Origin of the sequence: Butyricicoccus sp. AF18-9LB, assembly GCF_027684505.1 — a bacterium.
GTDB lineage: Bacteria > Bacillota > Clostridia > Oscillospirales > Butyricicoccaceae > Agathobaculum > Agathobaculum butyriciproducens.
The window spans coordinates 1-49,177 of sequence record NZ_JAQCWA010000019.1; the positions used below are offsets into that span (position 1 = coordinate 1).

At 52.2% G+C, this 49,177-nt stretch carries 39 protein-coding genes; 31 read left to right on the forward strand and 8 right to left on the reverse strand.

From position 1 onward, the window contains the following. The first annotated feature begins 897 nt into the window (after positions 1-897). The 6 genes from PGY33_RS10560 to PGY33_RS10585 all read left to right on the forward strand — a co-directional run bounded on the left by PGY33_RS10560 (position 898) and on the right by PGY33_RS10585 (position 7,266). Positions 898-1,929 carry a LacI family DNA-binding transcriptional regulator gene (locus PGY33_RS10560; protein WP_270478537.1) on the forward strand — a complete coding sequence of 344 codons (1,032 nt, stop codon included), beginning with the start codon at positions 898-900 and terminating at the stop codon, positions 1,927-1,929. Positions 1,930-2,009: 80 nt separating this feature from the next. Next, entirely contained in the window at positions 2,010-3,005 is a 996-nt protein-coding gene (locus PGY33_RS10565; protein ID WP_270478539.1) for a tripartite tricarboxylate transporter substrate binding protein, read from the forward strand. A gap of 166 nt (positions 3,006-3,171) precedes the next feature. Beyond that, a complete protein-coding gene (locus PGY33_RS10570) occupies positions 3,172-3,630 on the forward strand; it encodes a tripartite tricarboxylate transporter TctB family protein (protein WP_270478542.1) in 459 nt (152 codons plus the stop codon). A gap of 16 nt (positions 3,631-3,646) precedes the next feature. Next, positions 3,647-5,152, forward strand: coding sequence for a tripartite tricarboxylate transporter permease (locus PGY33_RS10575; protein ID WP_270478543.1), 1,506 nt, complete (start codon positions 3,647-3,649; stop codon positions 5,150-5,152). 13 nt (positions 5,153-5,165) lie between these two features. Continuing rightward, positions 5,166-6,443 carry an FAD-dependent oxidoreductase gene (locus PGY33_RS10580; protein WP_117491949.1) on the forward strand — a complete coding sequence of 426 codons (1,278 nt, stop codon included), beginning with the start codon at positions 5,166-5,168 and terminating at the stop codon, positions 6,441-6,443. Positions 6,444-6,471: 28 nt separating this feature from the next. After that, complete coding sequence (locus PGY33_RS10585; RefSeq protein WP_270478545.1) at positions 6,472-7,266, forward strand: hypothetical protein; 795 nt, start codon at positions 6,472-6,474, stop codon at positions 7,264-7,266. Positions 7,267-7,733: 467 nt separating this feature from the next. On the opposite strand, the gene PGY33_RS10590 is transcribed toward PGY33_RS10585, so the two are convergent. Continuing rightward, entirely contained in the window at positions 7,734-9,095 is a 1,362-nt protein-coding gene (locus PGY33_RS10590) for a stalk domain-containing protein (protein WP_158575238.1), read from the reverse strand. 165 nt (positions 9,096-9,260) lie between these two features. Between PGY33_RS10590 and PGY33_RS10595 the strand changes: the two genes are divergently transcribed. Together PGY33_RS10595 and PGY33_RS10600 are read left to right on the forward strand one after the other, a co-directional pair. Then, positions 9,261-10,322: an S-layer homology domain-containing protein gene (locus PGY33_RS10595; protein WP_158575236.1), complete on the forward strand. Its 1,062-nt coding sequence runs from the start codon at positions 9,261-9,263 to the stop codon at positions 10,320-10,322. A 200-nt stretch (positions 10,323-10,522) separates the two neighbouring features. Beyond that, positions 10,523-11,671 (forward strand): SLC13 family permease, encoded by a 1,149-nt coding sequence (locus PGY33_RS10600; protein WP_270478552.1) that lies wholly within the window; start codon positions 10,523-10,525, stop codon positions 11,669-11,671. A 155-nt stretch (positions 11,672-11,826) separates the two neighbouring features. Here the strand turns inward: PGY33_RS10600 and PGY33_RS10605 are convergent, their stop codons facing one another. After that, on the reverse strand, positions 11,827-12,021 hold the full coding sequence (locus PGY33_RS10605) for a hypothetical protein (RefSeq protein ID WP_118481103.1): 195 nt from the start codon (positions 12,019-12,021) through the stop codon (positions 11,827-11,829). Next, positions 12,006-12,599: a recombinase family protein gene (locus tag PGY33_RS10610; protein ID WP_118481102.1), complete on the reverse strand. Its 594-nt coding sequence runs from the start codon at positions 12,597-12,599 to the stop codon at positions 12,006-12,008. The genes PGY33_RS10605 and PGY33_RS10610 overlap by 16 nt, the downstream gene beginning before the upstream one ends. Positions 12,600-14,534: 1,935 nt before the next feature. Here PGY33_RS10610 and PGY33_RS10615 point away from each other — a divergent pair. The 12 genes from PGY33_RS10615 to cas6 all read left to right on the forward strand — a co-directional run bounded on the left by PGY33_RS10615 (position 14,535) and on the right by cas6 (position 27,110). Beyond that, entirely contained in the window at positions 14,535-14,894 is a 360-nt protein-coding gene (locus tag PGY33_RS10615) for a hypothetical protein (RefSeq protein ID WP_118481101.1), read from the forward strand. Positions 14,895-15,007: 113 nt separating this feature from the next. Then, a complete protein-coding gene (locus PGY33_RS10620; RefSeq protein ID WP_270478555.1) occupies positions 15,008-15,364 on the forward strand; it encodes a type II toxin-antitoxin system PemK/MazF family toxin in 357 nt (118 codons plus the stop codon). Between the two features lie 318 nt (positions 15,365-15,682). Beyond that, entirely contained in the window at positions 15,683-15,922 is a 240-nt protein-coding gene (locus tag PGY33_RS10625) for a hypothetical protein (protein ID WP_118564673.1), read from the forward strand. 455 nt (positions 15,923-16,377) lie between these two features. Beyond that, entirely contained in the window at positions 16,378-17,919 is a 1,542-nt protein-coding gene (locus tag PGY33_RS10630; RefSeq protein WP_118481098.1) for a Cas10/Cmr2 second palm domain-containing protein, read from the forward strand. Continuing rightward, positions 17,916-19,889: an RAMP superfamily CRISPR-associated protein gene (locus PGY33_RS10635; RefSeq protein ID WP_118481097.1), complete on the forward strand. Its 1,974-nt coding sequence runs from the start codon at positions 17,916-17,918 to the stop codon at positions 19,887-19,889. Before PGY33_RS10630 ends, PGY33_RS10635 begins: the two co-directional genes overlap by 4 nt. After that, positions 19,876-21,162 (forward strand): RAMP superfamily CRISPR-associated protein, encoded by a 1,287-nt coding sequence (locus PGY33_RS10640; protein ID WP_118481096.1) that lies wholly within the window; start codon positions 19,876-19,878, stop codon positions 21,160-21,162. Before PGY33_RS10635 ends, PGY33_RS10640 begins: the two co-directional genes overlap by 14 nt. Further along, the gene (locus PGY33_RS10645; RefSeq protein ID WP_118481095.1) at positions 21,159-21,515 is read left to right on the forward strand and encodes a hypothetical protein; all 357 of its coding nucleotides are present in this window, start codon (positions 21,159-21,161) and stop codon (positions 21,513-21,515) included. Before PGY33_RS10640 ends, PGY33_RS10645 begins: the two co-directional genes overlap by 4 nt. 3 nt (positions 21,516-21,518) lie before the next feature. Beyond that, positions 21,519-23,477 carry a TIGR03986 family type III CRISPR-associated RAMP protein gene (locus PGY33_RS10650; RefSeq protein ID WP_118481094.1) on the forward strand — a complete coding sequence of 653 codons (1,959 nt, stop codon included), beginning with the start codon at positions 21,519-21,521 and terminating at the stop codon, positions 23,475-23,477. Between the two features lie 7 nt (positions 23,478-23,484). Then, positions 23,485-24,927, forward strand: coding sequence for a TM1812 family CRISPR-associated protein (locus PGY33_RS10655; RefSeq protein ID WP_118481093.1), 1,443 nt, complete (start codon positions 23,485-23,487; stop codon positions 24,925-24,927). Further along, positions 24,924-25,550, forward strand: a complete 627-nt coding sequence (locus PGY33_RS10660) for a TM1812 family CRISPR-associated protein (protein WP_118481092.1) — start codon at positions 24,924-24,926, stop codon at positions 25,548-25,550. The genes PGY33_RS10655 and PGY33_RS10660 overlap by 4 nt, the downstream gene beginning before the upstream one ends. Positions 25,551-25,560: 10 nt before the next feature. Beyond that, the gene (locus PGY33_RS10665) at positions 25,561-26,382 is read left to right on the forward strand and encodes a hypothetical protein (RefSeq protein ID WP_147356937.1); all 822 of its coding nucleotides are present in this window, start codon (positions 25,561-25,563) and stop codon (positions 26,380-26,382) included. Beyond that, complete coding sequence (gene cas6 / locus PGY33_RS10670) at positions 26,379-27,110, forward strand: CRISPR system precrRNA processing endoribonuclease RAMP protein Cas6 (RefSeq protein WP_118481090.1); 732 nt, start codon at positions 26,379-26,381, stop codon at positions 27,108-27,110. Before PGY33_RS10665 ends, cas6 begins: the two co-directional genes overlap by 4 nt. 637 nt (positions 27,111-27,747) lie before the next feature. On the opposite strand, the gene PGY33_RS10675 is transcribed toward cas6, so the two are convergent. Next, the gene (locus PGY33_RS10675) at positions 27,748-30,138 is read right to left on the reverse strand and encodes an S-layer homology domain-containing protein (RefSeq protein ID WP_118481089.1); all 2,391 of its coding nucleotides are present in this window, start codon (positions 30,136-30,138) and stop codon (positions 27,748-27,750) included. A gap of 323 nt (positions 30,139-30,461) precedes the next feature. On the opposite strand from PGY33_RS10675, the gene PGY33_RS10680 reads away from it, so the two are divergent. Genes PGY33_RS10680 through PGY33_RS10705 form a run of 6 tightly spaced genes read left to right on the forward strand, consistent with a single transcriptional unit; the run spans position 30,462 to position 38,791 of the window. After that, a complete protein-coding gene (locus PGY33_RS10680) occupies positions 30,462-33,455 on the forward strand; it encodes a hypothetical protein (protein ID WP_118481088.1) in 2,994 nt (997 codons plus the stop codon). 27 nt (positions 33,456-33,482) lie between these two features. Further along, positions 33,483-34,226 carry a vWA domain-containing protein gene (locus PGY33_RS10685; protein ID WP_118481087.1) on the forward strand — a complete coding sequence of 248 codons (744 nt, stop codon included), beginning with the start codon at positions 33,483-33,485 and terminating at the stop codon, positions 34,224-34,226. 5 nt (positions 34,227-34,231) lie between these two features. Beyond that, entirely contained in the window at positions 34,232-34,999 is a 768-nt protein-coding gene (locus PGY33_RS10690; protein WP_118481086.1) for a PP2C family serine/threonine-protein phosphatase, read from the forward strand. A 23-nt stretch (positions 35,000-35,022) separates the two neighbouring features. Beyond that, positions 35,023-36,321, forward strand: coding sequence for a hypothetical protein (locus PGY33_RS10695; protein WP_118481085.1), 1,299 nt, complete (start codon positions 35,023-35,025; stop codon positions 36,319-36,321). Beyond that, positions 36,318-37,283 carry a WYL domain-containing protein gene (locus PGY33_RS10700; protein ID WP_270478565.1) on the forward strand — a complete coding sequence of 322 codons (966 nt, stop codon included), beginning with the start codon at positions 36,318-36,320 and terminating at the stop codon, positions 37,281-37,283. Before PGY33_RS10695 ends, PGY33_RS10700 begins: the two co-directional genes overlap by 4 nt. Next, positions 37,280-38,791 (forward strand): tetratricopeptide repeat protein, encoded by a 1,512-nt coding sequence (locus PGY33_RS10705; RefSeq protein WP_118481083.1) that lies wholly within the window; start codon positions 37,280-37,282, stop codon positions 38,789-38,791. Before PGY33_RS10700 ends, PGY33_RS10705 begins: the two co-directional genes overlap by 4 nt. A gap of 41 nt (positions 38,792-38,832) precedes the next feature. Here the strand turns inward: PGY33_RS10705 and PGY33_RS10710 are convergent, their stop codons facing one another. Then, positions 38,833-40,068 carry a tetratricopeptide repeat protein gene (locus tag PGY33_RS10710; RefSeq protein ID WP_270478566.1) on the reverse strand — a complete coding sequence of 412 codons (1,236 nt, stop codon included), beginning with the start codon at positions 40,066-40,068 and terminating at the stop codon, positions 38,833-38,835. Positions 40,069-40,270: 202 nt separating this feature from the next. On the opposite strand from PGY33_RS10710, the gene PGY33_RS10715 reads away from it, so the two are divergent. From PGY33_RS10715 to PGY33_RS10735, 5 genes are all read left to right on the forward strand, one after another. Next, on the forward strand, positions 40,271-41,194 hold the full coding sequence (locus PGY33_RS10715) for a M48 family metalloprotease (protein ID WP_118481081.1): 924 nt from the start codon (positions 40,271-40,273) through the stop codon (positions 41,192-41,194). A 29-nt stretch (positions 41,195-41,223) separates the two neighbouring features. Continuing rightward, positions 41,224-43,302, forward strand: coding sequence for a zinc-ribbon domain containing protein (locus PGY33_RS10720; protein WP_118481080.1), 2,079 nt, complete (start codon positions 41,224-41,226; stop codon positions 43,300-43,302). A 44-nt stretch (positions 43,303-43,346) separates the two neighbouring features. Beyond that, the gene (locus PGY33_RS10725; RefSeq protein WP_118481079.1) at positions 43,347-44,042 is read left to right on the forward strand and encodes a vWA domain-containing protein; all 696 of its coding nucleotides are present in this window, start codon (positions 43,347-43,349) and stop codon (positions 44,040-44,042) included. 17 nt (positions 44,043-44,059) lie between these two features. Next, a complete protein-coding gene (locus PGY33_RS10730; RefSeq protein WP_118481078.1) occupies positions 44,060-45,046 on the forward strand; it encodes a PP2C family serine/threonine-protein phosphatase in 987 nt (328 codons plus the stop codon). Positions 45,047-45,334: 288 nt separating this feature from the next. After that, positions 45,335-46,684, forward strand: coding sequence for an ATP-binding protein (locus PGY33_RS10735; protein ID WP_270478568.1), 1,350 nt, complete (start codon positions 45,335-45,337; stop codon positions 46,682-46,684). Between the two features lie 508 nt (positions 46,685-47,192). Here the strand turns inward: PGY33_RS10735 and PGY33_RS10740 are convergent. From PGY33_RS10740 to PGY33_RS10750, 3 genes are all read right to left on the reverse strand, one after another. Then, on the reverse strand, positions 47,193-47,432 hold the full coding sequence (locus PGY33_RS10740) for a hypothetical protein (protein WP_117491941.1): 240 nt from the start codon (positions 47,430-47,432) through the stop codon (positions 47,193-47,195). After that, entirely contained in the window at positions 47,432-48,247 is an 816-nt protein-coding gene (locus PGY33_RS10745) for a ParA family protein (protein ID WP_270478570.1), read from the reverse strand. The genes PGY33_RS10740 and PGY33_RS10745 overlap by 1 nt, the downstream gene beginning before the upstream one ends. A 431-nt stretch (positions 48,248-48,678) precedes the next feature. After that, the coding region (locus PGY33_RS10750) for a hypothetical protein (protein WP_270478572.1) at positions 48,679-49,177 on the reverse strand (499 nt) is incomplete at its 5' end.

Here is a 49,177-nt window from a genome sequence, read left to right on the forward strand (position 1 = left end):
CAGCTCAAGGCGGCAGCCTTCCACCGCGACTGCGATATGTCCGAGCTGGTACGGCAGGCACTCGATCAGTTTTTTGCGTAACTTCCGGAAATACTAAAGTCAAAAAGTCACAAAGTTATAGCTTTACGACTTTTTGACTTTTTAACTTTATGCTGAAATTCTGTTATGGAATACAGGATATACGGACAATTTACCGACAATACAGGAGATAAAAGTGAGAGTATACCGTGGCCGTTTATCTCAATCCGTGCAAGCTGCGTATTGTCGGCATGACGAATCACACGCACAATAAATACAAAACCGTGATGGAAAGGATGCTGCGCCACAAGGATACCTTCCCGTGGGAGCGTCTTGTTCCGCCATCACTTCCCGTGGAAGCAGGCAGAAGATGCCGTGAAGGCCGGTATGACCCGCGAAAGCATGAAGGTCGTTATCGACCCGTGGATGGAGTAAGTATCTCGCTTCCGTCCCTCTTGTAAAACTGCCGTGTGGCTGAAAAAACGGGGGGGGGGACACGGGGCTTCCACCCCGTCAAGCTGGATTTGCACCATCAAATCCGTTGCTTGTCAGACTATACCACACCTTTTCTTCTCAATAAACAAAACCCGGAGCATAGACTGAAAAAGCAGTCTGTGCTTCGGGTTTATTTGGCAGCGGCAGGTGTGGAGATAAGTTGATTTTTGCTGCCGTAAGGGAAAAGTGCTTCTGAATCTCGAACAGGGTCCGGTCTGGTTTCAGTAAGAGCAAGAGCACTAAAAACAGCTATGAGAATTTGGATAATACTAACGAAATAATTGCAAATATTCGTTTGGCTATTGTGTTTATTTTTCAAATATGCTATATATAAGGCAAGATATAAGACAAGCAATTCATACGTATGCAAAGAGGTGAAAACAGTTGAAAACGATTACTTCCGTCGAACTTGCCAAATTAGCTGGTGTGTCGCAATCAACGGTTTCCCGTTGCCTGAATGACAGTCCGCTGGTTTCAGAAGAAACAAAGGCAAGAGTCAAAAAGCTAGCGAACAAATACTCTTTTCAGTTTAACACTAACGCACGGGGGTTAAAAACCAACCGCACCGGTGTGATCGGATATGTATTCTCAGAGGATTTTACCGGCTTTGCAAACCATTATATTCAAAGTGATATTTACTATCGCATACGTATGCAGCTCGTAAAGGAAGGGCTGGATCTGGTGCCGGTGTTCGATGAAGGGAAATACGGTGAGTCTTTTTCCATCGAGAAGAGTATCAGTAATCGACGGTTTGATGCTCTGATCTTTAACCGACCGCAGGTGGGTGAGCGAGTCAAAAGCCTACTGCATGAAACAAAAATTCCATTTATCTATATTTACGATACGAATGAATCACTGAATGAGTCGTATATGATCGCCCCGAGCCATTCACAGATTGGCAGTCTGGTCGGTAAGACGTTTTGCGAAGCTGGCTATACACGATTTGTGGAAATTATCGGACCGCAACATCGAATCGACGTGATACATAAACATGAAGCTTTTGCACGTGTTTTGCATCAGCATGGGTATAAGCTGCCAGATACGCACATTCTGCATGCAGATTACAACCTGAAGCAGGCTACGCAGCAGGTTTTGGAGCATATTGAACTGTTCCAGCCGGGTACAGCATGTTTTGCGCAGAACGATATGATGGCATTAGGTGCGCTGGAAGCACTGCGCGAGCAGGGAATTCAGGTGCCGGATGATGTGGTTCTGATTGGTTCGGATAATATCCCGATGGGCAGCTGGTTTACGCCGCATTTAACCACTGTGGCAATAGATTATGACAAGATTATCAATTTAACAGTAGAATGGGTCATGGCAATGGCATCGAACAAACTGCCGGATACCTACCGGTATATACTGGACAGCAAATTGATCATCCGAGACACATTCTGTCCCTCAGCAGGAGAATAATTCTTTTATTCTCCGCAATTGAATACGTATGCAAACGCGAAAAAGCGTTTCAAATATGAAAAAGAAAGAAGGAAAAGAAAATGAAAGGAAAAAAATTGATGGCTATGCTGATGGCGGGCTCCATGCTGCTGGCAGGTCTGACGGGCTGCGGCGGTGCCAATGCAAAGGGAGGCAATGCTGCGGCAGATGCGGCTGATTACCCGAATGGACCGGTAACAATCATTTGTCCGTGGGGTGTCGGCGGCGGTGCCGATGTCATCTCCCGCAAGATCTCGGAGGTGGCCAAGAATTATTTTGATCAGCCGATCATTGTAGAAAATCACACAGGCGCTTCCGGCACCATCGGCATGATGGATGCCATGGATGCGGATGCGGACGGTTATACTATGGTCGTCACCAACGGTCCGTTATTTTCGTTGACTCCGAAGTACATCGATGTATCCTATGAGCTTTCTAATTTCACTATGCTGCGCGGTATGCGTCAGGTTGCGCTGATGATCTTCACTAATCCGCAGAAATCCGGCATGAAGACGTTTGATGATCTAATCAACTACGGCAAAACGCATAAGATCACGTATGCAACTTCCTCCGGCCCGGGCGGTGACCAGTACGTTGTTTCTTCTGCAATGTTCAAGGCGCTTGGTATCGAAGCGGAGCCGGTCGTTATGGGCAGCGAGGCAGAATCGATCAATGCAGTGGTTTCCGGTCAGGTAGACTGCGGTCTGGGTACGCCTCCGGCATACTACTCGCATCAGGAAGAGGGTACGATCCAGGCGGTCGCAACTTTCTATCCGGAAACGGTTCAGACTCCGTACGGTGAAGTAAAGTCCATCAAGGACTGGGGTGTTGATGTTGAATTTGCCGGCATGGACTGTCTGGCTGTTCGCTCGGACGTTCCGCAGGAGATTGTAGACAAACTGAATGCAATGCTCGATGACGTATATGCCGATTCCAAGTTCACCGGTTTTATGGACGAGATGGGTTATCCGCTGTGGGATGCCAAGGGTGACGAAGTGACGCAGTTTATCGAGGATCAGATGGACAGCATGGACAAATACGTGGAGATGCTCAAGTAACAGGCTGGTCTGTTTAAGGCAATACCGCACAATGAAAGCGGCGGCTCCTTGCGCAGGCTCCGGTCGCGCTGCCGCGGCTCCTTGTGCAGGCTCCGGTCGCACTGCCGCGGTGCTTTGCGAAAATTATGCGGTATTGCCTTTTAATCTGGTATGAGAGGTGACAAGATTGAAAGTAAAGCTAAATTCGAATATGATAACAGGCGTTCTGTTTCTGATCGTTTCTGTTGCCCTGCATATTCTGATACCATCGCAGATCCGGACGTATGAAACCAGCGCGGTGACTGCTGCAACAGTTCCGACGCTTCTGATCCGCGGCATGATACTTTGCAGCGTGATCCTGCTGGTGCAGGGTATCCTGTCCAAGGAAAAGACCGAATACACGATTTCAGGAGCCATTTTTACCAGAGAAAATCTGCTGCGGCTGAAACCGGTAATCTATATTGCCATGCTGATCGCATACGCGCTGCTGCTTCCGCATATCGGATTCATCATTTCCTCGCTGCTGCTTGCCAATGGCATTCTGCTGTATTTCGGTACGAGAAAATGGTGGTTCTATGCGATTGCCAGTGCAAATGTAATCGTTGCGTACTTTGCATTTCAGGCAATGAGCGTGACTCTGCCATAAGAAGGAGGAAGCGCATATGTTAGATAACTTGATGACCGGTTTGGCGCTGATGGCCTCGGCAGAGAGCTTCATTGCTATCTTCATCGGTCTGTTGGCAGGTATCGTTATCGGTGCCATTCCGGGTTTGACTGCGGATATCGCGATCATCCTGTGCCTGCCGATTACATACAGTATGGAACCGATCCCGGCGATGCTTCTGCTGCTTGGCTTGTATTGCGGCGGCACATACGGCGGCTCCATTACTGCAATTTTGATCAATACACCGGGTACGCCCTCGAGCGCAGCGACTGTGCTGGATGGTTATCCCCTGACACAGCAGGGCAAGCCGCTGAAGGCTCTGACGATGGCGCTGTATGCCTCGTTTTTCGGTGGCCTGTTCAGTGCGCTGGTATTGCTGTTTGCTGCACCGAAAATTGCACATTTCACACAGATGTTTGGCCCTCCGGAGTATTTCTGCATCGCAGTGTTTGGATTGTCTATTATTGCAAGCATCTCGAACGGCAATATCATCAAGGGTCTGCTCGGCGGCCTGATCGGTATTTTCATTGCACTGCTGGGACAGGATTCGGTCAGCGGTACGCTTCGGTTTACCTTTGGTGTCCGTCGACTGGGCGCCGGTATCCCGCTGATCGTTACGCTGGTCGGTCTGTTCGCAATTGCCGAATTGCTCAGCCGCTCGGATTATAATCCGCGTACAGATGCGACGCGCAGTCAACATTTGAAGCTGGACCATGAGAAGCTGTCCTGGGCAGAGATCAAGCGCTGCCTCAAAACAATGACAATCTCTTCGCTGATTGGTACGATTGTGGGTGCTATCCCGGGTACAGGCGGCGGCATTGCAGCTTTTATCAGCTACGATCAGGCGAAAAAGACCTCCAAATACCGTGATCATTTCGGTCACGGCGAGATCGAAGGCGTTTCCGCAACCGAGTCTGCCAATAATGCAACGACCGGTTCTACATTGATTCCGCTTACAACACTGGGCGTGCCCGGTGACGGTTGTACGGCAATTCTTCTGGGTGCATTTATGCTGCAAGGCATGGTGCCCGGTCCCTCCATGTTCAAGGAGCACAGCGATATTCTGTACGGCATTATGATTGGTCTTGTCGTTATCAATATCCTGATGCTGATTATCGGTCGTGTGTTTACCCCGCTGTATGCCAATATCACACGTATTCCTTATGAGCTGATGAGCGCAATCATCATTGTTTACTGCATTACCGGTGTCTATTCGAGCGAAGCCAGCACATTCCAGGTACTTCTGGCGGTCATCATCGGCGCATTTTCGTTCCTGCTGCGCAGGCTTGGATTCAGTGTTGTACCGATCATCCTCGGCGTAGTTCTTGGTGATCTGGTGGAAACGAATTTCCGCAACTCGATGGTAATGTCCAGCAATTCTCTGTCCATCTTCGTAACACGGCCGTTCAGCCTGTTGTTCCTTGCGCTGGCTGTGCTTTCGATTGGAATGTTCTTCTACAAGGCAGCAAAGGACAGAAAAAAGCAAAAAACAGAGTTAGATTAAAAAGGAGTTTCAGATGAAGTATTATACTGAGCCGAGCCGGGAGATCCCGGTTGCGGCAGAAACGGAAGTCCTTGTTGTAGGTGGCGGCCCCGCAGGTTTCGGCGCCGCCCTGCACGCAGCACGCATGGGACGAAAAACGATGCTGATCGAGCAATACGGCGCGGTCGGCGGTGTGGCAACCACGGGCATTATGAGTCATTGGACCGGCAGACAGGACGGCGGCTGCTTTGAAGAGCTGCGCGAAAAGGCACGCGACTGTGAAGCGGAGCAGGTCATCAATCCGGAAAAACTGCGTATTCTGATGCTGGATATGCTGATGGAGGCCGGCGTTAATGTACAGCTGTACACAGGCTTCAGCGATGTCATTATGGAGGGAAACCGCGTTGCGGGTGTAATCACAGAGAGCAAATCCGGCCGGGAAGCGATCCTGAGCAAAATGGTGATCGATTCGACCGGCGACGGCGACGTAGCCGCACGTGCGGGCGTTCCGTTTGAAAAGGGACGTTCGACGGACGGCGGTATGCAGCCGATGACGATCATGTTCAAGGTTGCCGGCGTAGATATGGATCGCGCCATGTTCTTCTGGGGCTTTGAGGATACGGTCCAGCTGCCGGAAGGCGATCTGCAAACACTCGGTCGTCAGGAATTACCCTCTCCGGCAGGTCATATCCTGCTGTATCCTTCGTCGCTCCCCGGCGTTGTCACAGTCAACATGAGCAATATGACCGATGTGGACGGCACAAATGCAAGAGATCTGAATCGTGCTGAATACGTATGCAGAAAGCAGCTTCCCGAGATTATTGCATTTCTGCGCCGGCATGTGCCGGGATATGAGGGCTGTTATCTGATCGACAGCGCCGATGTGATCGGTGTGCGTGAAACCCGCCGGTTTGAGGCGAATTATCAGCTGAACGAGCAGGATATTGCGCAGGCTCGTACCTTTGAAGACTGGGTAGTTACCAAGTCGAATTTCTTCTTTGATCTGCACAATGTAGAAGGCGCCGGACTGGATGCCAATGGTGAATACAAGGCGTTCAAGCAGCCGAAGCCGTATACGATCCCACTGCGCTGCTTTGTACCAAAGACGGTGGAGGGTATTCTGCTGAACGGACGCAATATTTCGGGTACGCATAAGGCACACTCCAGCTATCGCGTAATGCCGATTGTAATGAATATGGGGCATGCTATGGGTATTGTTGCCGCGATGTGTGTTGCGCAGAACAAAAAGCCGCTGGAATTAGATATTCACGAAGTGCAGGATGAACTGCGCAGAACGAATGTAGAACCGTAAACTCAGGAAAGGAGACACAGTTAATATTATGCTGAAACGAATGCCCCGCACGATGACAGCAGAGCAGTCGCTGAAAAGCGGACTGTTCAAGCTGAGAGATATTGCCGCCTGTGCTTATGGCAATGGAAAGTGGATTCAATACCGGGATGCCGCAGGCACCTGTAAGCTTACGATGTCCATGGGAGAGATCGTAAAAAACGCCAGTCTGGAAGATGTTGAAGCGTCAAAGGCGCTTGCAGTGCTGTCGACAGGTACTCTGCCGGAGAACGGCGTAAAATCTATGGTGATTCTGCTGGTATCTCTGTTGGAAAAAGCGGAGAACCTCGGCTGCACGGAAGCGGATGTGAACGCAGTTTATGCGCTTCTGGAATATGCGGCAGAATATCTGCCAGCTATCGCGAAAGAGAATAACGGTGAGCTGCTCGGCAGCGTGCTGCCGTACATGACACTGATTAAGCCATTGAACAAACGGGCGCGTGAACTGGGCAATGAACGTGCAGCAGCAACGATGGAATATGCCCTGACAACGCTGCTCCTGACGTTTACCGAAGCCAACGGTGCAAATGGATACGGTGTATATGAACGCATGAAAACACTGGCGCCCAATCAGTTTTTCAGCCTGAATCAGGTTGGCATTGAGAGATCAATTTCCGTGGATAGTCCTTATACTGACATCTGGACGATGGGATTTGATCCCATCGACGGAACGATTAAGGATTGTCGTGACATGGCATATCGCGATAAAGAGGAGGACGTACGAAACGTATTACTCACGGTGAAGAATGCCCTGCAGGTTATTTGGAATATTGCCGCAAGTCTGTGATACGTGAATACACTGTCTGAGACAGCAGGTATGAAATCGCTCCAGCGATCGGCGTGTATTTACCCAATCTTCATGACCGGATAAACAAATATCCGACTCCTCCTGTTTGTTTTCCAGATCTCAGTTGTTGAAAATCATATCACCCTACTTTACCCAAAAGGAGCTTCCACGCACGGCGATGGAGGCTCCTTTATTTTTCCGGCTCGCCGAACGGATAGCGCCATTTACTGGATCGTAGGTTACTACAGTCGGATCACTGACTGTCCATTCTACCTCATCGTTCGGAATTCGATCTCCGGTAGTAGGATTATAGGCAAATATGTTGCTAACCTGTTCACAATCGTCGATTCCCAAGACTTCGTGATCGGCTGCAGCACCAGCTGCTCCTGTGCGGCCGAATCGCCAGTGCGGCAGCGTGACAGAATTTCGCTCATATCTTTTGAGGGCATACAGAGATCTCCTGAAACTTATACGTCCTTGTGACTGCCGATGTATACGCTGTAGCTCGCGCCATCCCATGCAACAGCCTGATCGAGTGCATTGGAAACGGCGCGGACCGGCAGATAGGTCGTGCCCTTGCAAAGCAGCACGTCAACCGTCTTGCCGTTGACGTCGGTCGGAACAATCAGCTTGTCGTTCACATAGACCTTAACCCCGGTTTCAACAGCCAGCTTTTCCATTCGACGTTTCGCATTGTACTCGCCCGAGGCCTTGCCGCCCAGAATGGACGACTGCGAGTTGGCGATAGCTTTCAGCTTAGCAAGCACAGCATCTGGCGCAGGAGCCAGATTCGACGGAACAATTTTATCAAAGTCTGCGTTGTAAAGTGTTGTACGGTATTGCGTTATAGTTCCCTGTTCAAGCCATGTATGCATTTGTTCAGAGGCATTTCCATAGTCATTCTGTTTGCCAGTAACAAGGTCAACACTCATACCCTCATGAGCAACGGTATTATAGTCAAGCACTACACCGTTGTCCAAGTATTCTTTCACCTTGTATACCACATCATAAAATGCATATCCCTTGGATATCTGCCATTTGGAGTCTACAATGGTTTCCACATAATCTTTACTTAGTAGTGTTTGATCTTCAATCGATACACCATCCGTTCCGGGCCATGCAACCCATTCACCAGCCGGCTGCCAGAACAAATATTTCTTTCCATCACGAGATAGTATTTCCAGACTACGCGGGAAATTACGAGAATCATTCTGTGTAAAGATAAACGGTACTTCCTTCTCAACCAACTTTACCGCAGAAGATCCATTCCACGAGTAAACCATATACTTACTGGACGCATTTGTACCATGCTTATCCCACTGGTCAGCCGGAATCTTGTCCTTCGTATTGCAAACGCAAAGCAGTTCTTCGTTTCCGTCACCGTCAAAATCAATCAGCATCGCCGTCACCAGACCGCTTATAATACTGCCGCTGACAGCGCGCTTGCCGTACTTGCTCTGCAACTGCTCGATCACCGAAACATACGCTTTTGCACGGTTTACCGCATTCTGGTCTACCTTATGCTCGCCGAGATACGCACTGGACGTCGTTCCATCCCATGCGATCGGCACATTGAGCGCCGCAGATACCGCGCGAATCGGCAGATAGGTTGTGCCGTTGTACAGCATTGGCTCTACCGGATTGCCGTTTGCGTCACCCGGATTGAGCTTCTGGTCATCCACATAAACCGTTACGCCGCGACCAACCGTGATGTTCTTCTGCGTCAGCGCGGACGCAAACGGCATACTCATCACCAGTGCCGCACCCAGCAGACCAGCGGTCAGCCGCTTGCCGAATATTTTCATCGTTTGATTTTCATGCCTGTTCATACTTTTTCTTCCCTTTTATATTTTGAATGATAATGGAAACCATAATAACCTGATTATACCACAGTTTCCGACTATTTACTATTCTCATTGCATTCAATACATGGATAGGATATAATGGTATCAATATAATTTACATTAACACGAAACAGGATAAGGGGTATGAAAATGAAAAAAAGACTGATCTCCATTGCCATGGCGGCTGTTATGGCGGTCGGAAGTATTCCGGCGGCAGGCGCACTGCTTGATGGCTTCAACAATACGCGTACTTACTCCGATCAGTTTACGGATGTGCCATCAACAGCATGGTATTACAATTCGGTCAAATCGGCTTATGAACTTGGGATTACTGCCGGTACGAGCGCATCTAAATTTTCACCCGATCAGAATTTAACTACCGATCAACTGACTGTTTTTCTGGCGCGCATTCATGCGGCATACCATCACAATGAAATCGTTGAAGTGCAAAATCCATCGAGCTGGGCTGATAAGTACTATTATTATGTAGAGCAGTATATCGACAGCAGTTATCGAGACAGCATTTTCGGTGGCAGGGATCATGAGCAGCGCTGGCATTTTGCATACTGGATCAGCAAGGCGCTGCCGGATTCTGCATATACCGCTATTAATAATGTGCCGGATGGACAAATCCTTGATTTGACCGAAAATAAAATTTATACCGAAGACGGGTCTTTCGATGAGATCTCCAACCGCATCTATATGCTTTACCGTGCAGGCATTCTGACCGGCAATACGGCATACGGACATTTTAATCCGAAAGGATATGTTACCCGTGCAGAAGTAACCGCAATTATTACCCGTATGATCGATCCGGATCAGCGTAAGACATTTCAGCTGAAAGCAAAACCGACCTCCGGTCCTGCGAGCTTTTTAGGTGAATATTTTGCTTCTGACAATGACACAAGCCGTCCTTGGCTTGGCTGTTCGCTTGAAATTACAGATGTAACAGACAAGGAAGTAACCTTTCAGTTCGACCACATCAAGTCCGGACGCGTGATTCTTTTCACGGCGGAAAAAGCGAAATTTACTTCTGCGAATACAGCAGTTGCAAACGGAACCGCGTGCTATTCAGAAGTTCCCTCAACGATGGAGAAGATTAAATATGTGCTGACGTTTACTGATCATAATATCAATGTTAAAACGTATGGCAGCGACCCTTACCGCTATAGCTATAATGTTAATTTCACCAGTACAGGCGCAATGAATTAACAGCAGTATATATCCCTACACCAGTTTACAACTTTATAAATGATAGACTTGTTGATGAATCAGCTGCTTTAAGGCCTTTAATAACCTGCTTTTTTCCTGAAATTCAGGCATAACCTGCCGGATCATGGAGGCTGCCAGTTCCAGTTTAGATTCTTTTTTCTGCCACATACGATAGCCAGGAGGAACGGAAAGGAAATATTATGTTACAAAAATTATATGTTTTTTTCAGGAAAGAAACCGTTTTGTCAATTGCAGTGATCCTGGCGCTTCTTTCTATGTTCTGGGTCAGAACGGATAAGGCTTATTTTACTTATATCGATTTCAGGACTCTCGGGCTCCTCTTCTGTTTGATGGCAATTGTAGCTGGTTTGAAGGCTGTTGGTGTTTTTGATATACTTGCCAAAAAACTGCTGATGGGAACATCGGGAACTGTGGGTGTGATCAGGCTGTTGGTACTCTTATGTTTTTTCCTGTCAATGGTGATCACCAATGATGTGGCATTGATTACTTTTGTTCCTCTTGCACTGATCATTGTGCATAAACTGCCAAAGGAACTGGGCAATTACTGGCTTCTTAAAATAGCAGCCATGCAGACAATCGCTGCTAATCTCGGAAGCATGCTCACACCAATCGGAAATCCGCAGAACCTTTATCTATATGCCAGAGCAGGGATGTCCGCGGCAGAATTAATAACCCTGATGCTTCCCTATTCCGCCACAGCACTTATCCTTCTTCTGATATGGATACAGGCAGCCGCTGCCAAAGCACCTCACGTATGCGGTTCCGAAAAAGATAAAACTCTTTTGGGATTCTCGGACAGAAAAGAACTTAACATGGAATACCTGGCCGCTTACCTGATCTTATTTACAATCTGCCTGCTCACTGTTGCACGTATCATTCCATACCAGATTCCTCTTGTATTGGTTCTTATATATATGCTGCTAAGAAACAGGGAAAATATAAGCAGGGTGGATTACTCCCTGCTTGCCACCTTTATCGCATTATTTATTTTTATCGGCAACCTTGGAAGGATTCCGCAATTCAGCAGTTTTCTGGAAAGAATCATGGCAGGAAGGGAAACACTTACTGCTGTTCTTGCCAGTCAGATTATGAGCAATGTTCCCGCTGCGCTTCTTTTATCCGGCTTTACAGATAATTACCGGGCTTTAATTGTCGGAACCAATATTGGAGGTCTCGGCACTCTGATTGCATCCATGGCAAGCCTGATAAGTTTCAAATATATTGCAAAAGAAAACAGGAATCTGAGAGGGAGGTATTTGGGAATATTCACAGCCTCCAATATTATATTCATGATATTCATGTTAATATTGTATTTTTTTCTTAGATAAAGGTTTTCCCGGAATTACAAAAGCTATAGCAATTCTTTCTTCGCAAAAGATTCTCCGCGGCACTTTGCTTTTTCCAATGAAAAGATCGGAGATTACTATACAGAAAAGCGACAGGCAAGAACCTGTCACTTTTCTTTTATTTGAGGAAAATGAAATTACCACTTTTTAAGTTCCCATGCCTTGAAACTATTGGGATCATTCCCCCATGCAGCCGAATTCCATTCTTTCATTCCAACAAAAAGAACGGTTTCGGTTTCAGTGACGGTGATGCCGTCATACGTGCCGCCAATGCCGCCGCCAGTGCTAATGAGGTAATTCTTTTGCACGTGAGTTCTTAAACCACTTGGCATATGGATTGCATTTTCCTCCGCTTCCTCTCCCGGATGAGCGTGGACTTGCTGATGCCGGTGAGCTTGACGACCTGCGCGTAGGAATGGTCCTCAAGCAGAGCCATTGCATGGTCAAGCTGCTCGGTGTCGAATTTCGGCGGCCGGCCTTCACGGAAATTCGGGTCGGTGGCACGCGCGACCGCCTTGCCCTCCTGTGTGCGCTGCACGATCATGTCGCGCTCGAACTGTGCAAACGACAGCAGCACGTTACGCAGCAGCGTGTTGACCGAGTCGTTGGACAGGATGCCGAGGTTCAATACGTTGATGGTGATGCCCTCGTCGATCATCTCGGTGATGAGGCCGGACGCCTGCGACACCGACCGCGCGAGGCGGTCGAGCTTGGTGACGATGAGCACATCGCCTTTTCGTAGCTGCGCCCGCAGCCTGTCGAACTCCGGGCGCTCGATCTTCGTGCCGGTGAAGGTGTCTGTATAGATTTTTTCCGCGCCCGCCGCCGTCAGCGCCGCCTGCTGCGCGTCCAGACTGTTGCCGTCGCGTGCCTGCGTTTTGGTGGATACTCTCGCGTAGCCGAATGTCATGTAAATTCCCCCGTTTTCCCGGTTTTGACACCGCGAGTTTTGAATATATGTTTTGATACCCATATTATAGCTTATGCCACCGGGTTTTGCAACCGGTGGCAATACTTGAAGGTTTTGAGACCGGTTGATTTGGTGCGAACCTCGTGTTATAATAACAGTAAATAAGGTTGTTACAGGCAGGTTCGCACCGGGGAAAACCGACAATATCACGAATGGATACGCAAAAATACAGAAGATAATACAAAAAGATTGTAGGAATGCCGAAAATCCGCATTGTATTTTTCGCATTTTTGCTGTAACAGCTCGCGCCCCTGCGGGGGCCAGCAACCTAACGCACCATGGATTTCGTGATCAATTTGTTATATGTAACAGCTCGCGCCCCTGCGGGGGACAGCAACCCGTTTGTCATGGAATCCATGAACCGTAGAACGTCATGTAACAGCTCGCGCCCCTGCGGGGGACAGCAACTTCTTGCAAACCAAATCTTCATATCGGATATCGCCGTAACAGCTCGCGCCCCTGCGGGGGACAGCAACACCGAGGCTTGCTGTGAAGAGTAACCTGAATAGCGTTAACGTAACAGCTCGCGCCCCTGCGGGGGACAGCAACGTTTACATTGGTCCAGATACCACCACGCTCGCAGAGTAACAACTCGCGCCCCTGCGGGGGACAGCAACAATAACTCTCTGCGCGAATAACATTGCCATCATTAGTAACAACTCGCGCCCCTGCGGGGGACAGCAACTGAATGAACAGCGATAATGTAGCGAAATCTGCACGTAACAGCTCGCGCCCCTGCGGGGGACAGCAACTCCAAGCTCTTCTCGTCGCGACGACTATATTTCGGAGTAACAGCTCGCGCCCCTGCGGGGGACAGCAACGCGCAGCCGTCGATCACAAGCACATACCAGCCGCGCGTAACAACTCGCGCCCCTGCGGGGGACAGCAACTGTTTCGATATGTGCTATTTGCTACCGTGGTCTTTGTGTAACAACTCGCGCCCCTGCGGGGGACAGCAACGGATTCAGCTCGTCACAGACTGCCCATTCGTGGTAACAGCTCGCGCCCCTGCGGGGGACAGCAAATGTAATTCATCGATATCGAAATTCTCTAAATCGTAACAGCTCGCGCCCCTGCGGGGGACAGCAACCCCTCTCGACCGATCTTCTCCTGGTATTCATCCTTGTAACAGCTCGCGCCCCTGCGGGGGACAGCAACTATTCGCCCAGGTCAAAATTGAGATCGAACATTATAGTAACAACTCGCGCCCCTGCGGGGGACAGCAACTCAACGCGCTGTTCACCATCAAGCAGAATATCGTAACAACTCGCGCCCCTGCGGGGGACAGCAACATTTCCCCTTCTGGCGAAATCATTACTTCGAGATAACGTAACAGCTCGCGCCCCTGCGGGGGACAGCAACAAGCTCTCCTTGATGATAGCCTGATCCATCTTAATGTAACAGCTCGCGCCCCTGCGGGGGACAGCAACATAATACCGATCGGCTCAGTCTCACCAAGCTTCTGTAACAACTCGCGCCCCTGCGGGGGACAGCAACCAATGGCTTTCGCTCTGATGTCCAGATATTTCTCGTAACAGCTCGCGCCCCTGCGGGGACAGCAACGTTCCGAAGAACTCATGAAGTTCATTTTTAGTCTTGTAACAACTCGCGCCCCTGCGGGGGACAGCCAAAAACCGATCTGTCAATTTTGACAGGTCGGTTTTATTTTTTTGCCCGAACTGTGAAAACCGCCGAAAAATTTCTGATACCTATACAGAAGGACTTAGAAAGGACGAGAGGTGAACCGCATGTTTGTAATCCGTGAGCCGTGGCTGGATTTTCCGCTGTTCGGCGAGGACAATCCGCTCCTCGACTGGGTGAAAGACACCATCTGCTACTAAGCAGACCTAAATCCACAGCAGGGGAGGTGAAAAATTGAAAACCGTGTTATGGATATCGCGCCACGCCATGACCGAACCGCAGCTGCGCGACCTTGCGCGCGTGCTGGGCGATACGGTGCAGGTGCTGCCGTACACCCAAACCGTAAAACAGGCGGACGTACTGCGCCCGCTGATCGAGCAGGCGGATGCCATAGCCGCCGTACTGCCGGTGGAGCTGCTTGCCGAGCTGGTAACGCTCGCGGACGAACGCCCGGTGCTGCAGTCGGTCGCCGGACGCAGGTTCACCGGCCGCACGCTGCATCTGGCTGACGGACAGACCGAGCCGGAGATCGCCTTCGAGCACCTGTACTGGCAGCAGATTGTCAAGCTGGAACTCCAAACCCGGCGGCTGTAACAAAAAGGAGAACAGGCGGTTTTCCTGTTCTCCGAAAAAAATTTTTCGTGAAGTGTGAAATCGGTCGAAAATCCGCTGATATAGAAATAGAAGGGCAAAAAGAGGTGAAGCATTTGAGCGTACATACCGCAATCCGCCGCGGCGAGGTGTTTTTCGCCGACCTGCACGGCGGCGTCGGTTACGAACAGAACGGCGAACGGCCGGTGGTCGTGCTGCAGAACGATATGGGCAACCGGTACAGCCCGACCGTCATTGTGGCGCCGCTGACCAGCAGCCGCACGAAAAAGCCGCTGCCGACACACGTCTGGTGCGGTGCGGACAGCGGTCTGCTGAAAAATTCCTGCATTCTGCTCGAGCAGATTCGCGTGATCGACAAAACGCGCTTATCTCGCTATCTGTGCAGCCTGAATGTGGAAATGATGGGCCGGGTCGATCAGGCTGCGGCAATCAGTCTGGGACTGATGCAGTAAAAAAATTTCCCGGGAAGTGTGAAAAACCGCGTGTGAAATCCGATAACTAAGTGAAGGGAGGGAAAACACCATGAAAGATATCAAGCCGAGCGTTATCATCACCGCGATTGCGATGGTGATCGAAGCTGTGAAGTTCGTCGCAGAGCAGGTGGAGACTGCAAAGGACTGATTTTCCTGAAAGAAATACATAGCAAAGGCAGGTGAAAGATATGACGCCGCAGACGATTATCGCTATTCTCGGTCTGGTAGCCGAGATCATCGACACGATCGACAAGAACTGACACGTTCTGAAAATCCAAAGGAAGGGAGGCAGGAAGCATGAATGAATTTGCAAGACGCATGGCCAACGGCGCATCCAGTGCGGCTATGGGCGGCACCACCGGTGCCGGAATCGGCGGCGCGGTCGTTGCCGGTGTCGGTGCGGTAGGCGGTTCGTTTTTCGGACCGGTCGGCACGTTCTTCGGCGCGGAAGTCGGTACGGCGGCAGGCGCAGCCGTCGGCGGTGCTATCGGCTCGATCATCGGCTTTATCGGCGGCTTTGCCGATGAGCCGTTCTAAATCCTCGGGAAATGGAACAGGGAGTGGTGATATATACATAGATGGACAGGCATTCCGAATCACAGCAGGAAAGGCAGGTGAATCCGCATGACGCCTCAGGGCATTATCGCTATCCTCGGTCTGGTAGCCGAGATCATCAGCATCGCAAACGATGACTAAAGCCGCAGAAAGTGCGCAAATCCAACAAAAAGGCAGGTGAAATCCATGACTCCGCAGACGATTTTGGCTGTGATCGGTCTGGCCGTGAAGATCATTTCCATAGCGACCGACGACTGACCGCGTAACATAAAAAATCCACATAAGAAGGAGGTGATGTCTGTTTTCACTTTTTTCTCACCCGAAACAGGGCGAAATGCACAACAAAAGCCGGGATGCACCTACAAGAACTTGTTGAATATTATTGAACATTTGCCAAATCGTGCTATAATGAAATCATGTCGAAAGGAGGCAGTGCCTTGAGCAAAATACTTTTGATTCTGGAGGTTTCCAGAAAGCAGGATTATATATTTTCAAGCATCCACCTAAGGGATAACGCGGCACGTTCGGATATCATCCGCTATGTGACGAGCGAGGAATTTTTCAAGCAGGCTGCACCGGAATATTACAACAGCCGTGAGAATTTTGTGTACGCAGGCGGCGGACACACCATTCTCCAGTTTGGGGACAGAGCAACGGCAACACGCTTTGCCGAGCAGGTAACGCAGAAGGCCATGCGCGAGTATGACGGCCTTGAGCTGTTTGCCAAGCAGATGGAATATCGGGAGACAGACGAGAACGGAAAACCGGCGACACCGGGTCAGAATCTGGTTTGGCTGTCCGAAGCGCTCGAGCAGAAAAAGTCTCTGCGAAAGGCGTCTTTTCGGCTGACCTCGCTCGGCATCGAGCAGAAAGCGGAAGCTGCATCGCTTACTGCACCGAACGCAATCGACCCGCCGGAAGGCTGGGCGTTCGCCAAGGACTTTGTAGACCTGCAGGGCCTGACCGACGAGAACTTTATTGCTGTCGTTCATATTGACGGCAATTCGATGGGCAAGCGTGTAAAGAATCTGTACGATTCAGAAACCGAAAGTTGGGACGCCTGTTGCGACAAGCTGCGCTGCTTCAGCGAGGGCATTCAGCACGATTTTGAATCCGCCTTTCGGGAAATGGCGGCAGAGGTGGCCGATTACGAGGCCGACAATCCCGCAGGCCGCACCGGAATCCTTCCGGTACGTCCGGTCATTCTTGCCGGTGATGATGTGTGCTTTGTCGCGCGCGGCTGTCTGGGTCTGGAATGTGCCGAACGGTTTATGAAGCATCTTTCCGCAAAGACCAATCCGCAGGACGGCGAAACCTATGCGGCCTGTGCGGGCGTAGCTATGGTACACCTGAAATATCCGTTCCATCAGGCATATGATCTGGCGGAGGCACTGTGCAGCAGCGCGAAGAAATACGGCGTTTCGCTCTGCGGAGATGGTTCGGTATCTGTGATGGATTGGCATATCGAATTTGGTCAGCTCAAGGAAAACCTCCGCGAGATTCGTGCGGACTACCAGACCGAGGACGGAAAACGCATGGAATTACGTCCGGTGGTGGTGCTCGAGGGCAAAATGGACGAGGCTGCGCGCACGAAAATGAATGTACGCACCTATGATTTCGTACGCGGTATGTGTATGCAGATGAAGCAGGCGGTGCAGGAATGCGGCGAAAAAATTGCGCGCGGTAAGCTCAAGGAACTGCGCGGTGCCATCAAGCAGGGCGATCTGGAATGCCGCTATGCGCTGCAGGACAGTGAAATCACCAAGTTGCTCCGCACGATATTTGAAGCGCAGTTTGATACGGCAGATAAGCAGTATGCCCAATTTGCCGCCATGCTGAAAAACGGCAAAGAGATCGACAAGCAGCCGTTCCGCACCTTTGATGACGGCAGCAGGAACAGTGAACCGGTTTCTCACTGTCTGTTTTTTGACGCGATCGAAATGATGGATCACTTTGAGCGACTGGAGGGGAATGCATGAGCAGGCAGGTAGAATTACAAGTCAGATTGGAGCTGCTTTCCGATACGATTTTCGGCTCAGGTCACAGCATTCCCGGCGGCGAGGATATCGCGGTCTGTCAGGACGAAAACGGTTATCCGTATCTCAAAGGTACTACCTTCAAGGGCCTGCTGCGTGAGAGCATGCACGATCTGCTCGAGTGGAGCGGCGGCCCGACGGATACCGTAGAGGCACTGCTCGGCAAGGAAGGCTGGACGGGTACGGCAGGCGGACGCCGTCTGCACCTGACACCGCTGACACTCGAAGAAAAGCCGGAGGAGAGCGAGACCTGCTATGATCACCGCACGTTTACCAGTTTAGAAAACGATGTTGTGAAAACGGGTACATTACGTTCGGCGATGTGTATTTGCAGAGGACAGAAATTTATCGGCAAGATTTTCTGTGAGGAGCAGGATGTGTCGCTCGTGCGGGAGTCCGCGCTCGGCATCAAGTGGCTTGGCACGATGCGGAGCCGTGGCTTCGGCCATGTAAAAGTTATCGCAGAGCCGGTAAAAGCGCAGAAAACCGCCTTTCCGGCAGTTGGAGCGACCCATTGCCTGCATTACACGCTTTATACGGAAACGCCGGTCAGCATGACCGACTACAACCGTTCCGGCGAAAACAGCTGGGATACGCACGGCTGCATTGCCGGTTCAGCTGTGCGCGGTATGGCGGCCAGCCTGCTCGCTCAACGGGAACCAGACTGGTTTGCTGCCAACAAAATTGCACTGCTGACCGAGAAAACGCGCTTTCTGAGCGCATTTCCGGTGCAGAATGACAATCCGGCGGTTCTCCCGTCCCTCAAGGGTTTTTATGAGCAGAAGGACGGCAGCGATTTTCGTTCGGTTTTAGAGGACGGCGAAATTTCCGAAGGCTCCAAACGTGCCGATGTAGGTTCGTTCTGCACGATCGAAAACGGCGTGCTGCACTACTGGAATGCAAGGACCGGCGGCAGTCAGCGCATTCAACGCGGCGCTGACAAGACGAATATCTTTCAGACACGCAGTATTGACGCAGGACAGCGGTTTGACGGCTACATTCTGCTCGATGATGCATCCATTGCGCCCAAGCTGGCAGAGGTGCTGTGCGGTACGGTTTGGATCGGCGCCGACCGTTATGATGGCATGGGAAAATGCCGCATGAGCATTGAAGCCTGTGATGCTCCGGCGTACCGCCGATACGGCAGCATGCAGCGTCATGATAATAACAAGGTGCTTTATATGCTCGCGCTGTCACCTCTCAGCATGACAAACGAGTACGGTGAGCCGTGCGGTATCAACTGGGATGTGCTCGCGGAAAACCTCGGTGTGGCAAGTGTAAAATCCGAGTTCAGCAGCACTTCGGTCTCCGAATACGGCGGCTTTAACCGTCAGTGGGGATGCCACACACCGGCCGTCCGCATGTACGATGCAGGCAGCCTGTTCAAAATCAGCTTTGATGGTGAATCGCCGGATGAGGCACATCTTTCCGCCATCGAGCAGAGCGGATTGGGTCTGCGCCGCGCAGAAGGGTTCGGACAGGTGCTGTTCCTGTCGGAATCGCTGTTCGGCAGCATCAAGGCAAAACAGCCGGTGGAGTACACCGCTGCACCGCGCCGACAGAATATGGCTGAACTGCGTCGTAAGCGTCTGACATGGATCATGGAGCAGTGTGAAAAGAAATTCGCCGGCGATATTTCGGACAGCCAGCTTGGCTCTATCCAGGCCATTTGCGAGGAACACAAACACAAAGCCGATATTCTGCAAAAACTGAATGGATTTTTTGCTCATAATGCGGAAAAGGGTGAACAAACGTCCAGCAAGTTTGCGAAAATGAAGCAACTGGTCAACACAGTGCTGTCTCATCCGTCAGAACCGTGGATGGAAAATATAAATACAACGGAACGGGTACAGCTGCTCTGCGACCTGTTCGATCACAGCCGAAAGGAGGACGCAGGCCATGGCAACGTTTGATAAAGCAGTTCGTTATGAGGTAACGGCAGTTACGGAAACGCCCTTGCGTACCGGTCCTTCCGACGGCAGTATCGACCGCGTACTTCGCCACCGGGACGGACAGGCATTCCTGCAGGCTGCTTCTCTGGCAGGTGCATTGCGCGGCTGGCTGGAAAAGCAGGATAAGAACGCCGCAAATGCGCTGTTCGGCTCACAGGAAAAGTTCGGACAGCTCATCGTTTCCGATATGGAAATCAAGGAAAAAGCAGTGGAATCGGCGGAGGATACCACGATACAGCTTCGTCCGCGCCTGCGCATCAACGGCAAAATGGGGTCTGCGGCAGACGGCGGCAAATTCGATGTGGCCCACATTGCACGCGGCACTGTGATGAAATTCTCGCTGACATGGCTGGGCGCGGAAAGCGACACGGACGGTCCGGCGCAGATCGAGCAGATGCTCGGTGCGCTGCACGCGGGCGAGATTCGTTTGGGCGCACAGAAGTCCAACGGCTTCGGACGGGTTGCGCTGACAGTCCGCAGTCAGATCTATCACATGACCGACAAGGCCGACCGGGAGGCTTGGCTGCAGGATGAATTTGACGGCCAAACGCTTGAACTGCCGGAGATTTGCACGGAAAGTGTATGTACATTCACAGTCAACGGCGTTGCGGACAGCATTCTGATCAAGAGTTCGGTTCCGCGTGTTGAATACGATGAGAATAACACGCGTAAGGAGATTATTCAGAACATTAAGGAGAACGGTACGGCAGTTTTGCCGGGTTCGTCGGTCAAGGGTGCTGTGCGTGCCCGTGTGCAGGCGATCGCCGACTTACTCCACTGCTCGGAGAGCGTGGATGAACTGTTTGGACGCGGTGCGGCACAGGGCGATAACGGCATTGCCGGTCGGGTGCAGTTCACCGATGTGGTGCTGGATAAGGCGAAAGAGCAGAAGATCTCGCGTATCCGCATCAATAAATTCACCGGAGGCGTAATACGCCGCGGACTGTTTACCGAAGAACCGCTGAAAAGCGGCGTCACGCTGACCATCACAGCACCGCAGGATGATATCTGCGGCTGTGCGCTGTTGGTTTACGCACTGCGCGACCTCGGTCTCGGGTTATATAATCTGGGCAGCGGCGGCGCTGTCGGACGCGGTTATATTAAGGTATCCCGCATTGCGATCGCGTGCGGGGACAAAACCGCCGATATGACATTCGGCGCGGACGGCTGCAAGCTGAACGACACGGACAATCTGGTTTCGGCCTGGCTGCATGCACTGGAGGAACGCACATGAAACGGATAGATAGCATAGAACAGGCTCTGCAACAGGCCGAAAAGCTGCAGTTCGTCATGGTGACCGAGCTGAGCCGTGTTGTTATTGGCAAAATGCCGATAGATATCAACTGGGATGAGCTGATAGAAGCACGGTTTTTCGATCACGATACCGAAATCCGCATTTTCCGGGAGAACGGCGAACTGAGGGCCCGCAGTGTGATTTTACAGGACGATATGCCGTACATCGAAAAGCAGTATAAGAAATTACAGGGCAATCTGGGCAGTGAAATCAGCGTGCGCGAATATTTGACGTTTGATGAGGACGGTCAGGCCGGTGTGAGCGCCGTCTGCCTGTACGATTGGAGGGAATAACGAATGGCGAAGGACGATAACTACTATCCGCCGAAAACATTGGAAAACACCGTTCGTGCACCATATAACTTCGTGCCGTTTACCGATCGTCAGCCGTTTATGCGGTATACCGATGTAAGCAAACTGCCTGCGCATGACGAACTTTGTGCAGACCTGCTCACCGGTGAGATTCATCTGACGCTTACCGCAGAAACGCCGGTTTTCGTGTCGGACGGACAGAAAAACGCGGATTTCTTCCGCGGCGCCAACGGAAACTATATGATTCCCGGCTCTACCATTCGCGGCATGGTAAGGGAGAATATGCAGATTCTTGGGGATGGTTTGGTTCTCAAGGATGAGGATTTGGAGGATTACCAGATTTATTACCGCGAAATTGCAGGAAAAGGTGCGCGCAAACCGCTGCGCAAATACTATCAGGATACGCTGGGTGTAAAGCCGGAAAAGGCCCGGAGCGGCAAGTCGATTTCCATACCGCACAATATCAACGCGGGTTATCTGGTGCGAGAAAACGGCTTATACCGGATCTATCCGCTGCCGAAAGAAACGCCGGTACTGCGTGTATCGCGTGAACTGACAGAAAAAGTATTCGGTAAAGAAAAATATGCCTGCACAGAAGCAGTCGCATATGAGTCGGACGGCAAAAATGTCACCGCACTGTATCAAGCGGAAAATGCACCGGCATACAAGGAACGCGGTATCCTGCTGTTTACCGGAAAACCGGTACAGAAAGAAAACCATTTGTATGTTTTTCCGCCGATCGACAGAGATCAGCACGGCATTGATATTTCGGAAGCTGACCGCTTGTCCTATCAGGCGGACTGTGAAGCGCGCAAAAATACGGCGAAAGCGTATCAGGAGTTCTGGAAGCTGCCGGAGGAGGGACAGAGTAAGCCGGTTTTCTATGTAAATTATGATGGGCACATTTATTTCGGCATGGCACGCTATCTGCGCATCGGTCATTCGCATTCCATTGCGGAAGGGCTGCCCGAGCGTTTTCGGAAAATGCAGAAGCGTATTACCTCGCAGAATGAGCTTCCACTGGACTATCCACATGCGGTTTTAGGGTTTACACATAATTTTAAGGACGAAAACAAAAAAAGCAGTAATACATCTTACCGTTCGCGCGTGTCCTTCGGCGATTTTGAAGCCATAAGCAGTGCCGTGTCTGCTGATGAGTATAAAACTGTTCTTGGTGAGCCAAAACCCAGCTTTTTCGAGGGATATGTGCAGGAAGGAAAGCACTATTCTTATGAGCCTAATGAGCCGAAAGACGCCTTCCAATTAAACGGTTTTAAGCAGTATTGGCTTAAAGATGTAGAATTCCCGCTGCCGCAAAGCGGCAATGAAAAGGTTTTGACTACCTTGCGTCCTATGAAGAAGGGAACTGCGTTCAGCGGTACAATTCGCTTCAAAAATCTTAAGGAGGACGAACTCGGTCTGCTGCTATGGTCGCTGCTGCTGAATGATGGCTGCTATCAGTCGATTGGCATGGGCAAGCCATACGGCTTCGGCCGTATGAGCGTCAAACTGGACAATCTGCGGCTGTTCGATTTCGCAGCACTCTATTCGGCTTCCGGATTCGAGAGCGCAGGAAGAACCGCAGAGTATAAGCCATTCATCCAGGCGTATAAACAGTTTATGAACGATAATAAATCGAAAACCGTACCGGAAATGGATGATAGACCTGAAATCAAGGACTTCTTCTATCTGAAAAAGACGATCCGAGAGGATACGGAAATGGTGGATTACCTGACGATCGACCAGAAGAAGGAACCGAAGCGGCTGCTGTTCAAGGAAATGTATTATCCGCTGCCGTCGGTTGCCGAACTGCGTGAGGAAGCCGAAAAGGATGCGCCGAAGTATGATTCTGCAGAGGATGCAACAGCTGCACTGCTCCTGAAATTTGGTGCAAAGACTAATTCGTCGAATACCGGAAAATCCTCGAAAAAGAAGAAAAAGTGAGGTCAGCATGGCGAAAAAAATTATTTTATTCCTCAGCTTGCTGAGCGAGGATGAATCCAAGCGGAAAACCCAGGACTATGCCTGCGCGGCCGGTGTACTTGGCATGGACGAGGCCCACAAGATCACCGGTACGCAGACCAACGAAGCGCCGGTCAAGGCCATGCTGCTGGCACATCCGGATGTCCGGTCGATCATCTGTATCGTAACGCCGCAGGCAAAGGAAAGCACGCTGGATTTTTTCAAAACGCATATTCTGGAGTTCGCACGAGAAAAGCAGATTAAATTACCGGACGATATCTTTAAGATTATTGATTTTCAGAATGACGAGGTGTTTACCGAAGGTCCGCTGCAGCGTGTTCTGAACGAGATCCAGCCGGGCGGCATGGGCAAAAACAGCATGGGTGATGAAATTCTGCTGGAAACGACCGGCGGGTGGCGCAACACGATGATGTATCTGCTGCTTCTCAGCCGCGTACTGACCTATAATCACAATCAGACGATCGGTGCAACCTATGCTGATTTTAACAACCAGCAGATCACCGATGTATCCGATCTGCTCCGCATGTTCGACCTGGTAGGCGGCATGCAGGAGATGAGTTCGTTCGGCAATGTGCGCACCCTGCGCAAGTATTTCGGCGCAGAGCCGCAGGACGAACGGATCGGCGAACTGCTCGATGCACTCGAAGCGCTTAACGAGGCGATCACGCTGTGCAGAACACGTCAAATCAACGACTGTATGGCACAGTTCAATCGGGCGCTGAAAGCAGTCGGCGAATGCAGTGATCCGCTGCTGCGTGTGCTCATTCCGGCTTTTCGCTACACATTTCGAGAACGGGAACTGACTACGGTAGGACTGATTCGATGGTGCCTGTCCGCAGATATGCTGCAGCAGGCAATAACGGTTTATACCGAACGCATTCCGGCGGAAATCTTCGGCAAGCGTGATATCCTCCGCATTGATGACGGCACACCGCTGCAGCCTTCAAGCGAATATGTCGATGCGGATGTATCGCAGTTTGTAAAAGGCTTTTTACGGTCCTCGCACTGTACGCAATATTTGAATAAATTCGGTTTGAGCGACTATTACCGTGCACAAAAGGACAAAAACGGCGATGCACACTATGTCGAGCAGATTGAAACCATTGTAGATATGGGAAAGATCCTGCCGTATTCTGGATATAAGCTAAATCCAGCCTATTCGACACCGCAGATGCAGACAATTGCACGGGATTATCTGTATATTAAGCAGCTTCGCAATATGACAAACCATGCTAATGATGAGGGTACCTCGGATATCGACCTGCTGATGGAGTATCTGGTAAAGTGCGGCTATCATCCGCTTGAAGAAGTCACAGCGGCTTATATCAGGCAAGTGATTGAAAATGCACTGAAGCACCTGGAGCCGCCACCGCGTGAAGCAAATACGAAGAAAAAGAAGGGTAAGAAATGAAAATATTCTTTAGTATGACACCGTTGCAGGCACCGGGATCGCTGCAGAAGTATGTATACCATGCGGTCGATAACCCAGTATTGCAGATGGATGAGGGAACTGCGTTTCCGATTATAACTGCACTTCACGCGTTTGCAAAGCCGCAGGAAGAAGTTCGTATTATCGCAATTCAGACAGATATCGAAAATTGCCGGGAAAATCTGAAAAAGTTTGAAAAAGAGGTAAAAGAGATGAGTGAAAAGATCGGTTTCACTTATCCGCGTGGTATTGAAGTGGTATCTGCTCCGGCAGATGCAGGTGTACGCAGCAATATCGAGGCCTTCCAGAGGTTAATCGAGATGGTGCATGACAACGATGAAATGTACGCCTGCATGACCTATGGCGTGAAGCCGCTGTCTCAGATTATGATAATGGCCATCCAGTATGCGTACCGCCTGCTGGATAACGCTTCGATCTCCTGCCTGGTATACGGACGTATCGACCGCAAAGATAGAGAAGTAAAGGGTGCGTATGTCAACGATATGACCGCGCTCATCCAACTGGACGAAATTACTCGTCTACTGGCAGCCAACAAGGTCAAGAATCCGCGCGCTGTTATCGAGCAGATCATCTCGGAAAGCTGAGGTGAGCATTGTGGCAAATCAGGTTAATTTAGATGAATTAGCAGTCAAGTGGAGCCAGATGTCAGGTGAAGATCCCAATAAACAGGGTCTGTATATTAAAATATGGGGCGAAGTATATAATGAGGATAGTGCGTTCTGGCAAGACCAGCCTATTGATGCAATCGGCAAGCTGCTCGAAAGATTTAATGTAGAAGAAGGCCAATTCACGCATTTTCTTCACAAAACAATGAAATATCTGCGGCTGGATGCACAGAAGAAACGTACCAAGAAAACAAACACTGAAGTATCCATTGATGACGAGGAGAGCAATGCAGAACCGCTGCGCGCTTGCGAATCAGAAGTAGGCTTGGCGATGGAACTGCAGGACAGCTTGCTTGAACTGGCAACAGTGATTCAGAATTTCGGTAAGAATCCGGCAGCACGTTCGGAAAACAAAGAGTGCAAAATGTGGTATGATCTGTTTTATACCGAAATGATAACGCGCGGTTCCAAAACGGAACCTAAATTGCTCCATTGTATCGAACGCGATATCTTTCAGGCGATGGAACTTCCCTATCTGGATTACTATATGAAGGCGGTTTGCCGAGGTGTGGAGAAAATATGTGATACACCGCTGAAAAGTGAGCGCGAAGTAATCGACAGCAGCTTTACAGCAAAAAGCGAACTGTCTGATGCAGAGCTGGAAATCAATGATAATGTATCGAAATCCGCCCTGCCTGCTGCCGTACCGCTCAGTTATTTAAAAAGAGCACGCGGCATTGTCAGCCGAAATTCCACGCACAGTAAGTATTATCGCAAGTATCAGGAAATGACAGGACAGTATAGACCATGATCACCCACTACCAAATCACCCTATTGCCGGAGCACGAAACGCGTATTTTTCCGGAATGGGGCTACCACCTGTATTCTTCGCTGCTGTCACTGACACCGCACGGCTTTGGCGAGCGTATGCACAGCAACGGCGTCACGCCGCTCAGCAGCTGTATCACTGTGCAGGACAAGCAGGTGATCTGGCATGTAAATCTCCTCGGCGCGGACAGCGAAGCCGTGCTGGCCCCGATCATTGAGCAGCAGGACCGCTACTGGCTGCGTCGAGAAAACCAATCACTGCATGTCAACACGATGCAGATTGAGCATATTGATTCGGCGGACACACTGCTGCAGCTGCCCGAGCACCGCACAATGAAGCTGCGGTTTCTCACGCCGACCACGTTCAAAAGTGATGGCAGCTATGTCAATCTGCCGTCCGTGCCGCTCATTATGCGAAATCTGCTGAACAAGTGGAACGGCTGTTTTGCGGAGGTCTGTCCGATCGAGGACGAGGACGGCGAAGGCATTCAGGCGATCGCAAACGGACTTCGCATTGCCGAGTACCGGCTGTCGAGCCGTGATTATCTGCTCAAAGGACAGTCCATTCCCGGATTCACCGGAGAGCTGACGCTTAAATGCCGTCTGGATGGGTTTCATCTTACGATGGCGAATCTGCTGCTGCACTTTGCACCATATGCGGGCGTCGGCATTAAAACGGCGCTCGGTATGGGCGGCGTAACATGTAAATAACAATAGCGGATAAAGTAAAAACCGATATGTCCAATTGGACATATCGGTTTTCTTTTTGTCCCCATAGGGGTATGAAATGTTTCGTTTTGCAATGGGTTCTGGCACAGAGGTTGCTAAGGAGTTGCTGTCCCCATAGGGGTATGAAATGTTTCGTGCTACCTATCAGTATGGTGATTACACTTACGCGGGGTTGCTGTCCCCATAGGGGTATGAAATGTTTCGCGAAATGTACGAGACAATGCCTCTCGCAATCGTGTTGCTGTCCCCATAGGGGTGTGAAATGTTTTCTCGCTGCGCAGGTGGACTACATCAGCATGATGACGTTGCTGTCCCCATAGAGGTATGAAATGTTTCGGCAAAACAGCATAAAAATAACGAAGTAATTCAGTTATTCAGCTGTTTTTTCTGTAACTTGTTATAATAATCACTGCAAAAATTTGATATTACAGCGCTATTACCGATAAAATTAGCCGTTTATTGCGGTGCAAACCTGCCCCAAACCATCTCTTGAATAATATTATATCACGCGGTTCGCACCAACGCAACCAAAGGACCCGAGGGCCATTCCTATTGCATACGCCGGAACAGCCCTCGGTTCTTCGTTCAACTAATCCTATTGGGTTATCGCCTGTTTGTCTTACGACTGCGCGTCCAGATACTCCACCTCGACAAAAAAGCTCTTGATCTCGCCGCTGGTGTCGGTGCTGAACCCGCTCTTTACCTTGCGAAAATCCTTACCGGCTACCATGCCGTCCACGACATTTCCTTCGTAGAAAGCGTTGTTCGCACCCCAGGAAATGAAGTCCTTCTCGGAGGAAACCGGCGTAAAGCCCGGGTCGTATGTGCTCGGCACGTCAACCGTGATGCGGGTCTCGCGGTTGCGGATACCCTGTTCAAACACCTCTGCCCACGCTTTGATTCGGTTCTGCTCCCAGCGGTGATTGAGGATCTCCACGCTGGTCGGCATCTCGAACAGCATGTAGTCTATGTGGGTATAGTCCTCAAAGCTGTAATCGTCCGCGTTCATGCGGTCGCAGGCGTACTTGATAGCCGCTTCCGAATAGTTCGGGCAGCTGTAGACGTAGTCCGCCGCTTCACCGGACTTGATTGCGCGCTGCAGCTCGAGGATGAGTTTCTCACCCTGTTCGGAGACCGCCTGCGAGTTCTCGTCCTGACGGCGCTGAATCTCCGCCTGAATGTCCTTGCGGAACACCGAGAAATACCACCGGTTGTCCTCGGTCTTCTGCGTTTTAGCCGTACCGCAGATGACGAAATCCTCACGGGTATTCAGTTGGGTCAGCTTTTCCCACGCCTTCTGCATCGGTCCGTACTCATACTTGTCAGCAGGAATATAGATCTTGCAGGAAACGTCATCGTTCGTCAGGGTTTCGGCGTTTCGCAGCGACTCGGCATCCTGATACGGCATCGCCGCCAGCTGCTGCTGCATCTGCGCAAGGATTTCATTGACCAGCGCGTTGTACTGCTCCTGTTCCTCCTGCTGCTTCTGCTCCTCGTCATTCAGAACGGTCGTGTTGTCGTACTTCGTGCTGGTGCACTTGCGGGACGCCGTCCACCCGGAATGATCGCGGGACATGAAGCTGTCGCTGCGCAGGAAGTAGTCGTACCGGACATAACCCTTGCGGTCAGGCGTCGGGTCGTCCCAAGTGGTATCCACATGGTACCACTCACCGTCGATCTGCACGATATCCCACGCATGGTTGCTGTTGCGGACGTATTCGACCGGAATCCCCGCTTCTTCGAGCAGCATTTTATACGCATAGGCGTATCCGGCGCAGACCGAGGTATGCTCGAGGATAGCGCCGTACGCGGTGTACGAAATGTGCGGCATATTGCCGGAGTACAGGCGCATATCATACTCGTTGTTCAGCACCAGATAATCATGCAGCGCCTTCGCCTTGTCGTAGTCGCTCATATCGTCGGTGACAGCTTCGCCTACGATGATCTTGACCGCGCTGCGCAGATTCTTGTACTGTTCTCGCTTGATATTAACGTCTGCACCGTTCAGATACTCGTACCCGATCGTCAAGCGAGCAACCTCGTTATTGGTCTTGCGCGTGGTGTCAAAGGAGAAATGCCGATACGGACCATCCGGGTCGAACACATAGGCGTCGTCGATCGCTTGGTTGCACACCTTGTAGAAGGTATTCCAATCGACATGGTACTGCCGCAGGTCCACTTCCGTTGTGTAGCTGACGATTGCTTGATAGATGGCGTTGTACGCACCTTCCGCATCGGTGACGCACGGTGTCTCATGCGGCTCCCGCGTGTCCTCCGTCTTGTCTGATTCGACGATCTCCGGCTTGGTCTCTTCCTTCTTCTCGTCGAGCTTCGTCAGGTCGCTGACCGGCTTTTCCGTCACTTGAGGTGTCGGTTCCGGCGCAGGTTCCGGTTTTGTCGTCTGCGTGGAACCGTTTTTACTGCGGTACAGGAAGGTCGCTATCTCGGCACGGGTACACCCCTTATCCGGCGAGAAAGCGGACGCAGACGTACCTGTTGTTATGCCGCTGGCTGCAGCCCAGGAAACAGCGTTCGCGTAATACGCGCTGCTGCTCACATCCGCAAATCTGGCCATACTTTGCGGATTCGGACTGCCGACGGCTCTATGCAGGAACGTGGCGACCTGAGCGCGTGTTACCTGTTTGTACGGCGAAAATTCAGTTGCCGAGGTGCCGGATGTGACGCCGTTCTGCACGGCCCACAGCACCGCCTGATAGAAATAATCCTCCGGCGCTACATCTGTGAACGGATTGTTCCCGCTGACCGCAGGCGAGCCGTTTGCCCGCCACAGGAACGTGACCGTCTGTGCACGCGAGCACAGCTTGTCCGGCGAAAAGTGTTCCTTGTCCGAGCCCGATGTAATGCCTTCGGAGGCCGCCCAATCCACCGCCGTTTTGTAATAAGCATTCGGTGAAACATCCGAGAACGCTTGCGCACTGACGGCGGACAGTGATGCGATGCACAAAGCCGCCGCGATACAGCTCCGTACTTTGAAAAAACGTTTTGCCATGAAAAATTCCTCCTTCTATGGCACTCTGGTGTGGATAATCTTCTGTCTCTATGAAAGGAGTAAAGAAATGCCGCCATCCCTTGACGGCATTTGCAGTATACCGCAAAAGTACCGTTCTGTTCTTTCAAAAACGATAGAAAACACGGGTACAAAAGCTGATTTCTCGGCTGCGGTTCCCTTGCGCATCAAGGCAAATGTGCTATAATTAAAATTGGTTTTTTGTAACATTTCAGGCAGGTGCGATTTCTATGGAAATTGAAAATTATCCTGCTGCATATATGATAAACTGGAAACAACACAAAAAGGGATTGGCAGGGAGAACGATGGCGAAAAAACAACAGCAGAGCATCGAACTGGATTATGAACAGAAACGCATGGCCAACCTGTTCGGCAAAAACCTGACCGAAGCCGATGGTGTGCGCCGGTTTCTGGCCGAAGGCTGCCGAGCGGCGAATAAAGACGACGGTGTATCCGATGCGGAGTTCTGGAGAGGACTTTTTCTGGAAAGTAAAGTAAAAGGTAAATATGGCAAGAATCTTTTAGGGAAAAACAAGTATGACGGCGATCCGAACAAAGTACCGTCCGACCCATATTCCTCTATTGATTACCAGTGTACATTAAAATATCTGGCTCACGGTCATGAACGTGTATTCGATAAGAAAAAACCGGACGAGCACCCGATAGACAGCGAAAATTTCTTTCGCTACTTCAATTTGATGGATAACACAGAGAGTTATACCTCAAACTTGAAAACAGCGATTCACCTGCGAAACAAGTACTCGCACGACACGATCGAGGGCATTCAAAACATCACAGCAGACAGCTTAAAGCAGGATATTCAGCTGCTGCAGCGCATTACGGTACCGCTGTGCAAAAAAGAGGATTTTCCGTTTGCGGACGAAATTCGCGCGTACTGGAAACGCATCGAAGAAGAGTACCACCGGAAATTCAGTGCGCCGCCGATCGACCTTGACGACGCTGCCTGTGTGGTATTCCGTACGGACGAACTGACGTTGGAGCAGATCGCCGCTGTCAAGGACGTGATCCGAAACTACAACATCAACGAAAAGGACGGAAAAATTTACGAATATCCGGACCGCACAAAGCTGGAAGAACTGTTGTCCTATTCGATGCTCCGTCCGCGCGGCAGCGAGGAAGAACGCAGGCAGCTTGCCGAGCAGACCGAAAAACGATCGAAAAAGCGCCGTGAGACCACGGAAAAACTCGAGAAGCTCGATGAGACCGGCGATACCTCGGAGTTCGCCGAGAACAAACCGGATGAACTGCGTCTGCCGGAGGAGGTCAGCGCGGCTCTCCGTCCCGAGCGCCGTATGTTCAAGCTGGAACAGCAGCTACAGGCCGTCCTGCAGAATTTTGTGCTCACAGCAGATGAAACGCTGTTCGAGTCCGCAGTCGGCCGCCGTTATATCTCCGCAACGCTGCTGCCGCTGCTCGCAAAGGAGAAAAAGCAGCTCTGGCTGGATTCGTCCGTTATCGGCACGATGTTCTCCAAATTCCGCAGCAGCCGTCCGTCCGACACCGAAGCATTCGACGAGGAACGGCGCCGCGCGCTGGAAAAGCTGCATAAGAGCGAAAAGAACGCGATCAAGGCTCTGCGAGCACTCAACGAACACGGTCTCATCCGTGTGGTGTACAGCCCGACCACCAGCCGCAGCAGCAGTGACAATCTGCGTGCCGCCGCTCTCCAGAACCCGACTACGCGCTTCTGGCTTCTGACCATGGACAAGTCCATGTCAGAAGCCGCTGCCGCGCTGCCCTGCCGCAACCTCGTCACGTCCAAGCCGATGGACGAAGCCGAACTGCTGTTATTCGGTGCAACCTGTCCGATACTCTCCGAGATGAGAGACCCAAAATCCACACCGGCTCCCGCACCTGCACCGGTTCCCACAGAGCCGAAGGCGCCGCACAGCACAACCGGCACCGTGCTCAACGCCGCATGGCCGGACGGACACTATTCCGAAATTCGCTTACTGTCCAAGATCGGTGAAGGCGGTGAAGGCCAAATCTTCAATACCAATTCGCCGGAACATCTGGCGGCCAAAATCTACACCGGAAAGCGAATGAACACTGAGCGTAAGAACAAGCTGGACTACATGGTGCAGCATGATCCGCATATTCACGGTCTTTGCTGGCCGTGCGCGATGCTGTACACGAAGGATGAAATCCCGGTCGGTTTTCTCATGCCGAGTGCCGCCGGTGTCGAACTGGCGCTGACCGTGTTCCATCCCGGCCGTGGGCAGCGCCGCATCATCGAGCGCGGCTGGACGCGCAAAAGTCTGGCACAGATTGCTGCCAATATTGCGTCCATCTTTGCGCAGATGCACAGCCACGATATTTTAATGGGCGATATCAATCCGCGCAACTTTATGGTCGCGCAGGACTGCAGTGTCAGCTTTGTAGACTGCGACAGCTACCAGGTCGGCGCTTTCGGCTGTCCAGTCGGCACGGTGCGCTACACGCCGCCGGAACGCCATCGAGAGATGAAACGCCTCGGCAGAGTGGACTTTGGCTTTACCCGCACCATTCAGGATGAGCAGTATTCCCTCGCGGTACTGCTGTTCGAGATCCTCACGCTTGGCCGTGCTCCCTACGAGAGCCGCAACAACAACAATCAGGATGTAGTCGATGCTATTATTGCCGGTACATTTCCGTATCCCTACCGTTCGGACGATGAGGACCAGCCTGCCAACAGCAAACTCAACCCGCCTGTCGGCTTTTCGCGCTACATCTGGAGCCACACCACACGCCGTGTCAAAACGCCGTTCTACAACACGTTCACCAACAAAAAACGTTCAACCGCTGCCGAGTGGGCCGAGACCATGACCGAGTATGTCCGCCAGATCGAGCTTGGGCACAGCACGGACGAACTGATTCCGAACTCGTACAAGGATATTTCCGATGTGTCCGAGGACGGCACCGAAATGGTCGATCTGGTCTGCGAGGACTGCGGAAAACCATTCAATCTGGGCAAGGATGTATATGAACGCCGTCAGGCGAACCGTGAGCCCATGCTCTGTCTGTTCTGCTGGGATATTCAGCAGAATCTGAACCACCAGACTTACCGCGTTACCTGCTCGGAATGCGGCAAGGAATTTGCCACAACCGCCGGTAAAGTCCTGAGCCTTCAACGCAAGAACAAAGACATTCTGTGCCCGGACTGCCTGAGCGCCAAACACTGTGACGACTGCGGCGCTTTCATCTACAACCGCAGCGTGGCTCAGATCCGCGAGATGCGGATGAAAGGAAAATCCGTCTGGTGCTCCAGCTGCCTTGCCAAGCATTTGGGAACCCGATAACCTCCGTGCACGAAAGGAGAAACCACTATGGCTTCCAGTAAAAAACCCAAATATCCGGTAGAGACACCGGAGGAAAGCAAGATCAGCCTTACAGAACTGGCCAACAATCCGGAATCGCGCACACCGATCATCGTATGCGTGGACTGCTCGTATTCCATGCTGCAGAACGGTCGTCTGCACAAGATGATGGAGGGTCTCGAACGCTTTCGCCGGGAACTGGAGAACGATCCGATCGCGGCGGATTCGGTTGAACTGTGCATTGTCAGCTACGGCGGAACCTCGGCCCGTGTAGAATGCGATTTTGAGTCGCCTGATCGGCTCAAAATTCCGGAACTGCACGCCGACGGTGAAACGCCGCTTGCCGACGCCGTGTTCACCGCACATACCATTCTGCAGCGGCGTCTCGAGCGGTACAACAAGGTCGGTGTCAGCCATTACCGTCCATGGCTCGTCCTGATCGGAGACGGCGACGAAAGCCAGTCCATGCGTGATCTGGACAAGGCCGCCAGGCTGCTCAAGACCGAAAGTGACGAAAAGCACCTCAGCGTGCTGTGCGTGTCGGTCGGCGATGCGGATAAGGCGGAGTATACGTCGCTCGGCAAACTGTCGCCGGACGGTCAGGTGCAGTATCTGAACGACCTGCGCTTTATGGACTTTTTCGGCTGGCTGAGCCGCAGTATCCAAAAGACCAGCCGATCGCTCAGCGGCGAGGAAGTCAAGTACGATCCTACCGCTGAATGGGGTGAAGTAAAGACCGTTTACAAGAGGTGAACCGTATGGAATTCAAGATCAGTTTAGCAAGGGTGACCGGCTCGGACCATAGTCTGCATAACATCCCCTGTCAGGACAAAACAGCGGTATTCGCCGGTGATGATTACACCACGGCTGCACTTGCAGACGGCGCCGGAAGCCGTCCGTACAGCCACATCGGTGCAGAGCTGGCAACCGTTGCGGTTGCAAGCAAGCTGAACGTACGCTTTGAAGATTTTTGGGAATACGAACCGCACATGGTCGCAACCGGTGCATGGGTCGAAGCCACCAATGCCATGCTGAACAAACCCTATTCGCTTTACGATCAGGCGTGCACGCTGCTGTTTGTTGCCATCGCTGAGGACGGCCGCTATATCTCCGGTCACATCGGAGACGGTGTGCAGATTCTTGTAGAGCCGAATGGCGAAATGCGCACATTCAGTCCGCCGGAAAACGGCGAATACGAAAACGAAACCTGGTTCATCACCGGCGACGATGCGGTCGAGCATCTGCGAATTCAGAAGGGCACGCTCCAAGCCGGCAGCACCCTGCTCATGATGAGCGACGGCACGGCGAAAAGCCTGTATCAGACTTCGACCGGCGAGCCTGCTCCGGCCTGCCGGACCATTGCACGCTGGCTGAAAGAGAAGGAAGAGGACGAGGTCAGCTTTCTGCTGGAAAAGAACATGAACGAAGTGTTCTGGTCCCGCACCTCGGATGATATGAGCCTGATCGTCATTCGGGTGCAGGAAAAGCAGGAGGGCCACACGGATCCCAATCTGCTCAAACTCTGAGAGAAACGAAAAAAGGATGGGTTATGGGTAAAAACATCACAGGACGGCGGCAGTACGAGAGCATTCGCAGCCTGCTCAGTCATATCTACTTATACGGCTTTTTCTCCCGCGAGGATTTTGAAGCGGCGAATATCATCAAGGTCAAATCCTACGATCAGGAATTGCGGCTGATCTACGATATCTTTCCGAAGGATGAGCAGAATGCACTTGTCCGCGGCGGACACAAGTACCCGCGGATGGAACGGCTGTATACCGAGAGCGGAAAATACGGTCTGTCCGGCAGCTACTCGCTGTACACGATGGACGAGCAAAAGGAACTGCCGCTGACGCTCTCCATGCTGAATGGTCTGGCGCAGAAGCCAGCTACCGCACCTGAACTGTGCAGCCGACTCGAAAAAGAGGGTAAAAGCGATGCCGACGGCACTTCGCTGTATAACTGGGTGCTGCGCCACCTGAAAGACCTGGCGAGCGCCGGTTATCTGTGTAAAAACGGCAGCCGGTTTGCCGTCTCGCCGGACATTCTCGGCATTCTGTCCGAAGATGAGCTGATGCAGTTCGAGCATTTCGTCACCTTTGCTTCGGGTGTCGGCTATCCTCGCGCAACCGGATATTTTATCTGCGAACAGGTGGCACACGAGCGCTATCGCCGTGGCGATACGCATGAGCATCCGTCTCCTTTCCTGCTGCGCCATAACACAAACGCCAATATCCTGGACGAGGATCTGGTCTATCAGCTGCTGGATATCATCGCGCAGCACGCCGAAGCGGAAGTCAAATGGGACAAGCTGAAAACCGAAAAGGCCGTGCAGGGACGTGTCAAGCCGGCGGCAGAAACCGTAACGCTGCTGCCGGTGGCCGTTCGCATCGACACCCGGCTGGGCCGCTGGTATTTGCTCGGTATGCGCGGTGAAATGCCGACGATGGTGCGGCTCGGCAGCATCCATGCGGTGAAAAAGGGTAAACCGGTATCCGAGGAGGTCTGGGAACACGCGGTGCAGACGGTTGCCGACACCTTCACGCACACCGGCTGCTCGGGCCGCATCACCTACGGAGATACAACCGAGGTTCGTGCCGAACTGCATTTCGACAGCGCGCCCGGTATGCGCACCCAGTTCGAACGCGAGATACGGCAGGGACAGATCATCGAACAGGACGGGCAGGAATACTACTGCGCTTATGTCAACGATCCGGGTGAACTGGTGCCGTTTTTGCGCTCCTTTGCGCCGTGGCTGCGCATTCTGCCCGGAGAACACGATCTGGACAGCCGGATCTCGTCCCATCTGACACAAATGCTCGAAAATCTGGAGAGAAATATGCCGTGAATTTGTTTCATAAATACTATAATCGCGCCTTTCTTCTCGCGCTGGAGCTGCTCGCGCGGCTGCAAGGCGGTCAAACGATTTCCGTCCGCGAAGCCTTTGAACTGGCGAGAAAAAAAGGGCTTACCGAAGCAGATTCGGTCATAAAACCGCTGCTCGATTACGAAATTGTCCAACGCGCGGACAATCGCTATTATCTGAACCTTAACTACCGAAAACTGCGCCTGCCGATGCAGCAGACTGAAAAGCAGTGGCTCTCGTACATGCTGGCCATGCCGGAGGCGCGGCTGCTGCTCGAGGAAAACCTGTACGACCGCCTGTCGGAGTTCTGCGGCGGCAGCGATTCGTTTGACGCAATACAGCGTTATGCACCGCATGCAGCGCCATGCGGCCTGCAGGAGCAGGAGAAAATTCGGACGCTGCTCCGCGCGATACGTGGTCGGCAGAACATCCGCTACCGATTCCGCACCCGGGATGACAAAACGCCGCAGACCGCCTCCGCTCTGCCATGGAAGCTGGAATACAGCGCGTTTGACCGCCGTTGGTGGCTGATCCTCTATTCTGAGGAGCAGGACCGCACGATCAAAGCCAAGTTAGAGAACATCCTCGAACCGGAACCGATGCAGACGAGCGATGTGCCGGAAGAGAAGATCGAACAGGCGATGGAACGCCTGCTCATACCCGAACCGGTGCGGCTGGCCGTCAAACCGGAAAAGGGAGCCGTCGAACGCTGTTTTCTCGTGTTCGAGAACCAGCAGTTCGAGGAAACGCGGCAGACCTCGCACGATATGGTGCAGCTGTCCTTCCGGTGGTACCGGTTTGACGCGCATGAGATCGTTCGGCGGCTGCTGTATCTCGGCCCAATGGTGCAGCTGCAAGGACCAAAGGTGCTGCAGGAGGAGCTTGCGGCGGTACTCCGAAAAGCACTGTCTGAAAATACAGAAACAAGGGGGAACATCCAATGAACAGAGAAGATCGTTTTTATGATCTGATGGAAGAAAACACCGATGACGCCGGCATTCAATATGAGATCGGCCTGTGTTATCTGAACGGCGACGGCACGGAGAAGGACACCGCCGAAGCCGAAAAGTGGCTGACACGAGCCGCAAATCAGGGACACGAGCAGGCGAAAGCGCTGCTCGAAAGCGGCAATCATGGCACGCCGGAGGAACCTGCGGAGACCGACATCCTCGAACTGTGTATGAAAGCCGAGGATGGAGACAAGGACGCGCAGTACGCGGCAGCGCGGTACTTCATGGCGCACGGTATGGCGCAGACCGAAGCAGACCGCTATCTGAAAGCTGCGGCTGACCAGGGCAACGGGCAGGCGTGCGACGAACTCGGCGAAAGCCTGCTGCAGCAGTCGATGAACTGTGCAAACCAGAATGATCGGTTCGAGAAGGAAAAACAGGCAGTCCGCTATTTCAAAAATGCGCTTGACTGCGGTATTCCGCATGCGGCAGAACGGCTGGCCGACTGCTATCTGAACGCACGCGGTACGCTGCAGAACGACCCGGAACAGGCCGAGGCGTATTTTGTCAAGGCCGCCGAGCTGTACGCACAGCAGGGAAAGCCGATGGCGCTGGTCGAGCTGGCCGAGCGTTACGCGGTCGGCAACGGCGTGCCGGAAAGCTACGGTAAGGCACTCAGCTACGTCAAGCGCGCGCAAAACGCCGGTGTGTCCGATGCGATGGAGCAGTTCAGCAGCGATGTAGAGAACTATCGCGCAGCGAAGCAGCGTGACGCCGAGGAGAAGGAGCGGCAGAGGCAGGAAGCCGAAGCCGTCAAGCAGCGCGAGGCCGAGGAAAAAGAACAGCAACGTCAGGCGGCCAAAGCCCAAAATCAAAAGCGTTATGATGAGATTCAGCAGGAATTGCAGGAATGGGAAAACAAACTGCAAGAGCTGCGAGTAACACGCGCGCAATCGCAAAAGTTTGAACGCGAAAATGTGCATAAATGGCTAACCATGCCGCATGATATCAGCACACCGCCGGGAAAGGCTCAGAGAACCCTTTTGGTCATCGGTGCAGTAGTTTCAGCAATAAGTATGCTGGGGCTTGTGCTGCTATCCTTCCAGTCTGGCAACGGCACCAACGCGGTTATAATCAGCCTGTGCGAGATTCTCAGCGGTATATTTATGTTTAAGTTTTGGCGTGAAGGAAGCATCCGCCGCTATATTTCGGAATTTATCTTCCTGTTTATGACGCTGATGTTCTGGGGCGTATTGCTTCCGCAGGATCCGGACGCAGATAATGTAGGTATGATGATGCTTGCATGGGCATTTGTTATTCTTCTGGCCATGCTGTGGAACATCTTCCAGACGGTGCAGAAGATCCGGAATCTCAAAAATCATTCGGCGAATGTTGACCGTAACAACCAGCTAAAACAACTGCTGAACACGCAGATCAAGGAAGCACAAGAAAGGATTTCCGCGCTGCAGCAGGAGATGCAGACCATATTGAACGACCTGTAATAACAGAAAAACAGCCTGACCATAAGGTCAGGCTGTTTATTTTACGAAAAGATATGTAATACCTGGCTTCCTGCATACCAAATTAACGCTACAACAATAAACAGCAGTATACAGCCGCAGGAAGATTCGTCTTTATCTTTTGAACCTATCAGGGAGAAAATACCACCAAAGATAAACATCAGCACTTTGCAGATGCCGCCAGCGATCTGACCCAAAATCTCCAACACGCGGTCCAGATAATGATAGAACGTATCTCTTATTTGCTGCTTTTGGCGTTCGCTATGTAATTTCTTTGCAGCAGCGTCAATTTCCTCCTGCCGCTGTTTGGTCTCCTCCTCCCGGCGCTTCCTCTGCTCGGCTTCGGCAGCTGCCTGCTGTTTCTGTTCCTCCGCCGCGATAGCCTCCTGGTGCCGCCGCTGCTCGGCGGCCAGCTGCGCCTGCTGTCGCTGCCATTCGGCGTGCGTTTCTGCCTGCCGCCGCTCCTGTTCTGCGCGTTCCTTCTTCTTCTGCTCGTACTGTGCGAGCCTTTCGTCAAATTGCGCACGCGCGTCCGTCATACCGGCTTGCTCGGCCTTTCGCACCCAGCTGAACGCCTTACCCAGACTTTTGTCAATATCTTCTCCTTCGGCATACCGGAGTGCTAACTGAAGCATCTGTTCCGCCGCCTGCTCTGGCGTGGAAAACCGAACCGCGCGTTCAAAATTCTTTTCCGCCTGTTCGCGGTCGTGCGCTACGCCGAGTCCGTACAGGTAGCACTGCGCCAACATCTCCGCTGCCGGTGCACAGCTGCAGTCCACCGCGTTTTTAAGCAGCGTTACGGCTTCCTGATAAGTCGGCTGTTCCTCGTGTACAGCACATCCATAATCGAGCGTATCCGGCAGCATGGTTCTGGCCAGCTGGTAGCACGCCATCGCATGACCCTGCTCGGCCGCCATACGCAGGTAACGCTGTGCTTCGGAGCGATTATTCTCCAGAAACTGCATTGCCGCTGCATACTGCGCATCCGCATCTCCCTTTTCGGCGCGCAGACACAGTTCCGGCAGGCTAACATTCTCGGTATTCGGAGATTGATCGGCAATACTGTCCTTCCCCAGCATCTCCGCTGCCGCTGCATGCCCCAGTTCGGAAGCACGGCGGAAATACGTTTCTGCTTTCTGGGTATCCTTATCGGTTCCGTCGCCGTTTAAATAGCACAGACCGATCTGATACTGCGCTTCCGCATCGTTTTCATCGGCCTCTAACAGGTCGTAAAAGCGTTCTTCTCTGTTTTCGTCCATGTCGTTCCCCCGTGATGTACTGTATTGTACGGTATTGTCCTTAGTATACCATATTTTCCGAAAAAATGGAACACAGCCATAGACCCAGCTGTCAGCGGTCCATGGCTGTGTTTTCTATTGTTTTTGAAATCTCCGATGGATATCCCGATGCTATACTATGTACATCAGCTGAAAACAAAACAACTTTTAAGGAGCGATTATTATGTATTTCATTGATCTTTTCAAACGAATCCTGCGGAAATCCAACATTTCTCTGATCATTTACCTCATCCTGAACGTCCTCATCATCAGCGGCTGCTCCGCGCTCGTGTTCTACTCCAGCAATGTTCCTGTGCCGGTCGGACTGCTCATCGGCGCCGTCCTTTATGCGCTGTCCCTTGCGGTTGCGCTTTCGCCGTTCGGCGAGTGGCTGCTGCGTCTGCAGACCGGCTGCAAAAAAATCTGCCGAACCGATTACCTCAACTACATCATGCCGCTGTTTCGTGAAGTACACGAGCGTGCACGCGAGCTTGACCCGTCCGTTCCCGCAGACGTGCAGCTGTTCATGAACGACGACAAGTCCGCCAACGCCTTTGCCACCGGCCGCAAAACCATCTGCATCACCGAAGGACTGCTGCACATGCCGCCGGAGCAGATCAAGGCTGCACTCGCTCACGAGTTCGGCCACATCGCCCACAAGGACACCGACCTCATCCTGTTCGTCACCATCGGCAACATGATCATCACCACCGTTCTCCTGCTCCTTCGTTTGTTCATCAACTTCATTCACTGGGGTGCCGATCTGGCGGCGCTGCTGGTCGGCGGACGAGACGGCGTATTCGCACTCGTGATGAACTCGATCTGCCACGCGATGATGATCCTGTTCGTCGGCTTCTGCAGCTGGGTGTGGAGCGGCGTCGGCACCACCCTCGTCATGCACTCGAGCCGTTCCGCCGAGTACGAAGCGGACGAGTTCGCGTTCCATCTTGGCTTCGGTGACGCACTCTGCGCACTGCTTGACCGCATCGGTGACGAACGCGAGACCGGCCTGTTCGCAAGACTCGCCAGCAGCCATCCGGATAAGAACAGCCGCATTGCTCACCTGCAGCAGTTGGGCGCATATACCACGGTGCCGTTCGGCAACTGAGCGGACACTGATTTGAAAGGAGAATTATCATGTTGTATACCGTAGAAAAGAAATTTGCCGAGCACCTCGAAGAGACCGTTAAGAAGTATCTCATCTTCATCGACACCTGCAGTTTAATGAATGAAAACGCCGATCAGTTCTGGGGCAACATCATTCCCCTTCTCCTGCGCGAGAACAAGCAGATCATCGTGCCGCTGCAGGTCTGCCGCGAGGTGGAAAAGCACGCGAAAGCGCCCGAACACGTCGATCCGCGCCGCAGTCAGCTGGCCTGCAAAGCGCTCAGCACCATTGACCGCCTGCAGAAAGCCAACCTCATCACCATCTACGGCGATGACAACGACCGCCTGTTCGCGGACAACGTGTTCCAGACCGTCTTTACCCGGTTCCGTCTGCGCTACGATCTGCTGCTCATCACGCAGGATCACAATCTTGCAGCCGATATTATGAACATCCGCAGCAGCAAGGCGGTAAACGGCGTGCGCAGCATCCGCGTTGAGCGCATCACCGAGAACGGCTGTCTCGGCATCTTCGGCAGACCCAAACGCCGTGAAACACCGGTAAGCAAGTCGGAGACTGCCGCCGTTCGCCGTCCGGCTGCCGTGCCGCCGGATGACTGCTTCCGGCTGGCCGACAAGGTGAAATCCTACGCCTGCAACTGGATGGTTTCGTCCGTTCCATCCGAAGGCGCGACTGTAACCGCGCTGTACGACAGCAACCGTAAGAACATTCAGCTGTGCCGCAAGATCACCGCTGGCGGTGAAGGCACGATCTACCAGACCAACATTCCCGGCATGGTCGCCAAGATCTACAAAAAGGAAAAGCTGAACCGCACCCGGCACGAAAAGCTGTGCCTGCTGGCGCGCAAGAACCTCAGCTGCGACGGCGTTTGCTTTCCGCTGGCGCTGCTGTACGACAAAGAATACAACTTTGTCGGCTATCTGATGCGGCAGGCGCACGGACGCGAACTGCAAAAGTGCGTATTTCAGCCGCAGCTGCTCAAAAAATATTTCCCAAGCTGGACCAAGCAGGACACGGTGACGCTGTGCATCACCATCCTGAAAAAACTGAAGTACCTGCACGACCGCAACGTTATCCTCGGCGATATCAACCCGAACAATATTTTGGTTGTCTCCCCGACCGAGGTGTACTTTGTTGATACCGACAGCTACCAGATCGAAGGCTTTCCGTGTCCAGTCGGCACCATCAACTTCACCGCACCGGAGATCCAGCGCAAGGACTTCTCGACCTTCCTGCGCACCATCGGCAACGAGCGTTTCGCTGTTGCAACGCTGCTGTTCATGATCATGCTGCCCGGCAAGCCGCCGTACTCCCTGCAGGGCGGCGAAAACCAGGTTGAGAACATCTTAAACGGTGATTTCGCCTATGCCTCCGGCGAACGCTGCTCCGGCAAGGCTCCCGAAGGGATGTGGCGCTTCTGCTGGAGCCACCTGCCGCGCTACCTCAAGAACGACTTCTATGAGACCTTCCGCAAGGGCGGTCTGCACAGCACCGAGCAGACCCGTTTCAGCACGGATGTGTGGCTGCGCAAGTTCGAGTATTACCTCGACCTGCTGCAGAGCGGCAAGCTGTGCGAGCACGACAGCATGTCGATGGAGCTGTTCCCGACCCGGCTGAAAAAGAACCCGCACGTTGCGTACATCAAGTGCCGCATCTGCGGCAATGAAGTGCCGGCTGACAAGGCGATGGAGGGCATCTGCGGTGACTGTCTGAACAAGGGCGAGACCTATCACTGTGCCGAGTGCGGGCAGGAGATGGTGTACAAAAACTACCACAAGTACATCAAAAAGGCGCCGAGACGGACCGTGTGCCCGGACTGCTACCACAAGAAGAACGCCGTCTACACGACACTGCTCTGCGCGGACTGCGGAAAGCCGTTCTCCATCACCTACGGCGAAAAGGAATCCTACGACAAGAAGGATTTTCATCTGCCGCGCCGCTGCAAGGTCTGCCGGACACGCCGAAGCGGCTCTATTTTCAGCGATATTCCCTATCAGATGCCGCGTGAAGAGAAACCGCAGACCGATGAGCCGATCAAATCCGACCGCTCCTCCTTCCTCTCCGTACTGGAGAAGTGGTTCCGTATGTAACCTGTTCCCTGAAACCAATTCAATTCGCTAAAGGAGTGTTTTCTATGTATACTACCGAAAAATATCTGTTTGATTGCAAAAACCTGGTCAGCAACCCGTCTGCCCGCGTTCCGGTGTGCCTGTGTCTGGATGTCAGCGGCTCGATGGACGGCCTGCCCATTCAGGAACTGAACGAAGGTGTTCACCAGTTCTATCAGGCCATCAAGGAGGACGAGACCGCGCTGTACGCCGCTGATATCTGCGTTATCACCTTCGGCGGCACGGAGCCGGTCTGCCTGCGGGATTTCTCCGGCCTCGACCAGCAGCCGGAGGTACCGATGCTCTCAGCCGGCGGCATGACGCCCATGGGCGAGGCTATCAACCTGGGGCTTGACCTGCTCGAACGCCGCAAGGAGCAGTTCCGTAGTGTCGGCGTGGACTACTTTCAGCCGTGGTTCGTGCTGATGAGCGACGGTGCACCGAACGGTGCTGCCGACCAGCTGGCACGCGCCAAACAGCGTATGGACAGCCTTGCAAGAGACAAAAAGCTATCCGTTTTTCCAATCGGCATCGGCGCCCATGCCGATATGAAGGCGCTGGCCGAATTTTCACCGATGCGTTCGCCGCTCAAGCTGAAAGGACTGAAATTCCGCGAGTTCTTCGAGTGGCTCAGCCAGAGTGTTTCCACCACATCCCAGTCCATCGCCGGTGAGAGCATTTCCCTCGACTTTGAAGGTATCAAGGGCTGGGCCGAGCTGTAACAGAAAGGAGCGATCACATGTGGAGATCGGTATGCTGTGCCGCACAAGGCAGCGGACACCGGAAAAGCGGTGTGCCCTGTCAGGATAAGACCTTCCGGTTGGACAAAAACGGCGTGCATATCATTGTGCTGTCGGACGGCGCCGGTTCGGCTCGGCTGTCGCATTTCGGCGCGGAACGGGTGGTCCGAGCCGCCGCCGAACTGGCCGCGGACCGGTTTGCTCAGTATCAGGAATGTGAGGATGCCGAGGCTGTTCGGCAGGAGATGCTCTCCGTCCTGCGGCATGAGCTGACCGAAGAAGCCGAAAAACATCGCTGCAATATACACGATTTGGCATGCACGCTGCTGTTGGCGGCGGTCAGCGAAAACCGGTTTCTGCTCGCGCATATCGGGGATGGCGTGATCGGGTATCTGGATGGCGATACACTCAAAGTAGCGTCCGTGCCGGACAACGGCGAGTTTGCGAATGAGACCACCTTTGTCACCTCGGACAAGGCCGCCGAGACCATGCGGCTGTTCAAGGGCGAACTGCGGGACAAAGCCGCATTCGTGCTGATGAGCGACGGCACCGAGCACAGCCTGTATCACAAACCGAGCCGCGCGCTCGCGGATATCCTGACCGATGTGATACAGCGCGCGTGTCTCATCCGCGCCGATGTGCTACAGCGGCAGCTTGCCGACACGTTCGCTTCCGTGGTCTGTCCGCGCACACAGGATGATTGCAGTATTGCCATTCTCGCACGTCCGGGAAAGGCGCTGCGCATCGTCGACCAGCTTAGTGTCGAGGAACGCCGACGGTTGTATCATATCCAGCGCGCAAGGGCACATACGGCGCGCAGGATCAGGCGGTATGATGCGATGCTCGTGTTGCTCGAGCAGCCGCATAGCCTGCGGCAGATCGCGGTGAAGATTCATCTGAACCCGCGCTATACCAAGCAGCGGCTTGGGCAGCTCGAGCAGCTTGGGCTTATTGAACAGACGAACGGCTGGTATCAAAAAGCGTGATAGAAAGCAAAAAAGCATGCTATATGCATGCTTTTTTGTTTTTGTTGCTGTCCCCCGCAGGGGCTCGAGTTGTTACTATTTATTGTTATTATAACACGAGGTTCGCACCAACTCAACCGCTGCTGCACATCCTCTGCCGCACGGCAGTGAAACCTTAAAAATGTGATTTATATGCAATAACTCGCTCATAAAATGTGAACAGACTAATAATTCTCGCTTTAATTTTGTGCGGGCAATTGCATTTCTTCCTCTGTCGGGGTATAATACCCTCATGAGAGGTGAAACAAAATGCTCTATCTAAAACGCAAAATCGACGCTTTTCTGTCGGCATGGAAAGCAAATCCGGATAAAAAGCCGCTTATCGTCAAAGGGCCGCGGCAGGTCGGCAAGACCGAATCCATTCAGCGCTTTGCCGATGGCAACTACACGAGCGTTATCACGATCAACTTCGTGGAAGATCCAAAGTACAAAATGATCACCGCGGACGGCTACAAAGCGGCGGATATCATCAAAAATATCTCGCGTATCGATCCGTCTAAGCGTTTTATCGAGGGTGAGACCCTGATTTTCTTCGATGAACTGCAGGAGTTTCCCGACATTGCGACCGCGCTCAAATTCTTTAAGATCGACGGCCGGTTCGACGTCATTTGCAGCGGTTCCATGCTCGGTCTCAACTACCGTAAAATTGAGAGCAACAGTGTCGGCTACAAGACCGATTACGAGATGTTCTCGCTGGACTTTGAGGAATTTTTGTGGGCCGGCGGCTACGATGATGCCTTTATCGACGATATGCTGACGCATATGCACACGCTGACACCGTTCAACGAACTGGAAATGTCGGTCTGCAGCGAGCTGTTCCTTAACTACTGCATTCTCGGCGGCATGCCTGCCGTTGTCCGCGAATTCATCGAAAAGGGCACGTTTGAAGGCTCACTCGAAACCCAGCGCCAGCTGATCGCGGACTACAAAGAGAACATCCGCAAATGCGCTGACGGCATGGACCAGACCCGCATTTTGAATGTGTTTCAGCACATTCCGGTGCAGCTTGCCAAGGATAATAAGAAATTCCAGATTTCCAAGGTCGCGTCCGGTGCGCGTTTCCGCGATTACCGCGGCTGCATTGAGTGGCTGAACGATGCCGGTATGGTCAACATCTGCTACTGCCTGAATTTCCCGGAACTGCCGCTCAAGGGCAATTACGACGAGACAAAGTACAAGCTGTATTTTGCGGACAGCGGCCAGCTCGTCGCCATGCTCGATGAGGAGGCGCAGGAGGACTTGCGCGCCAACAAAAACCTCGGCGTGTACAAGGGCGCACTGTATGAGAATGTGGTCGGTGAGGCGCTCGTCAAGGCCGGGTATCAGCTGTATTACTACAAGCGCGAGGATTCCACGCTCGAGCAGGATTTCTTCGTCCGCACGGCATCCGCGCTCATTCCGGTCGAGGTCAAGGCCCAGAGAGGCACGGCGAAATCTCTGCGCACGCTCATCACCAGCGATAAGTATGAGGATATTCACTATGGCATCAAATTTACCGCCGGAAATATCGGGTTCAGTGATGATATTTATACGTTCCCGTACTTTTGCGCGTTTCTGCTCAAACGGTATCTGGCGGGTGAGCAGAGCGGAAAGTTGTAACTTTATAACTTTATACTATAACCAGTATAGAAAAAGGAGAAACTGCACCCGCAGTTTCTCCTTTTTTCATTACTTATTTGCTGCCTTATAGCCGATATAGAAACGTCATAATCTGCGCTCTGGTGCAGTGCTGGTTCGGCGTCACAGGGAGAGCGGTCGGGTTGATGGTAAACGCCCCGCTGTCAGATGCCAAATCGCTTACCGCTTCAAATACCGAGAGTGTCAACTGACCGCTATCTCGTCTACAGTTTGAGTCTAAGCAAATAACATAAATCTCCTCGGAACCATACCCTATATTCTATCCGTCTAATCCGAATATAAATCGTTCTAACGTATGAGATGGAAGGTGGATGTGACGCTGTAAATCAATAGTATATAACTTTATAACGTTGTAAAGTTATAACTTTTATTTAGATAATATTTTATAAAATACAAAATTCCGACAAAATACGCCTTATTTTGTCGGAATTTCTTGCATATAAAGTTCTAACGTTACAACTTTACAACGTTACGCGAAAAACTGATCGAGTGCCTGCCGTACCAGCTCAGACATATCGCAGTCGCGGTGGAAGGCTGCCGCCTTGAGCTGTTTATGCTGCTCCGGGCGCAGACGCACGGTCACCTGCACGGTGGAGGCTTTCTTCTTTTCCGCAGTCGGCGCGGCAGCGGTTTCCTGTGCCGGCTGCGGCTCCTCGTCCTTGCGGCCGATCATATTCTTGAACATTTCCTCTGCACTGAGTCTTGCCATTACTGTTCCCTCTCCTTCTCCACAAACTCTTTGACGAAATTCAGACAGTCATTCACAAAATTCCGGCTGGCCTCGGAAACGCGCTCGCCCTTGGTCTGTGCCTTGCTCTCGATGTAGTCAAACACGTTCTCCTGCACAGCCTGCGCTTCCTTGATGATCACGTTGCTGCGAATGGTCGTGCGGTAAACGTCCGCGCCCATGTAGTCCGCGATTTTTTCGGTCAGCTCCTGAATGGTCCTAGTGACACGGGTGCGCTCGGTGCGCGTGAGCAGTACGCCGTCGATCCTGAGCGCCGGATTGGTGTATTTCTTTACCGACTTGTAAGTATCATACAGCTGGGTGATGCCGGACGCCGCAAAGGTCTCCGCCATGGTCGGGATGAGCAGATAGTCGGCAGCGGTCAGGGCGTTCACGGTCAGCAGACCGAGTGACGGCGGACAGTCGATGAGGATGTAATCGTATTCTTCCGCAACGCCGGTCTGCTCGTCGCGCAGCTTCTCGCGGAGCGTCATCTCTTTGCCGACGTTGTGCAGCTCCTGCTCAATGCCCGCAAGGATGGTATTGGCCGGAATGATATCGCAGCTGGATGTGTGCTGGATGGCCTCCCGCGCCGAGACCGTTCCCTTCATGACCTCGTACATGGTCGCGCTGTCCTGATTCTCGGCAGCTACCGACATCGACAGGTTGCCCTGCGGGTCGCAGTCGATCGTCAGCACACTGAAGCCCTGCTTTTTCAGACCGGCCGCCAGCGTGCCTGTCGTTGTGGTTTTCGCAACGCCGCCTTTCTGGTTGGCCAGTGCAAATATCGCAGACATGTTCTCCACCTCTTTCAACTTTGTAAAGTTATAACTGTTTAACGTTATTCTTATTATATACCTGTGCCATTATAACGTCAAGACTTTGTAACTTTATAACGTTATCTCTTTCTATTGGTTCTAAAATTCGTTCAGATCGTGTATTTCTCACTCTTTTCTCTCCTTTTCTGTCAGAAAGATTGAGTAGTGAAGTTTGAATAAAGAAGTTTTAGTAGGTAAGGATTTTAGTATATCCGCCTGTTTTGCATCTGCTCAAAAAGCATCTTGTCTTTCAGCATACTGCCTGTAAACAGAGTACCCTGTAAAATCAGGGTAATGGTATGGCAGATAAAGAAAAATGACGGCTTTTCTGCCGTCATCGGTGTTTGGGGATGGAAATATGATTTTCCGAGCACGACCATAAGCCATGAGGTCAATCATGGCTTAAAAGGTTATTCGGTTTCCTGCGAATGGCGTTTTGCTTTTACGCGCTCGAGCCACTCCAGTTCCCAGTCGGCCAGCGGCTGCTCGGATGTGCCGGTGCTGACAGGCTCGGCCTGCGAAGGCTGCAGCAGCTTCTGATGGTAGGTATACAGGGAAGTCTGTAAGTATGCAACCGGGTTTTCAATGCGGCCGAAGTCGATCGTGACGCTGTTCAGAAAGCGTTCCATGCTTTCCTGAGAAATACGGCGGGAGATCTGCTCGCGGCTGTCCTGCGTGACCGCAGCGCCCTTGATGAACAGCTTGTCTGCGTACTTGATGTTGCAGACTGCCGTCACGACCGTTCCGGTCAGCTCGCTGCCGAACTGACGGCGGAGCGCGTCGGCGTTGATCTGCTGCTCGATCTGCCTGCGCAGCCTGCGGCGGACGGCACGCGGCTTGTCCTTTTTGTTAACACACACGTTTTTACGAATGCGAGAAACCTGCGTTTTGATTTTCGCAAGGAAGCCG

What these genes read in the sequence shown, in the direction of transcription:
- PGY33_RS10565 (WP_270478539.1), top strand. Translation starts at nt 2,010, where the DNA reads ATGAAAGGAAAAAAATTGATGGCTATGCTGATGGCGGGCTCCATGCTG.
- PGY33_RS10575 (WP_270478543.1), top strand. Translation starts at nt 3,647, where the DNA reads ATGTTAGATAACTTGATGACCGGTTTGGCGCTGATGGCCTCGGCAGAG.
- PGY33_RS10580 (WP_117491949.1), top strand. Translation starts at nt 5,166, where the DNA reads ATGAAGTATTATACTGAGCCGAGCCGGGAGATCCCGGTTGCGGCAGAA.
- PGY33_RS10585 (WP_270478545.1), top strand. Translation starts at nt 6,472, where the DNA reads ATGCTGAAACGAATGCCCCGCACGATGACAGCAGAGCAGTCGCTGAAA.
- PGY33_RS10590 (WP_158575238.1), bottom strand. Translation starts at nt 9,095, where the DNA reads ATGAACAGGCATGAAAATCAAACGATGAAAATATTCGGCAAGCGGCTG.
- PGY33_RS10595 (WP_158575236.1), top strand. Translation starts at nt 9,261, where the DNA reads ATGAAAAAAAGACTGATCTCCATTGCCATGGCGGCTGTTATGGCGGTC.
- PGY33_RS10600 (WP_270478552.1), top strand. Translation starts at nt 10,523, where the DNA reads ATGTTACAAAAATTATATGTTTTTTTCAGGAAAGAAACCGTTTTGTCA.
- PGY33_RS10605 (WP_118481103.1), bottom strand. Translation starts at nt 12,021, where the DNA reads ATGCCAAGTGGTTTAAGAACTCACGTGCAAAAGAATTACCTCATTAGC.
- PGY33_RS10610 (WP_118481102.1), bottom strand. Translation starts at nt 12,599, where the DNA reads ATGACATTCGGCTACGCGAGAGTATCCACCAAAACGCAGGCACGCGAC.
- PGY33_RS10625 (WP_118564673.1), top strand. Translation starts at nt 15,683, where the DNA reads ATGAATGAATTTGCAAGACGCATGGCCAACGGCGCATCCAGTGCGGCT.
- PGY33_RS10635 (WP_118481097.1), top strand. Translation starts at nt 17,916, where the DNA reads ATGAGCAGGCAGGTAGAATTACAAGTCAGATTGGAGCTGCTTTCCGAT.
- PGY33_RS10640 (WP_118481096.1), top strand. Translation starts at nt 19,876, where the DNA reads ATGGCAACGTTTGATAAAGCAGTTCGTTATGAGGTAACGGCAGTTACG.
- PGY33_RS10645 (WP_118481095.1), top strand. Translation starts at nt 21,159, where the DNA reads ATGAAACGGATAGATAGCATAGAACAGGCTCTGCAACAGGCCGAAAAG.
- PGY33_RS10650 (WP_118481094.1), top strand. Translation starts at nt 21,519, where the DNA reads ATGGCGAAGGACGATAACTACTATCCGCCGAAAACATTGGAAAACACC.
- PGY33_RS10655 (WP_118481093.1), top strand. Translation starts at nt 23,485, where the DNA reads ATGGCGAAAAAAATTATTTTATTCCTCAGCTTGCTGAGCGAGGATGAA.
- PGY33_RS10660 (WP_118481092.1), top strand. Translation starts at nt 24,924, where the DNA reads ATGAAAATATTCTTTAGTATGACACCGTTGCAGGCACCGGGATCGCTG.
- cas6 (WP_118481090.1), top strand. Translation starts at nt 26,379, where the DNA reads ATGATCACCCACTACCAAATCACCCTATTGCCGGAGCACGAAACGCGT.
- PGY33_RS10675 (WP_118481089.1), bottom strand. Translation starts at nt 30,138, where the DNA reads ATGGCAAAACGTTTTTTCAAAGTACGGAGCTGTATCGCGGCGGCTTTG.
- PGY33_RS10680 (WP_118481088.1), top strand. Translation starts at nt 30,462, where the DNA reads ATGGCGAAAAAACAACAGCAGAGCATCGAACTGGATTATGAACAGAAA.
- PGY33_RS10685 (WP_118481087.1), top strand. Translation starts at nt 33,483, where the DNA reads ATGGCTTCCAGTAAAAAACCCAAATATCCGGTAGAGACACCGGAGGAA.
- PGY33_RS10690 (WP_118481086.1), top strand. Translation starts at nt 34,232, where the DNA reads ATGGAATTCAAGATCAGTTTAGCAAGGGTGACCGGCTCGGACCATAGT.
- PGY33_RS10695 (WP_118481085.1), top strand. Translation starts at nt 35,023, where the DNA reads ATGGGTAAAAACATCACAGGACGGCGGCAGTACGAGAGCATTCGCAGC.
- PGY33_RS10705 (WP_118481083.1), top strand. Translation starts at nt 37,280, where the DNA reads ATGAACAGAGAAGATCGTTTTTATGATCTGATGGAAGAAAACACCGAT.
- PGY33_RS10710 (WP_270478566.1), bottom strand. Translation starts at nt 40,068, where the DNA reads ATGGACGAAAACAGAGAAGAACGCTTTTACGACCTGTTAGAGGCCGAT.
- PGY33_RS10715 (WP_118481081.1), top strand. Translation starts at nt 40,271, where the DNA reads ATGTATTTCATTGATCTTTTCAAACGAATCCTGCGGAAATCCAACATT.
- PGY33_RS10720 (WP_118481080.1), top strand. Translation starts at nt 41,224, where the DNA reads ATGTTGTATACCGTAGAAAAGAAATTTGCCGAGCACCTCGAAGAGACC.
- PGY33_RS10725 (WP_118481079.1), top strand. Translation starts at nt 43,347, where the DNA reads ATGTATACTACCGAAAAATATCTGTTTGATTGCAAAAACCTGGTCAGC.
- PGY33_RS10730 (WP_118481078.1), top strand. Translation starts at nt 44,060, where the DNA reads ATGTGGAGATCGGTATGCTGTGCCGCACAAGGCAGCGGACACCGGAAA.
- PGY33_RS10735 (WP_270478568.1), top strand. Translation starts at nt 45,335, where the DNA reads ATGCTCTATCTAAAACGCAAAATCGACGCTTTTCTGTCGGCATGGAAA.
- PGY33_RS10740 (WP_117491941.1), bottom strand. Translation starts at nt 47,432, where the DNA reads ATGGCAAGACTCAGTGCAGAGGAAATGTTCAAGAATATGATCGGCCGC.
- PGY33_RS10745 (WP_270478570.1), bottom strand. Translation starts at nt 48,247, where the DNA reads ATGTCTGCGATATTTGCACTGGCCAACCAGAAAGGCGGCGTTGCGAAA.